The following is a 55,973-nucleotide window of genomic DNA, read 5'->3' on the forward strand; positions in this document are numbered from 1 at the left end:
AACGCTTTTTCAGTACTCGCTGGTAAAGCAAGTTATTCAGCCAAATGAAAATGATCACACCCAGGATGATAAACACCGCATTCAGTTTGTAAGAGAAACCTACGAACTTCTCTTTCCCGTCAAGTGAAAGTTCAAACCGGAGCCAGGAACGCTCGACGGTGGTTGTAATGCGATCAAAAGGAAGGGCTTCATCGTAAATGATTTTGGTGATAAAATGGCCTGTCGTATCTATATAACCATACTTATCATCTATCCGGATCATCGAGACACCGTGATTGTAATAGGAAGCAAAATCATATTTCAGCGGTGTCCGTATCCTGCCCGATTTATCGATGTGGCCGAATTTGCCATTAATCGCGACCGCAGAACGGTTTTCGGCCGTGAAACCGGTGGCTTCGTCATACAAATGCCGGATACGCAGTTTGCCGGTTTTATCAATGCAGCCCCACTTTCCATCCTTTTTTACCCAAAACAAGCCATTAGTCGGTTTGCGGGTATCGGTGTATTCGAACGGTACAATGAGATCGCCGGTGAATGGACTAATATAACCGTACTTATCGCCATACTGCACGCGTTCCATTCCCTGGCCTGAGTATTTGTAATCGGGATCGATGTCGTCGAGTGCCACAGGGACTTTCAGCATCATGTTTTTATCAATGATCCCGTATTTGCCTTTGTAGAGGAAATGGTAAATGAATTTCGAGGCTTTGATTTCTTTTTCGATAAAGCGGCTGAAATTGAAGTTCAGTATATTGAAATCCATCGGCCTTCGTACCCACCATAAAACATCCTCCTTCGTATCATGATTGCAAAGGAAATCGATATCCGAGTCCTTGATCAGGTAGTCTTTGGTATAATGTTGAATAGGGATTTTATAAATTTCATTTCCTTTAAGATCGATGTAGGAAAGCCCGTAATGCTTGCCGGATGGATATATAACCCAGGTTTTTCCATCGCGGAACCGGTCGGTGGAAGTGTATTTGGGTTCAATGACAATTTTTCCGCGCTTGTCGATGAAACCGTGCAGGCCATGCCCTTCCGGCCCGAGTTCCATCGGCACGAATTCGGCCAGGCCTTCGGCAAAATCGCCGATGTCGCGGTAGGCGGGGGAGAGTTTTCGGCCGCTTTTATCGGTAATGAATGTCTCGTACGACCGGCAAGGAATGATTACCTTCTTCACGACGTACACATCGTCGTATTCACGGTATTCATTGTATTCTTTCAGCCATGCTTTGTTGCCGACGGGTATTGTTTGAGCCGCAGCCCAGGCCGATTGCAACAGGAGAAACAGGTATGTAAGATGATAAAAAGTCGGTCGAAGCATTCAGAAAACGCGGGTTTCAGGTTAGTCGCGGCCATTGCGCAGCACTGTCGGCATGACGTGGAACGCGGCGGGCATTCAATTTTAACCTGCAAAAAACAAAAACTTGGCAGGATTATCGATTTCCGGAGGGGTAATTATTTAAGAAAATAGGTTTAAATTAACCTCGAACTTATTCAGAAATCATGTCGCTGGCCCGGAACGAACAGTTTTATTCACGTTTGCCTGCCAACCATATTTCGTTGGGCGAACTACTTACGGAGGAGCATCTTTTTTACAATGTGCCCGATTCGTGGCATGTGGTGATCACCGACATCCGCAACTCGACCGGCGCCGTTGCGGGCGGCATGCACGAGACGGTTAATTTCATCGCGACGGGCAGTATCGTGAGCGTGCTGAATATTGCATTCAAAGCAGGCATTACGGTACCGTTCTTTTTCGGCGGCGACGGGGCCACTTTCATTCTGCCGCCCGCAATTGCCGACGCGGCCATGCGCGCGCTGGCTGTTTTCAGAAAGAACACGAAGGAAAATTTTGCGCTCGATCTTCGCATCGGTGTCGTGCCGGTGAGTGAAATTTATGCGCAGGAATACGAGCTGAAACTCAGCAAGCTGAGAGTATCCGGCGCATTTTCGATTCCCGTGATATTAGGCGACGGGCTGTATTGTGCAGAAAAACGCATTAAAAGCGAGCATTACCGCTTCGACTATGAGCCCAAACCGGACGACGAGCTCGACCTGAGCGGTATGCAATGCCGGTGGGACAAGATCGGTCCGCCGGAAATGGACCAGGAGGTGGTAACGCTTCTCGTTACCGCACCGGCCGGGAAAAAGCAGGCGGCACTGTTCGCAAAGGTAATGGAGCACGTCGACGGCATTTATGGGCCATTTCCGCGCCGGCAGCCCATTTCGGTTGCCAGGCTGATCTGGCGCACCACTTTCAAAAAGATGGAAATGGAAATGCGGGTAAGGGAAGGCAGCACGAGTATGCTCGGTTTGGCGGCGTCCTGGATTGCCTGGCTTTTTGGTTACGTATACTTTCGGACGTCATATGGCAGGAATTACCTCAACAGCCTGGTCGAAATGTCGGACACACTGGTCATCGATGGGAAGATCAACACCGTAATCACCGGCACGCCCGGGCAGCGCGAGCAGCTCCAAGCCGCCCTTGATGCCATGGAGACGGCGCGGGAGATTCATTACGGATTGCATGTCAGCGGCGAATCCGTCATGTCGTGCTACGTCCATGACCTCAAAGACGGCCATATTCACTTCATCGATGGCGCAGAGGGCGGTTATACCAAAGCGGCGGGGATGCTGAAACAGAAGTTGCGGAATGCAGAAGCTTAGCGGCTACTGCGGAGGGCCCACCGGTAACATATTCTGTACGTCCACCGGGAAACTGTCGTACTTCTGATACAATTTCAGGTATTTTGCCGGGTCGATCTCCGGCTCGGTCAATATTGATTTGAGCCCGCGGAAAAAGCCCTCCCGCTGCTGGCCGGGGTTGAATATGAGGTTAATCACCACATCTTCGTCCGACTGATTGGAAAATCCGTGCGCGGTCATGCGCGGGACGTACACGACAGCACCCTCCTGCGCGCGGATGGGACCGTTGGCGAGTTCGACTGTCAGCGTGCCTTTGCGGAAGATGAATGTCTCATCCATAAAACGGTGATAATGCAATCGCGCGCCGATCGTGCCGGGGGCTAGTTTGATTTCATAAACGCCCAGCTGGTCGTTCGAAATGTCGCTGGTAACCTTTAAAGTGATGCTGTTACCACCCATAGCAAGCACTTCACCTTCGCCCGGAGCAAACATGACGGCTTTACCTTCAAGGGTATCTGTCAGGAAGTCGGTTTCATTTTTCATAGCATTTGTCATTGTTTTGGTTTGAACGAGACAAATGTCGGGCTCCGGCCAACCGAAAACATTTACAAATGTTGAGATTTTGAAAAATTACATTTCCGCCCGGATCCGGCTGAGCTGGGTAGGCGTAATGCCGAGGTAAGAAGCGATTTCGTGCTGTTTGAGGCGCGGTTCGAGATTGGGATACTCTTTCAGGAAATTGACATAGCGCGTTTTGGCGCTGTCGTACCGGTATGAAATTTCCATTGGCTCCTTTTCAATGACCCAATGGAGCTCCATGTACCGGATATAGAATGCGGCCAGGTCGTGATGCTTCTCGGTAAGCGATTTGAAATCATAGAAATTGTATTCCAATGTCTCGGTAGGTTCGAGCGCCCTGATCGCGAACATGCTCGGGGAATGCGTGAGCATAGCCGGCAAGGAGCCTGCGAAATGGTTTTCAGGAAAAAACTTCTTGACTACCATATCTCCGTCCGACGACGCATAATATTGCGAAAGAAGCCCCTTTACCACATATCCGACGTTTTTAGCCGTTTGTCCTTCCTTCAAAAAGTAATCACCCTTCGCATAGGAATGCGGCCGGATCAGCTTCGCCAGATCGGCCATCGCCTCTTCCGAAAGCTTGCCATAAGTATCGAACTTCGCGCGGAGCTGCTGCATTTGTTTTAAAATTTTGGCAGAAATATACTGCATTAAGGTTGCCACACAATATCATTGATTGCATGTTCAACCTCAGGGTAACTGAATTCAAACTGGCTGTCCAGCAGTCTTTTCGGCAATACCCACCGGCTTTTGAGCAGTAGCTCGGTTTCAGTGCCGATTACTCGTGCGCCTATTTCCAGTAACCAGGCCGGAGAAGGAACACCAAAGGGAATGCCGCCGGCTTTGCGGATGGCGGCCATCAGCACCTCGTTTTTCACCGGCTTTGGCGAAGTGCAATTGAATACCCCGGAAACTGATTCGTGCTGCAACAGCCATTCGGTACATTTTGCAGCATCCTGTTCATGGATCCACGATACATACTGCTGCCCGTTTCCAAGTTTCCCTCCTGCGCCCATCCGGGCGAGCGTGAGCAGACGGGGAAATGCCCCGTCGCGCTTGCCTAAAACGATCCCCATCCTCAAAGCAACTTTCCTCGTTCTCGGAGTTGCGCTCTGGAAGAATGCGTCTTCCCATTTCTTACATACATCAATCGAAAAACCATATCCTATTTCACCTGTTTCTTCGTCTTGCGGACGGTCTTCTGCGTGACGGTAAATGGTTGCAGACGTAACGTTGATCCAAAGTCTTGGAGGAACCGCAAGAGATTGGATTACATTGGCAAGCAGCGTGGTCGGGCCGACCCGGGAGCTGATTATTTCGGTTTGGTTTTCAGGGGTGTAACGGCAGTTTACATTTTTCCCGCAAAGGTTAATGAGCATGTCCGCATGGTTGAGGCAATCTGTCCATTCTCCTGCTGTTCGGGCATTCCAAACGATGGTTTTAATATTTTCGGTTTGAGGCGCGGGCTTTCTGCTCAGGACGATCAGCTCCCGGGTAAGCGGTTTGTAATACTCCTGTAAAACCTGGCCCAGGTAGCCGTTGCCTCCTGCGAGCACTACTTTATCGTATTTCATAGTATTACATCAATAGAAATGCAAGTGTGACGATTCGGTACAAAATCCAGGTAATAGTCATCAAGTAGCCCACTCCCAGTAGCCTGCATCTTCGTAAATGTTCGAGGAACATCAGAAACACGACCATCATAAAGCATAATGCAGAAATTAACCAGCCCAATTTAAGCCAAAGGCAAATAGTCAAAAATATCAGTAACACCAATGCACCAGCCAGCGAGATCGTCATCATGTTACCGAGATAATCCCAGGCTTTCTGTTTTTGATAAGCGAAAACCACAGCGCCCTGAAAGAGTATCTGTCCGCCACAAATCGCAAATTCGCGCCAGAAAGCGCCTTTTACGAGAAAACCGGTGAGTAGGCTGGTGTAAGAGCTGAGAATACAACTTGTCATTACCCACGCGAAAACCAGCCACGCAATGCGATATTTTAAATTAAAAGATGGCTGATACCCGAACTGGTTTTCAGAAGCCGCCGCCGGGATGATCACGCGGCGGTTGTAGGAAATGAATGCGTAGGCTTTTGTGGCGATCCATAGAAACGGTTTCCAGCGGAACAATGGCGCGAGGAGCGGCAGGGCGTTTCCGCAAACTTTTAACAGGCTTTCGATACCGTAAGTGACTTCACCGGTTTCCTGGTTTACGAGCGCTATTTCGTTGACGGCGCGCTGCCAGTCGAGATTGGGGCAGGCGGCGCCGGAATATTGCTGATAGGCCTCTCGGCCGTGGGTATCCAGCATGCCATTACGCACAAATGCGCCCGTGTAGAGGTTGCACATCGGGCACTCGGCGTCGTACAAGATGATGTGGTTATGTAGCGTTTTCATTTGTATAGTATATTTTGAATTTTCAGAAAAAATTGAAAGTTTGAATCAAAAAAAATATCACTTGAACAATTTGAAAATACCACCCCAAAACCAGCTCTCTTCCGCACCCAACATGGTTTCCAGGGTTCTATCGACGTTCTTGGCTAGCTTATTAATATCCGTGACCGACTTGTTGAACGTGCTGAACTCAGGATCGTTGGCATCGCCAGTAACTTTCGACAGCTCGTCGAGCACCCTGATAACCGGCTCCAATTCACGTTTGCGGCGTTCTTTGGCGACCTGTTTGGCGATATTCCAAACGTCCTTGTCGGCGAAGAAATACTCCTTCCGCTCGCCGGGCTTGTGTTGCTTTTCAATCAGTCCCCAGCCGATCAGGTCGCGGAGGGTCATGTTGGCATTGCCGCGCGAAATGCTGAGCGTTTCCATGATTTCCTCGGTTGTAAGTGGGTCGGGAGAGATCAGCAGTAATGCATGGACCTGCGCCATGGTGCGGTTAATGCCCCATTCGGAGCCTAATTTGCCCCATGATTCGATAAATTTCCGTTTTGCGTCTTCGAGTTCCATGTTTCAAAGGTAGTAATGTATTTAAACTTTCAAAACTTTTTGAAAGTTTAAATACTAAAATACGATGATTGCGCGGTTTGATGACAATGGGAAGTAAATCTGAAATGCATTTGACTTGTAATCGGGCAGGAAATTGGCTGCTGTTTTTAACCCCAAAACCCGATTTGCCATGAAACGTTTTGTCATAAAGTGCCTCGCCGGGCTCGCGCTTTTAACCGTTTGCAATGCTTCGAAGCCGGATGGGCCTGGTACCGCGGCGGTTGTAAAGGTGGTGGAAGCTTTTCCAAAGCTGCATTTCGATTATCCCGTTGATCTTACGCATTCGAATGACGGTAGCAACCGGCTTTTTGTGTTGGAACAGGAAGGGACGATCCGCGTTTTCGAAAATGCGGCGGAAGCCTCGTCTGCAAAGGTGTTTCTGGATATCAAAAAGCTGGTGAGTTACGGCGGCGAGGCAGGGTTATTGGGCATTGCTTTTCACCCTGATTATAAAAACAACGGATATTTCTTCCTGAATTACACCACGAAGGTATCCGGCAAGCTCGAAACAGCCATTGTACGCTATAAAGTGAGCGCCAGCGATCCCAACCAGGCCGACCCGGCGAGTGCAGCAGTGCTTTTTACGTTCGATCAGCCGTTTGATAATCACAATGGCGGAGCTGTGAAGTTCGGCTGGGATGGTTACCTCTACATTTCTACCGGCGATGGCGGAAGCTGGGGCGACCCGAGCAACAACGGCCAGAACAAAAGCGCCTGGCTCGGCAAAATCCTGCGCGTGGATGTGAACAGCCAAAGCAAAGGAAACTACGGAATCCCGGCCGACAATCCATTTGCGGGCAATAAGGAGGGACTCAGGGAGGAAATATATGCCTATGGCCTGCGAAACCCGTGGCGGATCAGCTTCGATGATGCTACGAATACGCTTTGGGCCGGGGATGTGGGGCAGAACAAGCGGGAAGAGATCAATATCATCGTCAACGGCGGTAATTATGGCTGGCGGTTAAAGGAGAGTATCGACTGCTATAATCCCAAGCGCGATTGTAATGCCGAAGGGCTAATCGACCCTGTGTTGGACCTGCCGCAGGCCAATGGCGAGCATTCGATCACGGGCGGGTTTGTATACCGTGGCAAGGCGGTGCCGTCGCTCGCGGGCAAATATGTGTTCGGCGATTACGTAAGCGGGCGGCTTTTCGCGCTCGAAACCCAAAATGGCAAAGCGGTTCAGAACAGCATTATTGCCGAAGGCGTCGGGCAAATATCCGCCTTTGGCACCGACCAGTCCCAGGAGCTTTACATTTGTAACCATGGCACAGGAAAGATCCTGAAACTGGCGCGGCCTTAATGCGGCCTGTTTAACGGGATACGGGGCGTTTGCTGTCCGGCAAAACCTTTTTCAAAAATACTGAGACTGTGGCTAGCGTTGGTTCGAACCACGGATCGAAAAACATAAAAGTGTGTGGAGCGTCGGAGAACGTCCTCACTTCGCTGTATGTACCGAATGCATTCAGTTTTTGGATAAAATCCGTTCTTCCGGCATGCATGCGGTCCACTGAGCTGTTGATGAACAGAAATGGCGGCGTTTTCGCACTCACGTGCGCAAGCGGGGCAGCCTCGGTCCAAAGGTCGGGGCGCTCGGCTTTGGGATAGCCAAACCAGTAGGTAGCCGCGGAAATTGACCTGGAGTCGTCGCCCTCGCCGGATTCCGGGTGAATGAATGCCAGCGTACCATCAATATCGATCACAGCCTGCACCGTACTCGATCCCTCGTTCTGACCGGTTGTGCCCTCAAATTTAGATACGCCATTAGTTGCTCCGACAAACGCGGCCAGTTCGCCCCCCGCCGAGAAGCCCAGAACGGCAATCCGCGACGTATCGATGCCGTGGTCGGCGGCGTGTGACCGCATCCAGCGCACTGCGGCTTTGAGGTCGTGCACGGCGGCAGGGTAGAGGGCGTGGGTGGAAAGACTGTAATCGGCTGTGATGCAGATGTATCCTTTGCCCGCTAGCTTGCGTGCGAGCGTGTTGTTATGTGTGCGGTCGCCTGAGCGCCAGCCGCCGCCATGTACCATCAGCACAGCTGGCAACAGCGTTTTTCTGCGTTTTTTAGGTTTATAAATATCGAGCAGGAGCTTTTTCCCGCCGGGCGTCGTGCGGTAAGTAACATTCCTCACGACCTGGACCGTAGCCGGCATTGTGGAGTCCGCGATGCGGATGTTCGGATGGCGCGCGATCTCTTGCCGGTAAGAGCCTCTCACCGAAAAGCTCGTATCCGGGATACCCGAAGGTTGCAGGCGCAGTTTTTTCCCCGGAATCCAGCCCGAAAGGATATTTTCGATCGTGTACTTTTCCCGCTCTTCCCGCGTGAGCTGCTTCGACCACGCCACCCGGGCACTAGTATTCGCGCCGGGTCCGGTGCTGTTGTATTCGGCGTAGAATGTCGTTTTCTCCTTTTCGGGGAACATATTGTCGCCCTTCCAAGGGTCCCAACCTTCCTTCACGATGTGCCCGCCCATTTCCGTATCGATAAAAACGGTTTTGGCAAATGGCCGCCACGGGCGACCGAGATATACCTTGGTCGCTTCCTCGTTGGCGGTCAGTTTACAGTTCAGAAAAACATAGCCGTAGGCCTGCTCGCGGGTGGTGGAAGCGGCGGTAATGTAGGAGTTGGTGAGGCTTTGGATGGTACAATGCTGAAAAACGGCTGTTGCCTCTCCGAAAATAAAATCGGTGGTACCGGTAATGAGGCAATCCTTGTAAAAATTCCTGCCGTCTTTGGAGGTGTACAGCGTGTCCTGGTTACCCAGGATCCGGCAATTGTAAACGTCGATGCGGTCGCCCTCGGTGGCCAGCGCTACGGCCTGGCCCACGCGTCCGGCGGTATTTTCGATGGTCAGGTTTTGCAGGGTGCAGTCGCTGGCCTGCACGAGCACCGTATAAGAGGTATAGGTACTGAATTTGGCACTGCCGGTAAAATCGTGGTGGGGGAAGTCCTTGCCCGAAAAGTCGTTATGGGTAATGATGGTGTGTTCGGCGCTCTCGCCGATCAGCGTAATGTTCTTTTTCCAGGCGGGGATCACGAGCTTTTCGCGGTAAGTCCCATTTTTAACCCGAATGGTGGCCCTGATCTGCGAATGGTCACGTACGGCATTCACGGCTTCCTGGATTGTCCTGAAATCGCCGCTGCCGTCCTGGGCGACAGTAAATTGCTGCTCGATAGCCTGCACCTGCCCATGAACATTGATGCAAAGCAGCAGCCAGGCAAACAGCAGACCTATTTTCGTTGACATATTCTATAAAGTGGTTTTTAATAATGCAGTCAGCAAAGCCATTATTACACCGCAAAGTTTTTTAAGTATTATTTTATTATTATTTTTCATACATATTGTTCTAAATGATTGAATTCATTTTGCAATGCCATGGAAACCCTTATTGTTTTTGCACTCTATTTGTATTCGCATTTAGGAATCGACCTGCACAGAAACCAGTATTATGCAGTGGACGAGAGCCGTTTTTTTGCATTACCCAAATGCAATGAATTGATTCCGTTGCAGAACCCCGACACGCTTTTTCTGGATGCGGCCGTTTTTCACGCCAGTAATGAAGCGAGAAGAAAATATGGTTTGCAGCCATTTGAATATGACCCTGGTTTATACCTGGCGTCGTCGGGGCATGCCTCGTCGATGGTGTATCGCATGTTTTTCAACCATACCAACCCTTATAGCCCTTATGAACGCACAGCGCAGCGGCGGGTGGAACTGTATACCAAAAGATTTAGAAGGATTGCTGAAAACATCGGCAAATATCAAACACTGGTAAGCGGTGATTTTATGATTGCGCGATGGGACCGCCGGTCGAATCAATATGAATTCTTAAATGAAAGTGATCACAAACTCTGCATGCCATTTACCTATGCCGCATATGCAAGGTTTGTCGTCGAACAATGGATGGCGTCACCGCCGCACCGAAGTAATCTGATGAACCCGGCCTATACCTATCTGGGTTGCGCCGCGCGGCTGTCGCCCGAACCTTATCTTCATAAAAAAGCTCCTTACGGAAGCCTCGTACAAAACTTCGGCGGCGAGCACTGACTTATTTCAGGTATAAATTCGTAGAATTGCCATTAGCGCATTTTATGGATTGATCTGCAAATAATGTTTGAGGAACTCAAAACCCATTTTGGTAAGCTGGTATCGCTTACACCGGAAGAGTTTGCGTACGTCAGCTCGCATTTTACCAGCCGTAAATTCAGGAAGCATCAATTCCTCGTGCAGCAGGGCTCGCCGGTAACTCATGACTTTTTTGTCGTGAAAGGCCTGCTGAAATCGTCGTTTGTCAATGAACAGGGGAAAGAGCATATTCTTCAACTGGCAATGGAGGATTGGTGGATATCCGACTATCAGGCGTACTTCAACCAAACCGACGCCACACTCGATATTACCTGCGTGGAAGATGTGGAAGTGCTTTGCCTGTCGCTGGCGAACCGGGAAAAGCTGTGCAGCGAACTGCACCGGATCGAACATTTTTTTAGAAAAAAATCGAATGCCGGCTATATTGCCCTGCAACGGCGCATTCTGTCTTTTATGAACCAAAGTGCTGCCGAGCGCTATCACGAATTGCTGCAAATGTACCCTTCGCTGGCACAGCGCCTGCCCAAAACGCTGCTGGCTTCTTACCTGGGCGTGTCGCGCGAGACGCTCAGCCGGCTGTCGGCCTGATGTGATCTACATCACACCAAAGTTGTGACCTTCTTCCTGTCGCTTCCCGGCTGCGGGTGGCAATTTTGCATTGTCAAAACAATTCAGGAAAACATGGCAAACGCTTTGGTAAAACTCGCTCTCGCGGCTTCTGTGATCAGTTCTAACAGTGACGCGATGGCCCAGACAGGACAAAAAATGGAAAAGAAAATTCTCTTCGTGGTAACGAGCCACGACACAAAAGGCAGCACCGGCGAACCCACCGGATATTATCTCGGCGAAGTGTCGCATCCCTGGGAAGTGCTGAGCGACGCAGGTTATGAGGTCGATTTTGTGAGCCCGAAAGGTGGCAAGGCGCCGGTAGACGGTTTCGATCTGACGGATGCGGTTAACAAGAAGTTTTGGGACAACGCAGAAGCCCGCCAAAAGGTGGAGAACACGCTTACCCCGGAGGCGGTGAAGCCGCAGGATTACCAGGCGATTTTCTATGCGGGAGGCCACGGGGCAATGTGGGATTTCGCCGACGACGCAAAGATCGCGGCCATTGCATCTGAAATTTATGCCAAAAATGGTGTGGTAGCGGCCGTCTGCCATGGCCCGGCGGGGTTGGTCAATATCAAACTCGCCGATGGTAGTTACCTCGTGAGTGGCAAGAAAGTCAATGCATTCACTAATGAGGAAGAGGCGGCGGTAGGAATGGAAAAGGTGGTGCCTTTCGCGCTTGAATCGCGGCTGATTGAACGTGGGGCGAAATTCGAGAAATCGGGCAACTGGCAAACACACGTGGTAACCGACCAACGGTTGATCACCGGTCAAAATCCGCAATCGGCCAAGGCGGTCGGTCAGGCGATTTTGGCTGCACTGGGCAAATAAGAAAAGAAAAGCATGCATATAAGCCGGTACTCAAACCCACTATGGGCACAGGAACCGGCTTTTTGTCATGCACAGCGCGTTGGTGGTAAAATGCGCTAAACATCTGTTTGCGGGATGGTAAAGCCAAGTAAAATGGTGGGATAAGTATGTAAATTAGCGCCTAACCTTTTGTTTGTAGTTAAACCATAATTAAACCCGCTTTGAAAAGCTTTGCAAGTCTGCGCTGGTTGTGGGCCGTTTTACTGGCCGCGCCGTTGTTCCTTCAATACCTGCCCGAAAAGCAGCGGGCTCCCAAGCCTGCCGCCAAACCCAATATCCTGTTCATTTTCGCGGACGATCAGCGTGCCGACGCGCTGGGAATAGCCGGTAACACGGTGGTGAAAACACCGAACATCGATCAGTTGGCGAAGTCGGGCACGCGGTTTGCGAACTGCTACGTCATGGGCGGGCATCACGGGGCCATCTGTGCGCCCAGCCGTGCAATGCTCATGAGCGGGAAGAGCTTGTTTCACGTCTATGATGTGCTCGACGGCGTGCATACGATGCCCCAGCATTTCGCGGAAAACGGGTATGAAACTTTCGGCACCGGCAAATGGCACAATGGCGGCCCAACCTTCGAAGCCTCGTTTCAGAAAGGTAAGGCGGTCATGCTGGGCGGTATGAGCGACCATTTCCAGGTGCCTGTGCGGGATTTGAACAATGGCAAGCTCGGTGAGCCGGTAGTGAAGGGTTTCTCGACCGACATTTTCACCGAAGCGGCGCTTTCCTATATTGATGAATACGCGAAAGGCAAAAAGGCTAACCCGTTCTTCTGCTACATTGCCTACACGGCGCCGCACGATCCGCGGTCGCCACGTGAGGATTACATCGGCAAATACCCCGAAAAAGACATTCCATTGCCCGGGAATTTTAAGCCTGTGCACCCATTCGATTATGGTGAGGCCCAGGTTCGTGATGAAAACCTCGCTCCCTGGCCGCGTACGCCGGAAGTTGTCAAGGCCACATTGTCCGACTACTATGGCCTGATCAGTCACCTCGATGCCCGCGTAGGCGACATTATCCAGTCGTTGAAGGAGAAAGGGCTTTACGATAACACGATCATCGTTTACGCCGCCGACAATGGCCTCGCCGTGGGTAGCCACGGGCTGCTGGGCAAGCAAAGCCTGTACGAACACAGCATGAAAGTCCCTTTCATCATCACCGGGCCGGGTATTCCCCAAAGCCGGGTATCCAACGCGCTGGTGTATCTCTATGATATTTTTCCGACGCTGGCATCAGTAGCCGGGCTCCCCAAACCGGAGGCAGTCGACGGCAAAAGCCTCTCGGAAGTAATCAGCGGGAAATCCAGAGGCGTCCGGGAAAGCAGTTTTACGGCCTACCGTAACCTGATCAGGGCGGTGCGGGACGAAGAGTGGAAGCTGATCCGTTATCCCAACCGCGATTACACCCAGCTTTTCAACCTCAAAAAAGACCCGCTGGAATTGGAAAACCTGTCGGGCAAAGCCGAATACCGCCAGAAAGAGGAAAGTTTGAAGAAACTGCTGATCCAATGGCAGCAGCAAACCGGTGACACCGCAGCTTACACGGCAAAAACGATTCTTCCGTTGCAATACGACCCGACCAAGGCTGAGCGGACTATGGACAAGTTTCAGCCGAAGTATACACAGGACAGGTATTTTAAGAAGTAGGTTTTGAAAATGAAAAACACACGCTTCCTCCGCACGATCCTTTTGGTACTGTGCACGATATGGTTCCGGAATGAAAAAGCCGACGCGCAAGTGCGGCCAAATGTTGTTCTCATCCTGGCCGACGACCAGGGGTGGGGCGATTTGAGCATCAATGGCAATACCAACGTCCGCACGCCAAATATCGATCGGATCGGGAAGGAGGGGGCTCAGTTTGCAAGGTTTTACGTCTCGCCGCTGTGCGCTCCCACGCGTGCAGGCCTGCTCACGGGGCGCTATCACTATCGGACGGGCGTGTGGGGTGTGTCCAACTCGCGGGAATTTATGAACCTGGATGAGGTTACGCTAGCCGATTTACTCAAAAAGGACGGCTACGCCACGGGTTGCTTCGGTAAATGGCACAATGGCAGCCAATATCCCTACCATCCCAATGGCCGCGGATTCGACGAGTTTTACGGAATGCTCAGCGGGCATTATGCCAATTATTTCAATACAACAGTCGATCATAACGGCGAACCGGCAAAAAGCACCGGCTACATTGCGGATGATCTGACGACGAAGGTCATAGATTTTATTGAAAAGAGTAAGAAAGCTAACAAGGCTTTTCTGTGCTATATTCCTTACAATACGCCGCACTCGCCTTTTCAGGTGCCAGATGAATATTACAACAGGGTAAAAGCGCGGGGCGTCCGGCAGTTTAGCCAAAACAAATCGGAAGAGGACGAAGAAACGACGGTTGCGGCACTGGCGATGACCGAAAACATCGACGACAATGTAGGGCGCGTTCTTCAAAAACTCGAAGACCTGAATCTGGCGAACAATACGATCGTCATCTACCTCAGCGACAACGGGCCGAATTCCTGGCGATGGAACGAAGACATGAAGGGCAGAAAAGGCACAGCCGGCGAAGGCAGCGTGCGTGTCCCGTTCCTCATTCGCTGGCCGGGCGTTATTCCCGCGGGAAAAGTGGTGAATGGCAATGCAGCATACATCGATCTGCTTCCCACCTTGATTGATCTGACAGGCATACCAATGAAAAAGACCGGCAAACCACACGACGGTATCAGCCTCCAACCTGCATTGACGGAAGCTGCGGAACTGCCGGACCGCCTGCTTTTTTTATCCATCAATAAAAATAACAGCGTGAGAAAAGGGCATTACCTCTATCAGAACAACGCATTGTACGATCTCGCAGCCGACCCGACCCAGCAGCACGATATCGCTTCCGGGCACCCTGCGTTAACCGATAGTCTCCGGGCTGCATTCGATGCCTGGTATACGGATGTTTATAAAAATATAGATTCGTCGCGCGGGTTGCCGGTTGGTTACAGCCAATTTCCAAAGACGGTATTACCTTCCCAGGATGCCGTTCTGCACAAATCGCCCAAGGGTACTCTTTCGTACAGTGCCTCCGCGCCCAATTCTTCGTGGATCGCAAATTGGTCGGATACAGCCTCTTATGCGAGCTGGAATGTGGATGTCCATACCAGTGGAAAATACCAGGTAAGTGTGCGTTACACCAGTGCCGACGCGGGTGATGCATTCAAGCTGGTCCTGAATAGGAGCCAAATCTCCGGCAGTATTCCCGAAGCATTTGACCCGCCACTAATCCCAAGCCCTGACCGCGTGAAAAGGACCGCGGAATCTTATGAAAAGGAGTTTCGTACCCTGAAAGTCGGTGAAATCACGCTGGAAAAGGGCAGGGGCGAGTTGAAATTACTGGCTACGGACGTCAAGGGAGGCAAGTTCGCCGATATTCGGGCAGTGGAACTTGTGCTTTTGAAATAGTTTCAGGAGTTAGGGAAGTCCATTTTCTTCAGATGGGCAATATCTACGATGTCCTTCGGCCGACCAGCGGCTACCTTATCTGCGATAAGGTCTTCAATACTGATATTTCGAAGTCATTTCTTCTGAAAGAATGCCTTTTCCCGAACGCGTCGCTGTGTTGTGCTATCTGGATTGTCCGATTTTGCTTTCAGGGGGCGACTGTTCGGTACGGTCATTACCCCTTAGAAATTGGATGAAGTTTTCCATTTTCTTTTGCCGTCCCCTGAGCACAGCAGTACTAACTGTTCCAGAGGCTGAATTTTCTTTCAGCTCGTCGAAGCTGCTATATTTCTCTAATTTATTCATAGGATAACCTCGTACTATTACGGAAATATACGAATCTGTTGAATCAAATTTAAATACATTGCTCGTCCCATAGCCAAGACGAGGTCATGTCGACCATCAAAACGGCCCCTTCCCATTTATCCGCTCGGCGTGTTTGGCGGCGCCGGGCATTTCGCCGCGTTGGTCCTTTGCAGGGAGTGGTTCGCCGGTTTGGCGGTCGTACCAGTCGGGGGTGAGGTGCTCGGGGACGGTGTCGCCGGTGTCGTTCTGCCATTGCGCGAGGACCTTTTTGAGTGCCTGGATTTGCCGGGAATAGGTAGTGTTGCCGAGCAAGTTCTCGACTTGTGCTGGGTCTTTGAAATTGTCGAAGAACTCTTCCGAAGGTCGTGGTACCTTCAATGCATCTTCCTGTAATGGACTTAGCTTTCCCGTTTTCCGCGCGGCTTTCAATGCTTTGGCCGACGGGCTCTGATTGGCGTCGATCGGGCCGCCGTTGTCGAGTTTCGGCCTTTTATTGATAATATATAAAAAATCGTTCGTGCGAACGGCGCGCTCGTAAGCCTCGTAATCGTGCCAGTTGTGTTCGGCAAAAACATATTTTCTGAACTCCTGGTCGGGGTTTTTGAATAAATGCGCGAAGCTTTTGCCCTGAAACGTAGGCCCGGCATCGCTACCTGCCAGAGCCAGTAGCGTGGGGGCTATATCCACTGCGCTGATCAGGCTCTGGCAGGTTTGTCCAGGTCCGATCCCCGCCGGCCATTTCACGAGGAACGGCGTTTTAATGCCCGCATCCGTCAGTCGTGTTTTACTTCCGGGAAAAGGCCGGCCGTTGTCTGCGGTGAAAATGATGAGGGTATTTTCCGAAAGCCCCTGGGCAGCAAGTTCTTTTTCAAGCTCCCCTACGTAATGGTCCAGCCGGGCTATTTCATTGTAATAGGCCGCCAGATCCTCCCGCGTCTCGCGGGTATCCACGAGCGTAGGCGGTACTTCTACGTCGCGCGTGGGATCGTGCCGGGGGCCGTTGGTCGAGGCCGACCAGGGCCGATGCGCATCGTAAGGGGAAAGCCAGAAGAAGAACGGTTTGTTCTGAGGTCTGGATTTCAGAAGGTTAATCCATTGTAACTCACCGCCTTCTCCATTCTGTGCCTGGTTTACTAATAATGTATCGTAAGCGCGTCGTGTGTTGGGGCCCTCGTGCCATTTGCCGGCTAATGCCGTGTAATAGCCTTTCTGTTTCAGGAGTTCAGGGAAGTATTTCAAATGCGCCGGGAGCGGCGAATGCAGCTCGGCGGCACCGGTATTGTGCGGGTACCGGCCCGTGAGAATGCTCGTACGGCTGGGGCTGCAAGAGCTGGCTGTGAGGAACATGTTGGTGAACTTAATGCCTTCCCGCGCGAGGCTGTTCAGGTTCGGCGTCTTCACTTTGCCGTTACCGTAAGCGCCGATATCGTCCCAGCTGATATCGTCACCGATGATGAATATGATATTGACCGGCTGTGCCGCCTGCGCGGCGATGCCGGTCCAAAGCAATGCAAACAGAAGGATATAGCGGCGCGTCATGTTTTCCGGAGTTCGTTGAAAAAGGCCAATGCGCTTACAAAAAGGCATTTAACTATCAATTTTTCAAAAAAATGCTAAAAAAATTTGCGTAGTTAAGTGGCTACATATAGATTTGTAGTCAAATAACTACGCAATGAACCTGAGACGAGATGTTTTTCAAGCCATAGCAGACCCGACCAGAAGGGCGATCCTGCTATTACTGGCGTCGCAATCCCTGACGGCGGGGGCGATCGCCTCGAACTTCGATACCGCCAGGCCCACGGTTTCCAAGCATTTGCAGATTCTGACCGAATGCGAATTGCTGAAACAGGAGCAGACCGGCCGGGAAATTTATTATCACTTAAATCCCAACAAAATGAAAGAGATCGCCGACTTCATCGAGCCTTTCCGGCAAATGTGGGATGACCGGTTCAACAAGCTGGAATCCATTATGAAAAACTATCAATCCAAAAAGTAACAGCACATGGAAAAGAAAACGAAAATCACTGCCGAGGACGGCCGGCAGGACCTGGTGATCACCCGGGAGTTTGACCTGCCGCTGGATTTGCTCTTCAAGGCTTATGTGGAGCCGGAGATTGTGGAGCAGTGGATGAGCACCAAAGTGGTGGTACTCGAAAGCAAACCCCACGGCAGCTGGCAGTATGAAACTTCCGACCCGCAGGGCAACGTGGTATTGAGGATGAACGGCGTCATCCATGAATTCGTGCCGGAGCAAAAGATCACGCGCACGTTTCAAATGGAGAATACGCCCTTTCCCGTACAGCTCGAATTTCTTGTGTTCGAAAAGCTTACCGAAGACACCAGCAAGCTTACCATGCAGATCGTATATAAATCCCCGGCCGACCGCGAGGCCATGCTGAAACTGCCTTTTGCGAAGGGTATCAATATGGCGCACAACCGGTTGGAAGAAGTTGTCAAACAATTAATATAAACCACCATGGAAAAGAGAAACAGAATCATTTACTGGATTTTTACCGCCTGGCTCGCCCTCGGAATGACTTCGACCGGCATTGTACAGCTCATGAAAGTGAAGGAAGAGGCAGATATGTTCGCGCGCCTCGGCTATCCCGAATACCTTCTGACGATCATTGGTGTCTGGAAAATTTTGGGTGTAGTAGCAGTACTTATTCCTAAATCCCCGCTTCTGAAAGAATGGGCGTACGCAGGGTTCTTCTTTTGCATGTCGGGGGCGATTGTCTCCCACATGGCGCTCGGCGATCCGATCGGTGAAGTGGCGCCGCCGCTTTTGCTGCTCGTACTGACGGTGATATCCTGGTATTTCAGGCCGGCAAGCAGAAAATTGATCCCTGTTCAAATTTAAAAGCACTTGATCATGAATACCAAAGTCGATGCATATGTAGTCCAGGCCGGGCAATGGCGGGAAGTAATAGAAGAATTGCGGACCATCGCGCTGGACTGCGGGCTGACGGAGGATTTTAAATGGGGCAAGCCTTGCTATTCGTTCGAAGGAACCAATATAGTAGTTATTCAGGGGTTTAAGGCCTACTGTGCGATACTGTTCATGAAAGGTTACCTGCTGAGCGACCCCGAAAACGTCCTGATCAAAACTGGTGAGAACACGAAAGTAGGGCGCCAGATTCGCTTTGCCACCGCGGAGGATGTAAGGGCATTGGAACCGGTGCTTAAAGCCTACATCCGCGAAGCCGTGCAAGCCGAGCAATCGGGTGTGAAGGTGGCGATTGACAAGTCATTACCGGTACCGCCTGAATTACAGGAGACTTTCGACGAAATACCCGCATTGAAAAAAGCTTTCGATGCATTGACACCCGGGCGGCAGCGGGCATATATCATCTATTTCACTGCCTCAAAGCAATCCCAGACCCGCCGGCTCCGTATCGAGAAAAACATCGAGCGGATCTTGAATGGCAAAGGTTTGAACGACTAGCATTTTTTTGTGAGTTAAATTAAAAGAAGACGCATTATGACCATTGATAAAAAAGAACTGTCGGCGGAAGGCCGCGACGAATTGTTAAAGACATTAAAAGCACGTTTTGAAAAACATAAAAGCCGTCACGAAGGCATTCAATGGGCCGATGTAGAGGCGAGGTTGAATGCCAAAAGCGAAAAGTTGTGGTCGCTCGACCAGATGGAGCTCACAGGCGGTGAACCGGATGTGATCGGGTTCGACAAAAAAACGGGCGAATATATTTTCTGCGATTGCGCGGCCGAAAGCCCCAAAGGCCGCCGGAGCCTCTGCTACGACCGCGATGCGTGGAATTTTAGGAAGGAGCATAAGCCGGAAAACACCGCATTGGACATAGCCGCCGAAATCGGCATCGAAATCCTCGACGAAGAAGGGTACCGCCATTTGCAGACGCTTGGAAAATTCGATCTCAAAACATCGAGCTGGGTCAAAACCCCGGCTGATATCCGCAAGCTCGGCGGCGCGGTATTCTGCGATCGCCGGTACGACACCGTTTTCTATTACCACAACGGCGCCGAATCGTACTATGCCGCGAGAGGTTTCCGCGGAACGCTGCGGGTGTGATTAGGGGAGCAATAAGCTATAAGCTGTAGGCTATAAGCTATAAGCTATAAGCTATAAGCTATAAGCTATACGCTATAAGCGTGCCTACGGCTTACAGCTTACAGCTTATAACATACAGCTCACAGCCTGCAATTCTTCCGCTGACAGTACGATATTCATTGCTTGCGCATTGGAAATGGCCTGTTCTGCATTACGCGCACCTGCCAGCACGACGGTAATTCCCTTTTGAAGCGTGGTCCAGCGCAGTACGAGCTGGGCGAGGGTGGCATTCTTTTCGTCGGCAATGGGCGAGAGCTTTTCGAGCAGCGACTGCACTTTGTCAAGATCGAACTGGCCGAAATAGCCGTTCCGATGGTCGTCGCTTTTCAGGGTTTCGTTCCTGAAATACTTGCCCGACAGCAGCCCTCTTTCCATGGGACTGTAAGCGATAATCCCGATGTTGTTTTCTACCGTGTAAGGCACGAGCTCGGTCTCAATCGCGCGGTTCAGCATGCTGTAAGCTACCTGGTTGGAGGCCGGAATGAACGTTTTGGACGCATCTTTCAGCAAAGGCAAGCTATGGTTGGAGACGCCCGCTGCACGGATCTTTCCTTGCTGAATGAGCGTTTCCATTGCTTCCATTGTCTCGTCGATCGGCGTGGTAATGTCGGGCCAGTGCTGTTGCAGCAAGTCTATGTAGTCGGTATTAAGCCTTTTGAGGCTTTCCTCCACTTCCTTAATGATATTCGCTTTCGAAGAGTATTTATAAACCGCGAGGTTTTGGCCATTGTCTTCGATATCAAAAAAATGCATTCCCTTTCCGTGGTTGCTGCCGTCCCACACGAGTCCGAACTTGGTGAGGATCTGCACCTTCGTGCGGTCTTTGCCTTTCAGCGCTTCGGCAATGAGCTGCTCGCTTAGTCCGAAACCGTAAAACGGTGCTGTATCCAGTGAAGTGACTCCATGGTCGATCGACGCGTGAATCGCTTCGATCGAATCTTTTTTCTCATTCCCGCCCCACATCGTGCCGCCGATCGCAAACGCGCCATAAGTGATAGCTGATAGTTCGAGGTTGGTATTTCCTAATTTTCTGTATTCCATTTTGATCAATGTGATATTTCCGGCTACAAAATTCATCCGGAATGATGTATTCTCAAAATAACATAGATCATAGGTTTCTATAAGTGTAATAATAGCAAAAGTAACCGTATATATCTTTTTTTGTGATGATGTCGCCCGCTAACGTCATTTTAAATCTTTTCATACTATATTTGAATGTTCTTAATTAAACCAATTATAAATAATTTATCGAAATCAGTTACCAATCGACCGGTACCATGCTGATTTCGTCCCATCTCCGTTAACCTATGTTCAGTACCATCTGTCTACTCTTTTTCCTCGGGTTTATGTTCTGGATGAACACCTCCACACGCATCTCCTGGCCCGAGAAAGATGCTGTAATGGCCAATATGGCCGCTAATCCGCTTTATAGTCGGCTTGCGGCAGGCGCATTGTTTTTAATCGCGACCGTGCTATGTGTCAGTTTGCTGGGAACAGGAAGCGGATTGTTTGCGGCGGTGGTGATCCTGATGATGGCGGGCTCGGTCTCCGTGCTGTTTTTTCCGTTTCGCTACTTCGGGTCGGTGGGAGTTGGGATACTTTACCTGTGTGCGGTAATGCTCGAACTTGTTATCAACTGATTTTATGCCTGCCAATAAGAAATACCTGACCAAATCGCCCTGGCTGCGACTGAGCAAAATCCTCGCCGGCAGCATCGGCGGATATGCCGTTATGATGAGCCTGCATTTGTTTTTTGCGGCTTTTCTGCCCAAGGAAAATGTCGTTATCACTGCCTGTTTTACGGGCTATCTCCTTTGGGCTTTCCTGCTGCTTTATGCATTCATCGCCACGAACGTCTGGCGTGTGTGGGGGCTTTACATTTTCCTGACTGTCGTGTTTGCGCTGCCTTATCTACTGAAATTCAACCTCAACCATGGATCCTAGGAAGTATAATATCTATTTTCACACCCATACCATCAGCGGGATCATCATTGCCGCGTTGTTGTATGTCATATTTTTCGCAGGGTCCTTTTCTTTTTTCAAAGATGATATTGCTGCCTGGCAAAAGGGGAGGTCGGAAGTAGGGCATCAGTTTGACCCGCCGTACAACCATCTGCTCGATTCGCTTTCGAAGCATTACAACCTCAGGGGCCGTAACTTCAACTTTTACCTGCTGCGCCAGGGCCAGGGCACGTACGTCGATATGACAGCCTCGCAGGATACGACGATCAGTAAACCCAAGCCGAAGCCGGCGAAGGAAGAAAGGAGAAGGGGACGAGGCAGAACGAAGGATGACGACGCGGCCAATTTTCGTTACCATTTTGCGGACAAAAAGGCCGGCGATTATTCCGATAGCTACGATATGGCTGAATTCCTGTACCGCCTGCATTTCCTGGCGCAGCTCAACCAGGTCGGTATCAATATCGGCACGCCGTTCGGTTACCTGGTGGCGGGTATCGTTGCATTTCTCTTCCTGTTCGCGCTGATTACCGGTTTGATGCTACATTGGGATAAGATCAAATCCAATTTCTTCGTGTTCAGGCCGATGAGTAAATGGAAGACCGTCTGGACCGACATGCATACCGTTTTGGGCGTGATTGGTTTTCCATTCCAGCTGGTATTTGCCGTGACCGGCGTGGTGCTGATCGTGAATTATGTGTTGCTCGTCCCATTTGCCAACCTGCTTTACAACGGCGATTCTGACAAGTTGTACGAAAGTCTGCAATACAACAAGGCTATCAAAGTGGATTACACCTACAAGCCGATGGCCGGCACCTTCGACATGGACGCATTTGTGGGCAAATGGCAGAAGGAGTGGAAAGATGCCAAGATCTCGCGCATTTACATCCGCAACTATATGGACGAGAGCATGCGGGTGAGCCTGGAAGCGAAACCGAACGCCGAAACCAACTTCGCCGGATCGGGGTTTGCGACTGTCGACATCGCCACTGGAAAAGTGCTGGAACAAAAATCGCCTAATGCCGACGGCAATTATATCGACGCCGTGAAGAGCTTAGTGTATCACCTGCATTTCGGGGATTTTGGCGGGAAGCCGCTGCGGATCGTATTCTTCCTGCTGGGGCTGATGGGCTGCGCGGTGATTATTTCTGGCATTATGATCTGGCTCGTGGCACGTGACAAGGTCGCTACCGAACTCCGCAAACGCCGGTTCAATTTCTGGGCGAGCAACTTCTTCCTGGCGGCTTGTCTGAGCATGCTTCCTGTGACGGCTTTTACCTTTATTATGGTCAAAATGCTCGATCAGGTCAATCAGGCGATGATTTACCGGACGTATTTTTACAGCTGGCTGGTGCTGGGAGTTTACCTGATGGCCCTTCGCAGTCTGCCGCGGATGAACCGTCACACCTTGATCCTTTCCGCTGTTCTTTGCCTGGGCGTACCCATTGCCAACGGCATTTCGACCGATCTGTGGATCTGGAACACCTGGCAGCAGGGCGCTTTCGACATTTTCTTTATCGACGCATTGTTTCTCGTCCTCGCGGGCTCGTGTGCATATGCACTCACCCGTGTGAATGCGGACGCGAAGACTTTCAAGGTGCTCAGCTTACGTAAAGCGCCCGGAAAAGTCTTAAAAGCAACCGTGGTCAGAGAATAACTGCGTTGCCGGGTGCCGCTTACCGGGGCCGGACTTGCCGCTGGTAATCCTCGCCCCAGGCGCAAAGTGAATCCATAATGGGGATCAGGCTTTTACCAATCTCTGTCAACTTGTACTCCACCCGTGGCGGTGACTCTGCATAGGCCTGGCGCACCAGAATACCGTCCCTTTCCAATTGTTTCAGCTGCGCCGTAAGCGTCGCCTGCGTAATGTGGGGAAGCTTGCGGCGCAGCACACCGAAGCGCATCGGGCACTCTTCCCGGATCCTGTTCAGGAGCATCAGCTTCCATTTCCCGCCAATGATATCGAGCGCAATGTTCATCGGATTATTTTTTTCTGAAACAGATTCAGAATCTTCATTTGTAATCGGTTGATCTACATTAATAGTATCGTTCGCCATACCTGGTATCGTCTTATAAACTACTTGATTACGAGCGTTGGCCACCTGATTTTTGGCTGCATTTGAATGCGGACCGACCATTTCGGAACGCCCTGATCATCCAACAACGCAATGAACCTACAAATTTCAAAATGGCTCTTGCTGGCCATTATTTCGTCATCGGTATTCCTGTCCGTGATGGACATTTTCATCGTAAACGTGGCCATTCCGCATATTAAAACGGGCATTCACGGCACTGACAGCGACATCCAGCTCGTGATTGCGCTCTACCTGCTGGGCTATGCAGCATTCCTGGTAACAGGCGGTCGGGCAGGGGATTATTTTGGTAAAAAGAAGGTATTCGTGGTGGCAATGCTACTGTTTGTGGTAACCTCGGCGGTATGCGGGTTTGCGCAAACGCCCTGGGAACTGAATGTCGCCCGGTTTTTCCAGGGCGTCGGTGCGGCGTGGATGATCCCGCAGGGCATTACCTATATTCAGGAGCTGTTTCCGGGCGGCCCGGAGCGGGTCAGGGCCCTTGGTATTTACGGGAGTGTGGCGGGAAGTGCCTCGGTGATCGGCCAGTTTCTGGGAGGCATCCTGCCTGAAACACACGGGTTGCTGGAAGGCTGGCGGCTTATTTTTCTCATCAACTTACCCATCGGCTTGCTGGTAGTGCCTATGGCGCTGCTTCTTTTGCCTGCCGACCGGCGCGGGCAGCGTACCGGATTCGATCATTCGGGCGTAATGCTGCTCACGGGGGCGCTCGTATGCCTGATATACCCGCTCATACGCGGGCGCGAGCTGAATTGGCCGTTGTGGTGTGTCGCAATGCTTGTCGCCGGAGGTATTTTGTTGGTACTTTTTATCGGCGACCAAAAGCGAAAACGGTCGAAAGGCCGCTTGCCCTTGCTGGACGTTCGGTTATTCGGTTTCCGCGGTTTTAACATCGGTATGGCCGTCGTGTTGTTCTATTTCATGGTCCAGGATTCTTATTTCCTGATCAACGTGATGGTGCTTGAAACAGGGCTTGGATTCAGTTCGGCCGAAACAGGGATGCTCTTTGTGTTCCAGGGAGTGGGTTATGTGATCGCTTCGCTGGTTTCGTTACGGCTGGTCCCCTTGTTCGGCAAGAAAGTACTGCAAGCTGGCGTGGCGATTATGGTTGTGACGCTGGCTTTACACATTGTTGTTCTGAATGGCCCGGAAGTCGACCGGCAGCTGCTTTACCCAATCCTTTTTGCCTACGGCACCGGCTGTGGTTCGGTATTGCCCTCGCTGTTGGCCGTCGCACTGAAAAACATTCCCATAGAACTCGCAGGAGCTGCCTCCGGTACCTTTTCTACCTTTCAGCAAACGGCGATTGCGCTGGGAATCGGGGTAATAGGGGGTATTTTCTTTTCCTGTCTCGGCCCGTTGCCGGATGCTGCAACATATATTTCGGCATACCACATTGCTACCGTTACCAATATGGCCTTGCTGGCGCTGGTTGGTTTCTTTTTATGGTTGTTACCTGGGGACGAACCGCTCAAATCATCTGCCGGTGCCGCTTGCCCCATTCAATCATCGAACTGATCACCGGGTCAAAGGACCGGCAGTAGTCCGTCACCTCGTATTCCATGCCGACGAAGCCCTCAGGATGCGGCTTGCGGATGATGATTTTGTTCATTTCGAGTTCGCGGAGTTCGCGCGTGAGCGTACGCGATGTAATGCCGGGAATGTACTTTTTGATCTGGTTGAAACGCAGGTTACCCTGGCTCAGCGCGAGCATAATGGGTAGTTTCCATTTACCGCCCATGACGTGCAATGTGTCACGAAGGTATTTCAGTTCGTTGGTTTCGGGCATTTGTTGAGAATTTGAAGATCAGCAAAGGTATCATTCGGGATACTGTCTGCTAGGGCTGTGCATTGGGTTGATATCATTACCGGAAAAACAGCAAAATGAGCGCAGCCAATTCAATACTAAGCATTCAAAGCGATCCTGCCGCCTACATTGGGATACATCAATTAATACTGCGGTATACCGATGTGATTAATCTCCGCGATTGGGAAGCATTACCCGAAATATTTGCAAACGGAGCGGTCTGGCGGGCATTGAGCCCAGTTAATCTGCAATTTACAGGGCTAGAAGTGATACGCAAAAGCATCCCCGAAAGTGTCGCCAAAACAGAATACCTCATCCAGTTTGCCACCGGTACAATCATCGAATTGGAGAGTGATTCACGGGCGATGGTCCGTTCGCACCTGGCAGAATTCGGCCGTTTCAAGGAGACGGGCCAAGCATTACAGGCCATCGGAATTTTCAGGGATATTGTCGTGAAACAAAATGACCTCTGGAAGTTTCAGGAAAGAATATTCGAGTTGCGGTTTCCCACGAGTCTATCGGAATAATCAGGCGGTCCAGGCCAGCTAGTAGCCCGGACCGCTCATGATCCCTTATTTGCCGCTGGCAGGCTGTTGCTGCTGCGTTGGTTGTGGCAGGCGACGTTTGAGGACATCGTCCCATGTGATGTAGGGGTAGATGTTGTATTTTTTAGCCTGTTCTTCAAAGAGCGCTTTCAGCTCTTCCAGTTTTTTCGGGTTCTTTTTCGCCAGGTCGATGCGCTCGTTGAAATCTTCGTTGACGTTGTAAAGCTGCCAGTCGTTGTTATCCGGATTGGCCACGCTGATCGCGCTCACAAGATTGCCCGTAGCTGCCGAGGTTGGCTTATAGGCAAACCCTGCCTTCCAGCCATCATGGTAGATAGACCGTGAACCGAAGATATAGTAATACTGCGTTTTATGGCGGGAAACTGCGCGGGCGTCATTCAGAGAATAGGCCAGTGATGTGCCCTGGATCGTGTCCTGTTTAATGCCTCTGATCACTTCCGGTGCTTTGATACCCGCTATTTCGAGTGTCGTCGGCAGCAGATCGATCACATGGCCGTACTGCGTGCGGATACCGCCCTTATCGGTGATGCCTTTGGGATAAAACGCTATGAGCGGGTTGCGGGTACCTCCTTCCGAATGCGCATCCTGCTTCCAGTATTTGAATGGTGTGTTGGCAGCTTGCGCCCAGCCAAGCGGATAGTTGGCATTTGTACCTTCCGGCGTGCCGATCAGGTCGATCTGCGCCAGGTTGTTCTTAACCTGCTCGGCCTCCGACAGTGGTGTGGCAATGGCGGCGGCGGAGGACCTGGTGATCACACCACCGAGCGCGCCTTCCTTGCTTGCCCCATTATCACCGATCACAACGAGGATCAGTGTATTGTCGAGCTGATTGATCTTTTTGAGATGGGTTACCAGCCTTCCCACTTCATGATCGGTGTAGGTGAGATAACCGGCATAAACCTCCATAAAGCGGGCATACAGCTTCTTTTCGTCCGCGGAGAGGCTTGCCCATGCGCGGATGTTCGGGTTACGCTCGGGCAGGATCACATTGGCCGGAATGATCCCCTGCTTCTTCTGTTGGGCAAATACCTTTTCCCGGAACTCGTCCCAGCCGCCATCAAACTGGCCTTTGTATGGGTCGCTCCATTCCTTTGCTACCTGGTGCGGGGCATGGGTCGCGCCAGGCGCGTAATAGAGGAAGAAAGGCTTGTCGGGTGCCGCCTTCTTCTGGCGGTCGATGAAGCTGATCGCCTTGTCGGTAATCTGGTCGTTGAGATGACGGCCGTCCGGCGTTACGTGGGCATTGTCCTCCACGAGGTCGGGTTTGTATTGGTCGGTCTGCGAACCCAGGAACCCGAAGAAATGATCAAAACCCTTGCCCGATGGCCAGCGGTCGAACGGACCGGCGTCGGATGCATCCTGGTCGGGTGTAAGGCCATATTTCCCAACCGCGAAAGTGTTATAGCCGGCCTCACGCAGGATTTCGGCTATGGTACCTTTGTCGGACGGAATGCGGCCATCCCAGCCGGGGAAGCCGAACGACGACCACGTGTGCGAGAACCCGCCTTCGTGTACGGAATGCTGGTTACGGCCCGTAAGCAGCGCCGCGCGGGTAGGGGCGCATATCGCGGCCGTGTGGAAGTTGGTGTAACGCAGGCCGTTATTTGCCAGACTGTCGAAAGTAGGCGTGCGGATTACCCCGCCGAATGTGCTCGTGGCCCCGAAACCGACGTCGTCGAGTAGCACCCACACCACGTTGGGAGCGCCCGCGGGCGCCTTTACCGGGTTCGTCCACACTTCCTTCGATTCTGCGAGCGTTTTGCCGACGGTGCCCGTGAAGGGTTGCTGCTGTTGTGTAATGTTCTGCGCATTGGTGCGGGCGGCCAGGCCTGAGGCCAGCAGCGCCGCGAGAAGTAATTTTTGGGAATGCATATACAAAATGTTTGATGAAAACGGTATCTGGCTTAACCGGGGCAGTAAGTGCAGCCTACCCGTCGGTTTTTCTTTTCTCTTCGAGCGGATATTTCTTTTCTACTTTGTTCAAAACCACGAACAGAGAGTCGTGGCCCTCATTCACGCCGCGTAATATGTACCGACCAGGTGCTGGCTGTTCGTAATGCAACGTAATGTGTGCCGCCGTATCGACGCGATTATGCAAATGGAATACCTTGTTGATCGTATCTGCCTTATATCCATAATAATAGCGGCCGATATTGCCGTAGTATTCGGTCGTGCGCACGGCATTGCGCGTATCGAGCCGGAAATTCTTGTTCACTTTAATGCTGATGGTATTGAACTTCTCGAAGATCACATTCTCCCACCGCACCGAATCGGTGGGCGAGGGGGCCAGCAGCTGGTTGTTCAGGCGGAATTCGGCGACTTTGTACAGACCGGCGGCGGAGGCCAGCCCGTCGTCGAGCGGAAGTTTGAACGATTTCCCGCTTGCGTAGAGTTTTCCATAGCTAAAACCCCTGAACAGCACGAAAAAGAATATAAAGCCGTATTTAAATGCAATCCTGAGGCGATTCGGCCATTCGCTGCGGAAATGAAGGGCGGGCACGAATGTGAGTGCCACAGCGCGGTGCTCAATCAGTATCTGGTAGAATTTGCGGCTATCACGGACGAGCAGCAGCAGCGACAAGGTGAGCAAATGCAGGCTTGTAAGCTCTACACCGGCATCATAACCGATGTTTACAAACCAGATCGGCAGCAGGATCGCCACCATCATCAGCGCGCCCAGGGTAGTGGTGCGGCGGAAAAGCAGCAATACTGTCGCTACCAGTTCGAAAATGCCTGCGAACACTTCAAAAAACGGGGAAACCCCGGTGGTGAGCCAATACAGCTTGCCCGGCGTGAAGTCACCCAGGTTGGTATTGAGCTGACTGATGGTAGGAAACGGCATTTGCACCGGAAATACCTTCGCCCACGCAAACCACGACATCCGGAGAATGATCCCGTACCGGGCCGCGACATAAAACCAGTAATACAGCCTTTCAAAATCCTTACGCCGGCGGTCGAACAGGTTCCAACCGAACCCGGCGGCCAGGCAAAACAGGATGGTGATAATCCATCCGGTGTAGTTTTTACCCTCCTGGCTCGCGAAAAACCATGGCTTGTTTTGTGAAATCACATCCAGCCAGCGAAACGGGTAGTCGTTTACATTAAAGCCGGCGTCAAAGTCCTGGCGGTAAAACTCGGGGTTGAACGGAATCGTACTGATCACAGCATAAATCAATGCTGCACGTAAGAGGATTTTTTCATACGGCTTCCAAGCGGAGGCCGGTAATTGGGTAGAGTCAGACATAAGTAAAACAGGTATTTGCAGCGCAAATTAGCCATTTTACTAATCAACCAATTTAATCTATAATATAAATAGACTTTTATTTCGGTACGTTACCACCAGTAGCTGTGGCATTATCCTTATCTTACAATAAATACTCTTTCAGACAAAACCCAACTACCGCAGCTAGGAGGATAATGTACGGCTCCTGTAACCTTTTTATATAAATCAACGCCAGCGCTGTGACCACGGCAATCACCGCGGAAGGTACATCCACAATAGACCGGCTTCCGATAACGAACACGGATCCGACCAAGGCGCCTACGACGCTCGCCGTGATCCCGTCTACAAAGGCTTTGATGCTCTCGTTTTTGGATATTTTTTTGAAATAGGGCGCCGGGAGGACCGTGAACACAAAACATGGCAGAAATACTCCCAATGCGGCTACGGCGGCACCCGCGAAGCCCGAGACGAGAAACCCGATGAACCCGACGGTGATCACCACAGGGCCAGGGGTAATCATGGCCACCGCGACGGAATCCAGGAATTGCTGTTCGTTGAGCCAGGCCATCTCATTTACCACGCCCGCGTGCAGAAAAGGAATAATTGCCAGGCCGCTGCCAAACACAAATGCGCCGGCTTCAGTGAAGAACAAGGCCAGTTGCATGAGTTTGCCGGGATCGACGGTCCAGAAGCCCGTTCCGGCCAGTAGCAACACGGAAAGGGGAGTACTGCTTCGTTGGAGCCATTTGGGCGGTGCTTTGATCACCATATAGGCCAGGCCCAGCACGATGAAGAGCCAAACCTCCTCGCGCTCGGTGATGGCAGTCACCACCGCCATCACGGTGAAGAATAGCCATAAAATCCATTTGCTTTTAATGGCGGAAGCTTCCAGTTTACTGACCGATTTGATGGTCAGCTTGTAGCAACTCAGTCCGATGATTCCGATTACCGCCGAGCCGACTCCGTAGAACACGGATTGCATCCACGGTAGCCCGCCGAATTGCTGATAAGCCATCCCTAACAAGACGACCATGATGAAGGATGGCAACACGAATGCGAGGCCGGTAAGCGTCGCTCCCCAGACCCCGTAATGCACATATCCCAGGTAAATGCCCAGCTGGGCGGCCAAAGGGCCGGGAGCGAGCTGGGCAAGTGCCAGCCCTTCGCGGTATTCTTCTTCGGTGATCCATTGCCGTTGCTCTACGAGGTCGCGGTGCATGTAGCCGATCAGGGCGACAGGACCGCCAAAGCCGAAGGTGCCGAGTTTGAGAAAGTACCTGGTGAGTGCTGCAAGGCTGTAAGCATTTACGCGGGTGTCGTTGGAAATGTCCATTATTGAAAGTTCGTTGTCGGAATCCATGGGACAATGTTAGACAGCGGCCATTTCAAAATATAGAACGGAGATGACGGTTTTGTACAGACTTTACTTTTGCCCTCTTTTACTGACAACCTACCACCCCTTGATCGCCCCGCCCTGAAATATCCGCGCGGCTGCTTCCTCCACCTCTTTCGACTGATAGGCTTTTACATACTTTTTAACCTTTTCCTCATTCTTGTTATCCTCGCGTGCTACGATAAGGTTCACATATGGCGAGTTTTTGTCTTCGATAAGCAGGCCGTCCCGCGTGGAAATGAGGCCGGCTTTGCCCGCGAAGTTATTGTTGATGATCGCCAGGGTTACGTTCGCGTCGTCGAGGGTACTGGGCAGCTGCGGGGCTTCGAGCTCCAGGATTTTGAGGTTTTTAGGGTTTTCGGTGATGTCGATTACTTTGGGGAGCAATCCAACTCCTTCTTTCAGTTTAACCAGGCCATATTTTTGAAGTAACAGCAACGAACGACCGCCATTGGTAGGGTCGTTGGGGATTACGACGGTGCTGCCGGCTTGGAGGGCTGTGAGGCTTTTGATTTTCCTGGAATATCCGGCGATGGGATAAACAAAGGTATTACCGACGATGGCGAGCTTGTAGCCGCGCTGCTTCACCTGCTCGTCGAGGTAGGGCTTGTGCTGAAATGCATTCACATCCACATCGCCGTGGCTCAATGCTTCGTTGGGTACCACGTAATCGTTGAACGTAATGAGTTCGACATCCAATCCGTATTTCTCTTTTGCCACCTTCTGCGCCACCTGCGCGACTTCGAGCTCGGGGCCGACGGCAATGCCGACTTTAATGTGATTGGGATCGTTTTCCGAGGTTGCTTTTTTATTGCAGCCGGTGATCAATGCGGCGCCCAAGCCGAGTAGCAGGAGCAGGTTTTTACGATAGTTCATTTTGTATTTGTTTAAAAATAATTACCGGTGATCGACCCGTTTGGAGAGCCTGTCACCCAAAAACTGGATCACAAAGACCAATGCGATCAGTAGCAGGAGCACTATGTTCATGATTACGACGTCGTAGCCGATGTAACCATACTGATAGCCAATCTGGCCTAGTCCGCCCGCGCCCACCGCGCCGCCCATGGCCGAGTAGCCGACCAGCGTGATGAGTGTGATCGTGGCGACGTTGATGAGCGACGGCAATGCTTCGGGAAGCAGCACCTTGTACACGATCTGGAATGGCGTGGCACCCATGGCCCTCGCAGCTTCCACCAGCCCGCCGGGCACCTCTATCAGGCTGTTTTCAACCATTCGTGCAATGAAAGGCGCAGCCCCGATGCTTAGCGGTACCAGCGCGGCGCCTACGCCGATGGATGTGCCTACAACCGCTCTTGTGAACGGGATCATCCACACGATGAGGATAATGAAGGGGATTGCCCTGAAAACGTTGATCACAACGGAGATGGTGCTGTTCAGGACCCGGTTTTCCAGCACCTGGCCCTGGCGCGTCAGAAACAGGACAATGCCGGTTGGCAGGCCGAGGATAAAACCGAAAATGCCGGATGTAATGGTCATAAAGATCGTTTCTCCCAGACCGGCGGCCAGGAGCGATACTACGGCATCAGACATATCCCAATAATTCAACTTTAATGTGATGGTAAATGAAAAAATCGATGGCCTTCTGGTAATTGCCGGCGCGGCCGGAGAGCTCGACGAGCACAACGCCGAAATTTTTGTCGCCGACATGGTCCATTTGTGCGCTGATGATCTTGGTATCGATTTCGAAAAGCCGCGCGGCCTGGGAAAGCAGGGGTTGGTCGGCGGTATCGCCGGTAAGACGCAGCCGGAGCAGTGGCGACATACCGCCTTCGTTGATAGCCGTCACCCGTTGCCGGTAATGCTCAGGGATCTCCACATGCAGCGACGCACTGATGAACGACCGCGCCAGCTCGGTTTTAGGATTAGAAAATACCGTGTTTACAGGCCCTTTTTCCACCAGCTTCCCCTGGCTGATCACCGCTACATCATGGCAAATGGATTTCACCACATTCATTTCATGCGTAATGAGCAGCATGGTAATGTGGAGCCGGCGGTTAATGTCTTTGAGTAACCGGAGGATCGAAGCCGTCGTACCCGGATCGAGTGCGCTCGTAGCCTCATCGCAAAGCAGCACCTTGGGATTGCTTGCCAGGGTTCGTGCGATGGCTACGCGCTGTTTCTGCCCGCCCGAAAGGCTTGCAGGATAATCGCCTGCTTTTTCTTCCAAGCCGACCAATCGCAAAAGTTCGGTTACCCGTTCACGGATCTCATGTTTCGGCCTACGATCAAGTTCGAGCGGGAATGCGACGTTGTCGAAAACTGTGCGCGAAGAAAGCAGGTTGAAATGCTGGAAGATCATGCCTATCTGGCGCCTTTCGAGTGCCAGTTCTCGGTCGGGTAGGGTAGTGAGGTTTTTTCCGTCGATGCGTATTTCGCCACTGGTCGGTTTTTCGAGCAAGTTCACGCAGCGGATAAGGGTACTTTTGCCCGCGCCCGATGTGCCGATCACGCCGAAAATCTTCCCACGCTCCACTTTCAGCGACACGCCGGCAAGGGCAGTCACATCCCGGTCTTTTTGTTTGAAAATCTTGGTTACGTTCTTTAATTCGATCATGAGGCAAACCGGACTGTTCCTAATTCTGTCTGCAATGTAATCTATAAAGCCTATGGATTAATATATTTTTTAAAAAAATGACATTGCTGCACCTTTCGCTGCCGCCCGGTCGGTCCGATTTACCTTCGAGATAACTTTTTAAATACTTTGCAGCCGATTGTATATAATTGGCTATGAAAATTCACATTATGGGTGCCTCCTGTGCGGGTTCCACTACCCTGGGAAATGCACTGTCCGAAAGGTTAAAAATTCCCTATTTCGATACCGACGATTTTTTCTGGGAGCGTTCGGATGTGCCTTACACGTTGCGCAGGGATGCGCCTACACGGAGCAGGATGCTGCGAGAGGCCGTTTCAGGGAGCGATAGCTACATCATTGGCGGATCCCTTATCAGTTGGGGAGACGAATGGCTATCGATGTTCGATCTGGTGGTTTTTCTGTATGTCCCGAAGGAAGTCAGAATGCAGCGCCTCGTAAACCGCGAAATAGAACGGTATGGCGACATTATTTACACCGACCCGGTACGCAGCCGCCTCTTCCGCGAATTTTACGACTGGGCTTCGAAATACGATGACAGGGATTTCACCGGTCGTAATGTGGAGGTCCATGAAGACTGGTTGAGGAAAGTCAAACCCCGTGTCGTGGAGATCCGCGGGGATACGACGGTGGCAGAGCGCGTTGAGAAGCTGGAAAGATTGCTCAGAAGGGAAGTTCCGCCACAATGAGCTCGGTCAGCCTGCCATGCAACGGAATGAGCGCCCTATTTGTAATAATATCGGCTTTTGGAGGTTGGCGTGTTGTCTTTATAGTCTGCCACTTTTTCAATTGTGCGCCCCGTCTCGTCAAACGTGCGTTTATATTCCACATGATACTCGGTCGCTTCCATGTTTTCAGAGAAGAAATTGCTCACACTCTTCATCGCGACCAGGTTGTTTTCTCCAAACAGTTGGTCGAAAAGCGGCCGCCCCGGGTGGAACAATTTGGGTATTTCTGGCAGGCTTCGCAATCCATTGGCGTTGTGATCATATTTATACTCAGATCGGCATTCGGATAATACTTTTTCGGATTCATTATAGGTAAGAATCGATGAGTGTAAATTTTTACCGGAATACTGGTAAATCGTTCGCAGGTAGGTAGTGCCGGTGGTTCTCAATTCGGTAAGGCGACCTTCGTTGTCGTATTGCAACGTGTACGTATTATCTTCGTCCATACGGGCGAGACCGTTACCATCGACGTGATATGTATATGCTTTTGTAATCCTATTGTGCCTATCGTAAGCAAATTCCAGCATTCTCAGCCCAGAATCCAGATCCGCCCAATAGCCTTCTCCTCTGATCGTATAATACAGCCGGAAAATTTTATCATCCTTATACTCATAAATCACATCACATAATCCAGGGGGGCTGTTCTTGGGCAAGAGTTGATCTGCAAAACCAACCAACCTTCCGGTACTATCGTAAAGGTATTGTCGGGCGCCGGGGAAGGCATTAGCATATTGTTCACCATCGACTTCCGTAATAACCTTATCCAACGCTCCGGCCGGAGTTATACTTTTTCGTTTGATGGCTTCAATGTCTGGTCTTTTTACATTCTGAATCAGCAACACCCATTCTTCTTCAACCGGGTCAACAGAATGGGTACAACCTATAAAGCCTGCAACGATTGCAAGTACTGTCCGAAATGAGAGTTTTAGAATCTGCATAATTTGGGGAATTAAGCCAGCCAGACTCTAAGACGGTAAAATGAATGTGCAGCGTTGCCTGAAACTTTTCGGACTGATCCCGGATACTCACTGATCCGCTGGCGGGTAGGGGCCGGTGAGATTAAAAAGGGTATTAAAGCAAAAAACACCTAGCAAAGTTGCTAAGTGTTTTTGTTAAGAGCCCCCAGTCGGGATCGAACCAACGACCTACTGATTACAAGTCAGTTGCTCTACCAGCTGAGCTATGGAGGCCTTTTTTCTTTGTGATACCGTTTGTTATTCCGTTATCATGGTGCAAAAGTAGTCGAGCGGGATATACAATGCAACCTTTTCAAAGTAAATTTTTCAACTTTTTTTTCAGGTTTTAGATAGCCTCCTGAATAATAGTGAGTTGGTGTTTCAGTTCGTCCAACTGGCTTAATGCATTATTGATCTTCCTTTCGAACTCTGCCTTCAAACGATCGGAAGTTTTCGATTTTGCGAAGAATTCGATGTTATTCTGCCAAAGCGCAATGTCGTTTTCGAGTTGCGTGATCTTGCGGCGGATGTCGTTTTCCTTGCGGTAAAGGTTGCGGCTGCTTTCGCCGTCGCGTACCAGTTCCACTTCGCTTTCGAGTACGGCTTGCTCTTTCTCTTTGGTAGAAAGCTGGCCGATCGCGCTCACGTAAGTATTGATAGCCGCGATATATCGCTTCTGAATGGCCTGCATGTCCTTCTTGGGCACAAAGCCTATCGACGACCATTCCGACTTGAATGCGCTCAGTAAATTGAGCGAAGATTCGTCCTTGTCCTTCGCAGCCGCCTCGATGCGCTCGATCAGGTCGGTTTTCAGTTTCAGGTTGTGTTCGAATTCTTCCTCTACTTCGCGGTTTTTGGCACGTTTCTGATCGAAATATGCGTCGCAAGCCTTTTTGAAGCGGTCGTAAATGGTGTCCTTGAATTTCTCCGGAACCTGGCCGATGCCTTTCCATTTCTTTTGCAGCTCTATTACCTTCTGCGTGGTGGCAGGGTTGTCTTCGCCGGTTGACAATACGGCTTCGGCTTCTTCGCAAAGCTGGTTTTTCAGGTCGAGGTTTTGCTCGCGTTTGGCTTCCAGCTGGCGGAAGAACTCGCCTTTGTTATTGAAAAACGTTTTCAGCGCAGCCCAGAATTTCTTGCTGAGCTCTTTGCCTTCTTCGCGCGGCATAATGCCTTTCAGAGCCACCCATTGGTCCTGGAATGCCATAATGTCTTTGGTTTTGGCATTCCACTCTTTAATACTTCCCGAGTTGTACGTAGTGAACGGAACAATCGCTTCGTAGATTTTCAACTTTTGATCGTAGTTCTCCTGCATGGATTTCTTCTGCTCGGCAAACTGGCCGCGTTGCGCATCATAAAGCACATCGAGCGCTTCCTTGAATCGCTGCCACAGTTTTTCCTGGTCCTCTTTCGGGGCAGGGCCCAGGTGTTTGTATTCCTCGAAAATATGGTTGGCCTCGTTCAGGATTTCGCGGGTCATCGGTCGGCTTTCCAGCGATTTACCCAGTTCTTCCACTTTCTCGCACAACTCTGCTTTCAGTTCCGCATTGCGGCGGCGGTCGAGTTCTTTGAGTTCAAAGTAGATATTCCGGTTGCTGAAATAGCGGTCGATCAATGCATTATACGTCGCCCAAAGCGTTCCGTTATGGGGCGATGAGACGTTGCCCGCAGCTTTCCATTCTTCCTGGATCTTCTTGAATTCCTCCCAGCTCGATTTCAGTCCCGTAGCGTCCGTTTCGCGTGTACCTTCCTCGTCCACCAGCGCACGCAGGCGACCGAGAAGCGCGGTTTTTACGTTGAAATTCTTCTCTTTTTCCTTCTCCTGGCTTTGGTAGAATGCATTTTTGAGACCACGGATTTCACGGCTCAGCGAGTCGATTTTCTGCGTATCCGCATCGTATTTGTATTCGAACCCGTCTTCGCCACCTGTTTCTTCGATAAACGTTTTCAGTGCAGCTTCGCGGTCCTTTTGTTTGATCTGATCTACCACCGTACGAACCCCCTTTGCAACCGCCTCCGCTTTTTTCAGCTGAGCGGCAGTCGCACCTTCGCCGCGAACGGTTGCCAGTTCGTTTTCCAACAAGTTAACCAACTGCTCCTTAGATAATTGGCTGTAATCTACATCAGGCGTTTCTTCCTCGTGCTCCTCCGTCAACTCATTGTTAAGATCAATTTCAAGGGTATCAATCGTTTTGGGTGCCAGGTCGTCCTGCTCTTCGCTTTTGACCCCTTCTTGTTGTTCTTGTGCCATCGTGATGCTTGTTTCGTACGTACGGTCTCTTATAGATTACAAATCTAATAATCTTTCCTCTGAAATGGCTACTTTTGGCATCCCAACATTGAACATATTAGTATCCAATGGATCATAACATTGCAAATATCCGTTACGATTATCAGCTTAAAGGGCTACTGGAAGCCGATCTCGATCCAGATCCGCTGAAACAGTTCAGGTTATGGTTTAATGACGTGCGCGAGGCCGACATCAGCGAAGCGAATGCGATGCTGCTCAGCACGGTATACGAAGGCCGCCCGACAGGCAGGATCGTGCTCCTGAAAGACCTCGACTATCGGGGTTTTTCCTTCTTTACCAACTACGACAGCAAGAAGGGCCGGGAGATCGAGGCAAACCCGCAGGTTGCGCTGACGTTTTTTTGGAAAGAGCTTGAAAGACAGGTCCGTATCGAAGGCAGGATCGAGAAGACTTCGGAAGAGGAATCGAATGAATACTTCGCTGTAAGGCCCCGTGGAAGTCAGATCGGCGCCTGGGCCTCGGCGCAAAGCGAGGTAATACCAAACCGGGAATTTCTGGAAGAAAAAACGGAGGAACTAAAAGCCCGTTTCGAAGGCCAGCCGGTGCCACGTCCGCCGCATTGGGGCGGTTACCGCGTAGTGCCCGATTACGTCGAATTCTGGCAGGGAAGACCCAGCCGTTTGCACGACCGGTTAGCTTATACGAAGACGCCGGATGGGTGGAAGATTGAGCGGCTTTCGCCGTAGACGTTCGGAGTTCAGAGTTTAAAGTCCAAAAGTGAAAAGTTCAGAGCCGAAGTATAAACCTATACTTTCAACTCTGAACTTTCACTTTAAGGTTTGAACTCTAAAATTTACTTCCGCTCGCTCATCGGAACGAAATCCCGCTTCGGTGCTCCGGTGTAGATCTGACGCGGACGGCCGATAGGCTCCTTGTTCACGCGCATTTCTTTCCATTGTGCGATCCATCCCGGCAGACGGCCGATCGCGAACATTACCGTAAACATGTTGGTAGGGATACCCAACGCGCGGTAGATGATACCTGAATAGAAATCCACGTTCGGGTAAAGTTTGCGTTGTACGAAGTAATCGTCTTCCAAAGCCGCTTTTTCGAGTTTTTGGGCGATTTCGAGCACAGGATCGTTGATGCCGAGTTTGTTGAGCACATCGTCCGCCGCTTTTTTGATAATGCGTGCACGCGGGTCGAAGTTTTTGTAAACGCGGTGGCCGAAACCGAACAGACGGAAACCGCTGCTCTTGTCTTTCGCCATATTAATGTATTTCTGCGTATCACCGCCGTCGGCTTTGATCGCTTCGAGCATTTCGATCACTTCCTGGTTGGCACCGCCGTGGAGAGGGCCCCACAATGCACTGATACCCGAAGAAATGGAAGAGAAAATGTTGGCGTGTGACGATCCTACCAGTCTCACAGTCGAAGTAGAGCAGTTTTGCTCGTGGTCGGCGTGGAGGATCAGCAGTTTATTCAATGCTGCGGAAACAACCGGATCCACGTTGTATTTCGCTACGGGCAGCGAGAACATCATGTTCAGGAAGTTCGAGCAGTAATCGAGTTCGTTTTGCGGGTAATTGACCGGATGGCCCTGCGATTTTTTGTACGACCAGGTCGCGATCGTAGGCAGTTTCGCGAGTAGCCGGATGATGTGCAATTGCGTTTCCGCTTCCGAATTCTGCGCGTTGGCATCCGGGTAGAAAGCGCTCATCGCGCTCACCAGCGACGACAGCACGCCCATCGGGTGTGCATTCACCGGGAAGCCTTCGAAAATCTTGCGCATATCCTCGTTTACGAGCGTATGCGTGCGGATTTCATGTTCAAATTCAGCGAATTGTTTTTCGGTAGGAAGCTCTCCGTAAATGAGCAGGTATGCTACTTCGAGGAAGGAAGATTTTTCGGCCAGGTCCTCGATCGAGTAACCTCTGTAATTCAGTACGCCTTCTTCACCGTCCAGAAATGTAATGGCGCTTTTGGTCGCGCCGGTATTCTTGTAACCTGGGTCAATCGTAATATACCCTGTCTGGTCGCGCAATTTGGAAATATCTATCGCCTTTTCCTGCTCACTTCCTTCAATTATCGGGAACTCGTACTTTTTACCGTCAAGGGTCAATTCAGCTATTTGGGACATAGAAATAAGAATAAAATTAAAAAGGTTAATGAACAGGCAGGCTAATCGGTCAATTCAAGCCAAAGTTTTTCGTTAACAGCGATTTACTTGCCCAACAAGTTAATTTTGTGTTAAATGGCTGCGGGTTTAACCATTTCCCGGTCCGACACAAGCCGCAATATCCTAAAAAACCGCGTACTTTCTATTATTATCCGTGGTTTATTTGTGAAAATTCAAGACGGAAACAATAATATTACACAATTTGAAGGATTTATGAGAATATTCTATTGTCTCATGCCGTTTGAGCAACAAATTATGGTGTTATAGCCCCGCTAGACTGCTCCTGAGCCACTTTTTCCTTCTGTTAAGGCATCGTTAAGCGGTTCCCTGGCCAGTATCCGTTTGACGAGATACCTCAGGTTCAACCCCGCCAGTATGACCGGCAACAAATGTGCCCCGTAAATGAACGACTTGCCCGTAATTCGGTAGGAAAATGACGAAAAAGTCACAAACACGTACATAAACCAGAACAACGCAATGCCCGTCAGAGCGAGATAGCTGAAAATAGCCGTCTTCTTTTGTGTAAATCTGTAAACCAGCTCACAAATAGCCAGCGATAAGCCCACCACGATCATGACGGTGAGCAGCGCTCTTGGAAAATTGCGGATATAGTGATGCTTGTACACCAGCACACCGATTTTCCCGATCAGATTCGGATGCGCGAGGAGGTATGCATCCGTTACACTCAGTACCAGCAGCAATAACAGGCTGCTCCATTTGCGATTCATTAGTTAAAGACGTTTTTTTGGTTGGTTTACACTGACATATTACCGGCATTACCGCTTTTAAATTCCCGGTAACGCGCAATTATAAATTGGATTTTCTCGCTTTCGGGCCACTCGTCGGGTATCCAGTTGATTATCAGTCCGTCCTTTTCCATTTTCCTGAAAAAGGTCATCTGCCGCTTGGCAAACCGGTGGATCTCCGTTTCGAGTTTGGTACGCATTTCTTCGAAAGTCATCGCGCCGGTGAGATACAGGGTTACATACTTGTACTCCAAACCATAGTAGATCAATGAATCGGGTGCAATGCCTTGATTTAAAAGATTTTGTACTTCTTCTATTAAACCATGCTTTAACCTGGTCATTAGCCTGTTGCTAATGCGTTCCCGCCGGGTTTCGACGGTCGGGTTCAGCCCGAAAAGCAGCGCGGTATAGGTAACGGATTCTGCCCCAAAGTCTACGTCTGTTTCAGGATGCTCGTTCAGGTAAGCGGCGATTTCCAGCGCGCGGACGAGTCTTTTGCGTGTGGAAATATCCGCCAGTGCATGGTAACGGGAGTCGGAATTGAGAAATTTTGCCAAAAGCTCCTCGTTCGAAAGTGACTCCAATATCGCACGTAGCGACTCGTTCACCGGTACCGTGTCATTCGCGTGGCCTTTTAGCAATGCATATATATAGAACCCGGTTCCGCCGCAAACGATCGGAATGTGGCCATTGGCAAGTGTTTGTTGGTATGAATCCGCGAAATCATGCTGGAAATCATTCACGTTGTATTTATCGCCGGCATCGCGGATGTTGATCAGGTGGTAGGGGACCGGGACCCCATTCACCACGTACTCGTCGAGGTCCTTGCCCGTTCCGATGTCCATTTGCCGGTACACCTGCCGCGAGTCAGCGCTGAGGATTTCGCCTCCGATCTCATATGCGACACGGGTTGCCAGATGTGTTTTGCCCGACGCCGTCGGGCCCAGAATGATTAATAGCGGTGTTTCAGGACTCATTTGCATTCGTTTTAATGTCCCTCACGTATTTGATGCTGCCCAAATTATACACTGTTAAGTATTCAACCGGCGATTCTCCGGTAGGCTGGCCAGTTTCTACGGGCGTACGCACCCGGCGCATGTCCGCTAGCTCCACAAGAGCTTTTCGAGGAGGCATATATCCTCTTTCTTCAAACCCAAGCCGCTTGTAGCTCCGGCCGTCGGACCATTCCAGGTCGGCGTAGGTCATGATATCGTCCGGTGCCTTTTCGCGGATGAATGCGTTCAGCAGTTTGTCCAGCGCGCCCACCACATTGGTGTTCAGCAAGCTCGCGAACCGGATCAGCTCATGCGAGCGGAAAGGCTTTCCATTTTGTTCAAAAATTCGCGCATTGCTGAAAGTAGCGACAGCCACCAGCATTTCATCGGCCGACGCGTCGAAAACGAAGCCTTCCGGTAATACGCGATAATATCGTTTTGGTAAAAAAAGGCCGTAACGAAACTTCGATAGTGTGCTGCCGTTCAGGTGATTAGTTTCCAGGAAATGCTCGGTCGCGGCCTTGTCGATTCTTCGTGCGAGCGTCAGGCGCGCGGGAATTTTTGCCGAAATGCCGAGCATGGCGGCCAGCCGCGATTGCACAATGCTTTTCCGGGCCAGCCAGTAATCTTCCCAAAGTAGCACTGCCGGAACCCCCTGGCTGCGAGTGGCTTGCAGGTAGTTGCTTGACAGGTTTAACAAACCTTCCTGGTTTATTTTCTGCCAGGTAGCTAGGTCCACCGGTATCACTTTCAGCACCACGCGATCACTGGCGGCTATTTCCAGAACCGGCAGTGCCCAATCCGGCTCATTCGCAGCACGGCACTGGAATGAAATGGAAGTCAGCCAGTTGCAAATTTGTCCTGAAAATGATGATGGTTGTGCCAATGGGAACCTGCTAAATGAGCGGGCAAGTTAATGCGGGATTCCAACACCACAAAAAAACGCGCCGATGTGGCGCGTTTCCCTTTTGAATGCTTTGCCAGCTATTACTTGCCGCCAAGCCCGAATATGATACCAACGTTCACCCCACCAAATTTCGAGGTCGATTCGAAGTCAATATTGTTAGGTGAGCCGGTTTCGGAATCATGGTTTTTGTTACCGAACACAAAGTGGTAAATACCCTCCACCTGAATACCCAGGTTCCCGAATGCGAATACCAAACCGGCCCTCGGCGCTGCTCCGAAATTGCTATGCTTCGATGATTCCAGCACCGTTTCACCATTCCATTTCGCTTTGTACTTCGAGAAATACACCCCGGCGTCACCACCGATGTACGGGCGGATGGCGCCTTCAGTGAAGAAATAATCGACGGTACCGGTCACGGGAGTGAGTGTTCCGGTGGTGCTCAGTTTTTGCCCGGCCACGTTATAGTCGCTGCCGTCGGCATAGATCTTACCGGCAACCCCGACCGCGAATTGCGGGGAAGCAAATACACGAAGGTTCACGCCACCGCCCGCTACCGTTTTCGAATCTTCCACATTCGATTTGGCGATCCCGCCTTGTAAGCCGAGTGAGAACTGCGCAAAGCTGGCCGAAGTCGCGGTGACGATCAGAGCGAAAACTGCCAGTGATAGGATTAGTTGCTTTTTCATGTTGATGTACTAATTATGGTTGATAGTTTGGAAACAATGCATCCATAATCAGTCCAACACGGAAAAATTGCATTGTCAAGTGCCTATTAAATTGTCGTACAATCCATTACAGTGACAATTTATTTTTAATGTACTATTTCAATGCAGCCTGTTTCTGTGCAAAATATTCCTCATCCTGACGGGCTGCCTCCCAACCAATCAATGCTTTTTTACGTAAGCTACCCCATCGGTACTCGCCAAGAACGCCTTCTTTACGGATTACCCGGTGGCAGGGGATAATGTAGGCGATCGGGTTGTCGCCCACAGCCGAACCTACGGCGCGGACGGCTTTCGGGTGGCCGATACGCTCGGCGATTTGCTGGTAGGTCGTCACGGCCCCCTGCGGGATGCTGAGCAATGCTTCCCATACTTTCAGCTGAAAATTGGTGCCTTGGACGAGCAACGGTAGCTTTCCGAGCGATTGCTGAGCAGGGTTGAAAATGCGCTGCACATAACCCGCCGTCAGTTGCTGGTCGGGGCGGATGGTGGCGTAGTGCCATTTGCGGGCTAGTTCAATGAGCTGAAAGTCACGCGTGGCATCGTCCACGAATGCCATGGCGCAAATCCCCCGCTCAGTAGCGGCAATGAAACAGTCTCCAAAGGGAGTTTCGTGAAATCCGTAACTGATTACCAGTCCCTTGCCGGCACTTTTGTATTCCTGCGGGGTCACTCCCTCAATCGAAATGAAGTGGTCGTATACGCGGCTTTGGCTGGAAAGCCCGGCCGATTCGGCCAGTTCGGCCAGGTTGTTCGAATCCCTGATCCGGTCTTTCAGGTATCCCGCCGTAATGTATTGCAGGAACCGTTTGGGGCTTACGCCCGCCCATTCCGAAAACATGCGCTGGAAGTGAAACTGGCTGATGCTGACCTCGTCGGCAACCTCGTTGAGCGTCGGCTGTTCTTTGGCGTTGGCCACGATGTACTCGATGGCTTTCGCGATTTTGTCGTAGTTATAAGCTTGCTGGTCCATTGGATTTTTTAATTTGTTGATACAAATTTGGCCTGCTTCGCCTGGGTTGCCAACCCGAAACTTGCGCACTATCTGCACCAGTCACTAAGCCAGGCTGGCACTGTTTATGCTGGCCGGTTTATATTCGCATCAGTTTTAAACAGCCACATTAACACGTTCCTTACAGCCATGAAATTACTTTTTGCCAGCCTTATTACCATACTCATAACCCCAAGTGCCTATTCGCAGAATTTCAAAGCGGAGCTCCGGAAGCTCAACGGCCAGATTGAAGCCGCGTACAAAAGCCATAAGCTGACCGCCAACGAATATGCCAAATTGAAAAAAGAGCGCAATGCCATCGAGCTGACGATCGACAAAGCGCTTGCCGATGACATCCTTACGCCGGATGAAAAGAACAGGATCCATTCGAAAATTGTCCGCTCGCGGAAACGGCTCTCCAAATACAAGACCAACCGCGAGATCTATTAAAAGCGAAATGGCTCCTGCATTGCATTGCGGGAGCCATTCGGAAGGAGGTTTCGGAAAGATCAATAGTCTTTCTTGCCATCCTTTTTTGCCTTTTTGTCGGCTCTTTTTTCTTTCAGGGATTTAGTAGCTTCCTTTTTGGTGCTCCCTTTGTCCAGGTTTTTTCCTTTGGCCATGACTGTTGAATTTGAGTACTAAGAATCTTTTAAATAACAGCAATATCCCGTGCATTTGTATTACGCACCCTAAAATTATTGCTTTTGGGTTATCCTGTCCATGATCAGGTTCGCCCGTGCGCCCGTATCCCCGCTGCTGGGGCTCTTGCCTTCGCCCCGCAATTCCCGCACGATCGATTCGATGAGCTGCTGCTGCACGTGCTGAGGATAAGGAATGTGGAATACCTCGATACCTTCCGACGTTTCGACGTGAATGTCAAATTTTTCGAAAAATGAAAAGGTAATGCGGCCTTTGGAGCCGATGATCTGCGTTTCATCTTCACGCTGGTCTTTGTCGATGGTATAGCACCAGCTTCCTTTGCCCAACACACCCGATTCGAATTCAAAATTGGCGACCACAATGTCGTCGGCCTCATACAGGCCTGCCTGGTTGCGTGCGATCCCCGTTGCGTGGCGGATCGGTCCGAAAATAAATTCCAGCAGGTCGAACTGGTGTGAAGCGAGGTCGTGGAAGTGCCCGCCACCCGAAATTTCCGGGTTTACGCGCCAGCGCGGCTTTGCATTCGGCCCGACTTCTTCATCGTAGGGCTGCCATTGGAGGCAGATATCGATGAAACGAACATCCCCGATCACCTTTTTATCGATCAATTCTTTTACTTTCAGGAAGTAATCCAACGCCCGCCGGTAATAGGCTACAAAAACCGGTACGCCGGTGCGTTTGCTTTCTGCATTGATGCGGTCGCATTCGGCGGCAGTACGGGCCATGGGTTTTTCGATATAAACGGGCTTCCCCGCTTGCATGGCCTTGAAAGCGAGGCTTTCGTGGGCGTCGGGCGGTGTGGCGATGTAAATCGCATTGATATCGGGGTCGTTGATGAGCGCTTCGGCGTCGTCATACCATTTGGGTACGCCGTGGCGCTCGGCATAGTCTTTGGCCAGCGCACCGTCGCGCCGCATAACCGCTACGAGCGAAGAGTTGGGTACCTTGTTGAATGCGGGCCCGCTTTTGACTTCGGTCACATTGCCGCAGCCGATAATACCCCATTTTATCTGATCCATCGGACAGGTTTTAGGTTTTGAACTAATCAACCTGCATAATAATTATTTAAGAAGGGAAATCTACTTTAAAAGACACAGCAACATTTTTTAAAAGGTATACATGGAATCACAACCCAATAACCCGCTTCACGGCAAAACACTCGAAGCCATTTTGAACGAACTGGTGGATTATTACGGCTGGGAGCAAATGGGTTATTATGTCAATATCAATAGCTTTCAGCACGACCCCAGCGTGAAATCGAGCCTTAAATTTCTCCGGAAAACGCCGTGGGCACGCCAGAAAGTAGAAGAATTGTACCTGAAAATGCTGGCACGAAAGTAGGAGACCGTTTTATAAACCACTATTCACTTCAACAGATTGAATATTTATGGCTTTTGTAGATTATTATCAGATACTCGGACTTGACAAAAATGCTGACGATAAGGCCATTAAGAATGCTTACAGAAAACTGGCGAGGAAATACCACCCCGATCTGAATCCGAACGACAAGGAAGCGCAGAAGAAGTTTCAGGAGCTGAACGAAGCGAATGAGGTGCTGAGCGACCCGGAAAAGCGGAAGAAGTACGATAAGTACGGCAAAGACTGGCAACATAGCGAGGAATTCGAGCGGGCACGACAGGCGCGCAGCCAGGCAGGGGGGCAGGAGGGGCAATGGTATGGCGGCAGCAGCGAAGGCTTTTCTGATTTCTTCGAGTCGATGTTCGGCTCAGGCTTCGGCGGCGGTCGGCAGGCGCGTTTCCGAGGACAAGATTACCAGGCTGAAATCCATTTGGGCCTTCGCGATGCGTACGAAACACACAAGCAAACCCTGACGGTGAATGGCAAGAACATCCGCATTACCGTGCCGGCAGGTGTTGAAAACGGGCAAACCATTAAAATAGCCGGCCATGGCGGACCTGGAAGCAACGGCGGGCCCAACGGAGATTTGTACATTACTTTTTCGGTTGGAGCCGACGAGAAATTCAGAAGGTCGGGCAATGACCTGCATTTGAAAGCAGATCTGGACCTTTACACCGCTGTACTGGGCGGCGAGCTCGTGGTGGAGACATTGAGCGGGAAAGTGAAGCTGCCCGTGAAGCCTGAGACACAGAACGGCAGCGTGGTTCGTTTGAAAGGCAAGGGTTTTCCGGTTTACAAACAGGACGGCCAGTTCGGGGATCTTTACGTGACTTTCGATGTCAAGATCCCTACCAACCTGACCGACCGCCAGAAGGAGTTGTTTACAGAATTGTCTAAATCCTGAAAACGATATGGAAAATGATCAGTTAATTGCCATTGAGGTATTTTGCGCGAGCTACGATGTGGAATACGCATTTGTAGAGTCATTGCAGGAACACGATCTGATCGAAACGGTGATCGTCGGCGATGCGCGCTTTTTACAGGTCCCGCAGCTGAACCGTATCGAGCGGATTATCCGTCTTCATCACGAGCTTGACATCAATCTGGAAGGGATCGAAGCCATTCAGGGTCTGCTGAGCCGTATTGAGCATTTGGACAGGGAGATCGCCACGCTCCGAAACCGGTTGCAGTTTTACGAGCCGGGCCTTTAATACCTTATGCAATGCCGGATAACCGGTTATCTTTGCACTCCATTAAAACGAAGGGCAGGCCGGGGTCGGTCTGCCCATTATTTGCCTATGAAATTTGAAGATTACCCCATTGCCGCGGAAATCAAGCGGAGTCTGGAAGCAGCCGGGTTCAAAAAACCGACCGATATTCAGTTTAAAGCCATTCCGGCGGTGATGAAAGGGGAAGACGTGCTGGCTATTGCGCAGACGGGCACCGGCAAAACGGCCGCTTTTGCGATCCCGGTGGTGGACAAGCTGCATAAACAGAAGACATCGAGCCGGTCGGAGGGGATCAAATGTGTCGTTATGGTGCCTACGCGAGAATTGGCGATTCAGATTGCCGACGTTTTTGTGAGCATTTCGCGCCACACCAAAGTGAAAACTTTCAGCGTGTTCGGCGGGGTGGAGCAGGGGCCTCAGATCGCAAAACTCGAAAAAGGTATTGATATTCTCGTTTCGACGCCCGGCCGGATGTTCGACCTCGTGAGCCAGGGCCACATCAAGCTCGACCGCGTGGACACGCTTATTCTCGACGAAGCCGACCATATGCTCGACCTCGGGTTTATTAAGGATATCCAGGACCTGATCCGGCATTTGCCTAAGCGACGACAGACGCTTTTTTTCTCGGCGACGATAGATGAAAAGATCAAGAAACTAGCGTATTCGCTGGTCAGGAATGCAATCCGTATTCAGATTTCCCCTAAAAACCCTGTTGCGAAGAACATCGACCATTCCGTTGCATTTGTGGCGATGGACGACAAGCGTTTTTTTCTCGAACGGGTCATTCGCCAGAATGCCGAAAAGAAAATTCTCGTGTTCGTACGCACGAAGGTGCGCGCCGAGCGTGTGTACAACGCGCTCGAACGCATGGAAATCAAAAGCCTGACCATTCACGGGGATAAGGAGCAGGCCGATCGGCTCACGGCCATGAACGAGTTTAAGAAAGGTAATGTAAAAGTGCTGATCGCGACCGACGTGAGTGCGCGCGGGATCGATATCCCGAATGTGGATTATGTGATCAACTACGATTTACCCGAGCAGCCCGAAAACTACGTTCACCGTGTAGGCCGTACCGGTCGGGGAATGCAGAAAGGTATCGCCGTATCGTTTTGCAGTGAAGAAGAAAAGCCGGTACTCGATCAGATACAGCAATACCTTGATAAGCCCATTGCCGTAGTGAAGCTGACCGCCGAAGATTACGCGGAGACGCTCGAATTCACCACCGACGCGCCCGACGATCTCGGTGCGCTGATGCGGGAAGTGGAGGAGTTCGAATCGAGGAAAAAGAAGAAAGGCAAGAAGTAAGGCATTAAAAAAGGCTTTCGGGATCGTTCCTGAAAGCCTTTTTATATGGTAATAACGTTGATTATTTCTCGAATTTGTCGACCAGGATCTGTCCGCGGATTTCACCGTAGTAGTACAGTTCGGTTGGGATATTTACATACATCATACCAGTGATAAGCTGTGTTTGCTGCTCCAAATTGAGCTTCACTGAGCCTTGCACCTGGTTGGTGGTTGGTTTGTCAGCAAGCGGGAAAACAATGCCACCGACTTGCCATGCAGGATTAGCAGCGTGAATGTTCACTGACGTCGGAGTAATGTTCTGGTAAGTGATGTTGTATTTCAGCTCCATGGTAGCTTTGTTGTATTCAAAAACACCAGTTCCCTGCGCGGAAGATGTAGCTTTTGGCATCGTGGCGCTACTATTGATGACGGCGGACAACTTCACAATGTCATCTTTATGAGGTCCTTCTTCTTTACAAGAGGTAACAAAACCTAACATCAAAACTCCTGCGATCAATAGTAAAAAACGTTTCATTGGCTTTTTCATACAGCGTTAATTAAAAAATTTGACTCCTAAATATACATACAAACTCATATGTTGCAAAAATGATACCAACCGGGTTTGTCAAATGTTCCACAGGTCGCTTTTACGAATATACACGATCCGGTTGTTCCAAATGACCCTGTCCCAATGGTCCACAGACCCTATAATTGTCAGTTTATGGCCCTTGCCGACCCTATCCACGACACCCGCAGCCGATGAAGGCTCGTCGCGCAGGAAGGTATTTTCATTCACAATGATGCACGTTTGATAAAGAGAAGGCACATTTAGTATTCCCAGTAATGCGAGCAGATAAACGATAATAGAAACTTTGTGAATCTGCAAAATAGGCTCCTTCCTACGTGTCTTTGTTACCATTATGACAACTATATAGGTGCCCAAAGTTAGGAGCAATATCGGAATGTAGTCACCATATTTTCGATAAAATATTATGAAATAGTTGTAATCGTCGAATTCATAGCCACTTAGATTTTGTTCTTTGGCGAGCTTGTCCATTTTCTCAAAAAGGTGCCTTGAAGGCTGCACGAGGGCCAATTTGCTCAGAAAAAAAAGGCAGTCGGTGTAATTGTTGGTCTTTTCCGCGAGAAAAGCGAGCTTCAAAAGGAGTACCTGGCTATTTTTTTCAGTCAAGCTGAAATTTTTTTTGTAGAGGGTTTGGGCCTCCGGATACCTGGCGATAGCAAACAGAGAATCAGCCGTTTTGAGCTCTTTCTGGTTGGCACAAAAAGCGGCATCCGGCGTGAAAAAAGCCAGGAATAAAAACGAAAAAAACAGTTTTTTCTTGTTGTGTACTTGCATTATACTTTAAAGAATTCTACTTTTGCATCGCAATTAAGGAAAACGCCACGGCTAATCCAAGAACGCAAAGCTTCGAAAGCCATCACGCAAGTAGAAAAACGATTCCGTAGCTCAGCTGGTAGAGCAATACACTTTTAATGTATGGGTCCTGGGTTCGAATCCCAGCGGGATCACTTGAAGCGCCTCAAAGGGCGCTTTTTTGTTTTAAATTGTCCTGAAAATCAGCTGGTTTCAAAATTTTCGAGTCATTCCTGATCAAAGTAACCTATCTGATTCGGTTACCGTTTCGGTTACCTATCTGATTTTCTAAATTAGGTGACCGAATTTCCGAAAATAGCTTGGGTGATGTGGTTTTGAGGAAATCGATGCGTCGCCTGTGGGAAGTCCCCGCAGGGAACATTAGATCACTTAAAAATGTGAAGGATGAAAAGCAATCAGAAACTTTCGATCCTCTTCTGGCTATTCAAAGCCAAAGCAACCAAAGACGGCAAAGCGCCGATTTACGTCCGAATTACCATCGACGGTCTTGATGACGAAATCTCCCTTGGCAAAAAGGTACACCCTGATGACTGGTGCAACCAAACAAAAAAGGTCACTGCCTCAGGCATGGAGGCCAAACTGATCAACATTGCCACCGATCAGGCGTGCAACTCGCTCACTTCCCAGTTCATGGTGCTGCAATCGCAGTTTGAATGCATCATGCCTACGATGCTTAGAAATGTCTTCAAAGGCAAACCAGTGGAAGACAAAGACGATACCTGCAAACAAGGGGTGAAGAAGCAACAAACCCTGCTTCAGGCCTGCCTAACGCGGACCTCTGCAAAGCGCCTGAGATTATGTTTCAAATTCCGTTGATTCGGATAACACTCACGCTAAGCAGACCGCGAACTTTGTGTTGATAGATCAATAACAAACTTATGACTACGCTTAAGAGTAGCTGTAAGTCATGCCAGACATAAAGAATCCACCCATGCAAACCATACTAGGAGCAAACGGACAGATTGCCGAGGAATTAGCCAGAGACCTAAAACGAAAGTATACCTCTGATATCAGGCTGGTTAGTAGAAATCCCAAAAAGGTCAATGATTCCGATACGCTTGTGTCGGCCAACTTACTGGATGAAGCTCAAACAGAGCAGGCTGTAAAGGGAAGCACCATCGTTTATCTCACCGTTGGCTTACCTATGGATACCAGCTTGTGGGTGGAACAATTTCCGAGGATGATGCAGAATGTGATTAGGGCTTGTCAAAAACATCGGGCTAAATTGGTCTTTTTTGATAATACTTACATGTATCCCCAAAATGATCAGCCATTGACGGAGCTCAGTCCATTTGCACCGTTTGGCAAGAAGGGAGAGGTTCGAAAACAAATCGCCGAAATGTTGCTAGCGGCAATGGAAGCCAGCCAGATAGAAGCCGTTATTTGTCGGGCCCCCGAATTTTATGGACCTGACAAAACGCAAAGCTTGACCAATACTTTCATTTTCGAACGCATTCAGCAAAATAAAGCGCTTCGGGTCCCTTTGAAAGACGATACATTACGAACGCTAATCTGGACGCCCGATGCCAGCCGTGCTATGGCATTGATTGGCAATACCCCCAATGCTTACCAGCAAACCTGGCATTTGCCGTGTGATGACAACCGGTTGACCTACAAGCAACTCATCCAACTGGCTTCTGATATTTATCAAAAAGAGTTCAGCTATACGGTCATTAGGAGGTGGGTGTTTATTATAGGCGGCTTATTTAACAAACAACTGAAAGAAGTTCAGGAATTGTTGCCTCGTTACCAACATGACAACTTGTTTAGTTCTCAAAAATTTAAAGCGCGGTTTCCTGATTTTACTGTAACTTCTCATCGAGATGGAATAACCTACATCATGAATCATACCCACAATAAACAATGAAAATTTTACTGATTGTGACCAATGTAAGCATGTATGCTAGTGGTGTTCTGCCTACCGGCTTATGGTTAAGTGAACTCACGCACATTTATCATGCTGCCAAGGAAAAAAATTGGGATATAACAATCGCCAGTCCGAAAGGGGGACGCGTTCCACTTGATCCGGAAAGTTTGAAACCATTGGTGCTGGATAAGCTCTCAAAAAGCTATCTGGAGAACCCTGCGTTTATGAAGCAGCTGGATAATACCAAAGGCCTGAAAGAAGTACAAGGACAAACCTTCGACTGCGTTTACCTGGCCGGCGGTCATGCCACAATGTATGATTTTCCTGATGATACGACCTTGCAGGCCATCATTAAAGACCAGTATGAAAACCAGAAAATGGTAGCGGCTATCTGCCACGGAGTGGGGGCCTATTGAACGTCAAACTGTCGTATGGGGAGTATTTAATCACCGGCAAAAAGATGATCGGGTTTGATTGGTTCGAGGAATCCTTAGCCAATCGTAAACGGGGCAAGGAATCGTGTTAGTTGTCCACCCCGATTTCTTTCACGGCTATTCCTTAGCTAGTAAAATAAAGGAATATGGCTATTTTTCGTATTCAAGTCATGAAGCCACAATCGTTTCACCGTTTATTCAGAAATAAGACATCGAAATCGCCACTCGAATTCAGGCAGTCCTTTAATTGACCAGTCAAGTATAACTACGGTGATAACAGAAGGGGTCGTTCCTAGCGGGGAACTAATGGTTGTTGACCACTCACATGCTTAGATTCAAATTTGCTATGAAATGGGTGTTTCAACCCAAATTCTTCGTCATTCAGCACTTTTTGTTGCGGGGTAAAACGGATTATGCTTGCTTTGGATACAATCTTTTGTCAATTCATGCAATCTCCACGTCTCGCAATCTGGCAACAATGGCTTCTGCACGCGCTTCTGATCTGGGCGGGAATCGAGGCCAGCGATGTACTTGTTTACTGGTATGAAGTTAACACCGGCGGTGTGTATGCTACCAATATGGATGGCTCAGCAGTTACACAGTGGCAGCGATTTGTCAATCACAACTATTATCAGGCTGTTTGGGTGGTGATTTTAGCGGGCACATTCATCGCCGAATACAATTACCACTATGTATTTAAGAAAAAGCCATTTATCTATTTCGTTCTGGGCACTTGCCTCTTTTCTGCGGGTTTTGTCGTCCTGTTGGCAGCCCGCAACCAGTGGAAATCCGGAGGGCAGATTAATTTTGTGTGGGGGCCTTCGTCAGCTTTTGCGGCTTACTGTTTTTGCTACGCGTTGTTCAGGGATTTTATGCATCAACGTATAAACAAAGCCGATCGGCAAATGCAGCAAGCGCAGGCAGAACTAACGACCTTAAGGGCTCAAATTAATCCACATTTTTTCTTTAACACTTTAAATACGCTATACGGAACCGCGCTTGCTGAAAACGCGGACAAAACGGCCCAATGCATCGAGCAGCTCTCTAATATTATGCGCTATACCGTCAAAGGAGCGCAGAAGGATTTCACCCCTGTTGCGCAGGAAATAAGCTTTTTGGAAGATTACCTTCATTTGCAGCAATTGCGGTTACCTGAGCGCGATACAATCCGGGTGCAAACGGATCTTGTCTATGACGGCCTTCCTGCTCACATTGCCCCGTTTCTGTTGGTGCCGTTTGTCGAAAATGCTTTCAGATACGGAATCAGAATCGATCAGGACAGTTTTATAAAATTGGCATTGACGGTTCGTGACAGTACGCTCGACCTATCCATTCAAAACAGCTTATTTCCCCTCAGATCTGGTCAGGAAGGTTTGGGCACCGGTATTCAAAATACGCAGAAACGCCTTCAACTTATTTATTCCGGCAGGCACTCGCTGACTTTCGGTGAAGTAGCCGGGCAGTACAATGTCCGGCTGCGCATTCGTCTGCATTAACCGTAACATCCATATGAGACTATTCTTCTTAGGCGCCGCACTGGCAGCGTTTACTACTGCCCATGCCCAAATGACAGTATCCGGAAAAATTTCATCCACTCAACCAGCGAAAGCATTAGTCTTCAATGTGCCATTCGATTGCTGGCAGAATGCAGCCAATTCGGTCGAGGTGGTGCCGGACCGCAAGGGAAAGTTCTCGATTCGCCTCCCGGTAGAAAAGCCGCAGATCATTTTTTTGATATATGCCGGAAAGCGCCTGCAACTGTATGCCGAACCGGGTAAAACACTTGTGATGGAAACAGATGATTCGCTAAAAACCTTGAAGTTCGGTGGGAGTGTAGGAAAGGAAAACCAGTTTCGACGACAATTAGGTTTAACGACCTATAACCTTGGCGAGCAGACTTGGAACGATACCCTTAGCGCGCCTGAACAAATTCTCACTGACCTGGGCCAAGCACGGCAATCTGCGCTGTTACTATTGAAGACTAGTAGGCTGTCGGCATCATTTGTCCGCATGACAAAGGCCGATATCCAATATTACGCGGTAAGTAAACTGTGGGACTTGGTTTGGAAAAATGGCGTATGGACTTCGGATAACAAATCCAAATATGGGCAAAATGAATGGCGGCGGACCCTGAAAGCTGCGCACGAAGCCGTGGCGCTTTCTAATGCTAACGCACTGGACAGTTATCATTATCAAATCATGGTCAGCTATTACCCGCGTTATCTCCAGCACCTCGCTTCGAATAAAGATGAGTTTACCCGGATTGCGGAAGCGGTTTTTAAAAAGTCTTTTGTGGAGATAAATCAGCTGGTGCGCCAAAAAGGAGAACGATACTGGGAATACACTGCTTTGCAATATGGGTTTAAGGGCCGTGTGCTGGAATACGCAATGGCTTCTTTTCTGATCAATGGCATCGATCAGGGAAACCTTGAATATCAGCAGGAAGCATATCAGGACTTTGCAGAGCGCTTTCCCGAAAGTCCATATATGCCCGATGTGCGGAAGAAAATGAAACCCTTTCTGGCAAGTCTGGTCAAAACAGAGGCTGAATTAGCAGATATTCGTTTCGTACCGAATTCACCTGATATTCCCACTCTTGATTCACTTGTAAGCGGCTATAAGGGACGCGTAGTTTTCATCGATATATGGGGAACATGGTGCGGTCCGTGCAGGCAAGAATTTTCCTTCAATCAAGCATTAAAGGATCGTTTCAAAGGCAAGTCTGTCGAGTTTGCATACATCGCTGTCGAGCACAGGCCAAATCCTGAGAAGAGCTGGCGCGAGATGATTGCATTCTATCAATTGGCAGGATCTCATATTCTGGCAGGGAAGGCGCTGGTAGAAGATTTGCGCAAGATATATGTTCAACAAGGCAACCTTACGTTTCCCTCCTATATATTAGTGGACAAGTCGGGCAAAATTGTGACAATCCATGCAAAGCGACCGTCCGACCGGGAGGCTTTGTACAAGCAAATCGAGCAGTTATTGTGAAAAGAGATCCGGCATGTATTCGCTGTATTTTCGTTGACGATGAGCCTATCGGATTAAGTGTTTTGCAGTCCCATGCGGGTAAGGTGCCTGTCCTGAACGTTTTAGGCGCATTTTCCAGCGGAGCGGAGGCATTGGCTTTTATTAAAGATAATCCCGTCGATCTGATATTTCTGGACATCCAGATGCCCGATTTGTCGGGCTTGGAACTGGCCCGGATACTCTCTCCGTCGGTACATATTGTTTTTACCACTGCTCATTCGCAATATGCCGTAGAGGGATTCGATCTTGCCGCGACGGATTATTTGCTGAAACCAATTGGCCTTGGCCGCTTCTTGCAAACCACCGACCGGGTTACTGCACAATTTTCAAAGATTGTAAACGGGTCAAAGCCATGTGATTATATTTTCGTCAAAACCGGTTACGACTGGGCGCGCATTGATCTCGACTCACTGCTTTATATTGAAGCTGACAGGAATTACCTCACTTTCCATGCATCCGACCGGAAGGTGCTGACCCGAATGAAACTTGCAGAGATTTTTGAAAAATTACCTCGCGAAGCGTTCGTGCAGATCCATAAATCTTTTGTCATATCTGTATCCAAAATCGACAAGATTGAAAGACATCAGATCACCCTGGCCGGTCGCGTCCTGCCGTTGTCCGCCACCTTCCGAGATTACTTGCTGGCTAGGCTAGGGTGATTTGACGACATGATCCACGGGCTCTATGGCAAAGACGAGGTAGATTCGGTCATGGCTGGTTGCATTCCATGCTCTGGTTCCGGCTTGCCCAGGGCGCACGAGTCGCGCTTTGATCCCCGAAGTTTCTACGAACTTTGCCCAAAATTAGCTATCGCCAAAGTTGGTCGGCGTCCTGGTGTTCAACCTTGCGTAGCAAACGCATCATCGCCATATCTGGCACATTTCGATTGAAATAAGCCCAGGCGCGCTGGGTCCAGT

General features: G+C 50.1%; 59 protein-coding genes and 2 tRNA genes (2 of these 61 running past the window's edge). 31 read left to right on the forward strand and 30 right to left on the reverse strand.

The genetic code is table 11. The features are described from left to right. Positions 1-1,324 carry the 5' portion of a WG repeat-containing protein gene (locus J2Y43_RS18385; protein ID WP_309985353.1) on the reverse strand. It extends 26 nt beyond the left edge of the window, so only the first 1,324 of its 1,350 coding nucleotides appear in the window; it begins with the start codon at positions 1,322-1,324; its stop codon lies beyond the left edge, outside the window. 182 nt (positions 1,325-1,506) lie between these two features. On the opposite strand from J2Y43_RS18385, the gene J2Y43_RS18390 reads away from it, so the two are divergent. Next, the gene (locus J2Y43_RS18390; RefSeq protein ID WP_309985355.1) at positions 1,507-2,670 is read left to right on the forward strand and encodes a DUF3095 domain-containing protein; all 1,164 of its coding nucleotides are present in this window, start codon (positions 1,507-1,509) and stop codon (positions 2,668-2,670) included. A 3-nt stretch (positions 2,671-2,673) separates the two neighbouring features. On the opposite strand, the gene J2Y43_RS18395 is transcribed toward J2Y43_RS18390, so the two are convergent. The 5 genes from J2Y43_RS18395 to J2Y43_RS18415 all read right to left on the reverse strand — a co-directional run bounded on the left by J2Y43_RS18395 (position 2,674) and on the right by J2Y43_RS18415 (position 6,192). Next, positions 2,674-3,192, reverse strand: coding sequence for a cupin domain-containing protein (locus J2Y43_RS18395; RefSeq protein ID WP_309985357.1), 519 nt, complete (start codon positions 3,190-3,192; stop codon positions 2,674-2,676). An 87-nt stretch (positions 3,193-3,279) separates the two neighbouring features. Next, positions 3,280-3,849 carry a Crp/Fnr family transcriptional regulator gene (locus J2Y43_RS18400; RefSeq protein ID WP_309985359.1) on the reverse strand — a complete coding sequence of 190 codons (570 nt, stop codon included), beginning with the start codon at positions 3,847-3,849 and terminating at the stop codon, positions 3,280-3,282. Between the two features lie 32 nt (positions 3,850-3,881). Next, positions 3,882-4,805: a TIGR01777 family oxidoreductase gene (locus tag J2Y43_RS18405; protein ID WP_309985362.1), complete on the reverse strand. Its 924-nt coding sequence runs from the start codon at positions 4,803-4,805 to the stop codon at positions 3,882-3,884. 4 nt (positions 4,806-4,809) lie between these two features. Then, positions 4,810-5,628, reverse strand: coding sequence for a DCC1-like thiol-disulfide oxidoreductase family protein (locus J2Y43_RS18410; RefSeq protein WP_309985365.1), 819 nt, complete (start codon positions 5,626-5,628; stop codon positions 4,810-4,812). A gap of 57 nt (positions 5,629-5,685) precedes the next feature. Then, the gene (locus tag J2Y43_RS18415; protein WP_309985367.1) at positions 5,686-6,192 is read right to left on the reverse strand and encodes a MarR family transcriptional regulator; all 507 of its coding nucleotides are present in this window, start codon (positions 6,190-6,192) and stop codon (positions 5,686-5,688) included. Between the two features lie 169 nt (positions 6,193-6,361). Here J2Y43_RS18415 and J2Y43_RS18420 point away from each other — a divergent pair, with 169 nt between their 5' ends. Next, a complete protein-coding gene (locus J2Y43_RS18420) occupies positions 6,362-7,534 on the forward strand; it encodes a PQQ-dependent sugar dehydrogenase (protein WP_309985368.1) in 1,173 nt (390 codons plus the stop codon). A 10-nt stretch (positions 7,535-7,544) separates the two neighbouring features. Here the strand turns inward: J2Y43_RS18420 and J2Y43_RS18425 are convergent, their stop codons facing one another. Beyond that, on the reverse strand, positions 7,545-9,479 hold the full coding sequence (locus J2Y43_RS18425) for a pectinesterase family protein (protein ID WP_309985371.1): 1,935 nt from the start codon (positions 9,477-9,479) through the stop codon (positions 7,545-7,547). A gap of 129 nt (positions 9,480-9,608) precedes the next feature. On the opposite strand from J2Y43_RS18425, the gene J2Y43_RS18430 reads away from it, so the two are divergent. From J2Y43_RS18430 to J2Y43_RS18450, 5 genes are all read left to right on the forward strand, one after another. Continuing rightward, the gene (locus J2Y43_RS18430; RefSeq protein ID WP_309985373.1) at positions 9,609-10,280 is read left to right on the forward strand and encodes a CAP domain-containing protein; all 672 of its coding nucleotides are present in this window, start codon (positions 9,609-9,611) and stop codon (positions 10,278-10,280) included. Between the two features lie 63 nt (positions 10,281-10,343). Continuing rightward, positions 10,344-10,907 carry a Crp/Fnr family transcriptional regulator gene (locus J2Y43_RS18435; protein ID WP_309985375.1) on the forward strand — a complete coding sequence of 188 codons (564 nt, stop codon included), beginning with the start codon at positions 10,344-10,346 and terminating at the stop codon, positions 10,905-10,907. 93 nt (positions 10,908-11,000) lie between these two features. Further along, positions 11,001-11,759: a type 1 glutamine amidotransferase domain-containing protein gene (locus J2Y43_RS18440; RefSeq protein WP_309985378.1), complete on the forward strand. Its 759-nt coding sequence runs from the start codon at positions 11,001-11,003 to the stop codon at positions 11,757-11,759. Positions 11,760-11,959: 200 nt separating this feature from the next. Further along, entirely contained in the window at positions 11,960-13,447 is a 1,488-nt protein-coding gene (locus J2Y43_RS18445; protein ID WP_309985380.1) for a sulfatase-like hydrolase/transferase, read from the forward strand. 9 nt (positions 13,448-13,456) lie between these two features. Further along, complete coding sequence (locus J2Y43_RS18450; RefSeq protein ID WP_309985382.1) at positions 13,457-15,232, forward strand: sulfatase-like hydrolase/transferase; 1,776 nt, start codon at positions 13,457-13,459, stop codon at positions 15,230-15,232. A gap of 441 nt (positions 15,233-15,673) precedes the next feature. Here the strand turns inward: J2Y43_RS18450 and J2Y43_RS18455 are convergent, their stop codons facing one another. Further along, on the reverse strand, positions 15,674-17,116 hold the full coding sequence (locus J2Y43_RS18455) for a sulfatase (protein ID WP_309985384.1): 1,443 nt from the start codon (positions 17,114-17,116) through the stop codon (positions 15,674-15,676). 133 nt (positions 17,117-17,249) lie between these two features. Here J2Y43_RS18455 and J2Y43_RS18460 point away from each other — a divergent pair, with 133 nt between their 5' ends. Genes J2Y43_RS18460 through J2Y43_RS18480 form a run of 5 tightly spaced genes read left to right on the forward strand, consistent with a single transcriptional unit; the run spans position 17,250 to position 19,625 of the window. Then, on the forward strand, positions 17,250-17,573 hold the full coding sequence (locus tag J2Y43_RS18460; protein WP_090379686.1) for a helix-turn-helix transcriptional regulator: 324 nt from the start codon (positions 17,250-17,252) through the stop codon (positions 17,571-17,573). Between the two features lie 6 nt (positions 17,574-17,579). Then, positions 17,580-18,047: an SRPBCC domain-containing protein gene (locus J2Y43_RS18465; protein ID WP_309985387.1), complete on the forward strand. Its 468-nt coding sequence runs from the start codon at positions 17,580-17,582 to the stop codon at positions 18,045-18,047. A 6-nt stretch (positions 18,048-18,053) separates the two neighbouring features. Beyond that, on the forward strand, positions 18,054-18,437 hold the full coding sequence (locus tag J2Y43_RS18470) for a DoxX family protein (RefSeq protein ID WP_309985389.1): 384 nt from the start codon (positions 18,054-18,056) through the stop codon (positions 18,435-18,437). 12 nt (positions 18,438-18,449) lie between these two features. Then, positions 18,450-19,022, forward strand: a complete 573-nt coding sequence (locus tag J2Y43_RS18475) for a DUF1801 domain-containing protein (RefSeq protein ID WP_309985392.1) — start codon at positions 18,450-18,452, stop codon at positions 19,020-19,022. A 36-nt stretch (positions 19,023-19,058) separates the two neighbouring features. Then, positions 19,059-19,625 (forward strand): DUF4256 domain-containing protein, encoded by a 567-nt coding sequence (locus J2Y43_RS18480; RefSeq protein WP_309985394.1) that lies wholly within the window; start codon positions 19,059-19,061, stop codon positions 19,623-19,625. Between the two features lie 105 nt (positions 19,626-19,730). Here J2Y43_RS18480 and J2Y43_RS18485 read toward each other — a convergent pair whose 3' ends face one another. Beyond that, positions 19,731-20,705 (reverse strand): aldo/keto reductase, encoded by a 975-nt coding sequence (locus J2Y43_RS18485; protein WP_309985396.1) that lies wholly within the window; start codon positions 20,703-20,705, stop codon positions 19,731-19,733. A 266-nt stretch (positions 20,706-20,971) separates the two neighbouring features. Between J2Y43_RS18485 and J2Y43_RS18490 the strand changes: the two genes are divergently transcribed. From J2Y43_RS18490 to J2Y43_RS18500, 3 genes are read left to right on the forward strand one after another with little or no spacing between them, the layout of a single operon-like run. Beyond that, a complete protein-coding gene (locus J2Y43_RS18490; RefSeq protein ID WP_309985399.1) occupies positions 20,972-21,304 on the forward strand; it encodes a hypothetical protein in 333 nt (110 codons plus the stop codon). 4 nt (positions 21,305-21,308) lie between these two features. Continuing rightward, on the forward strand, positions 21,309-21,608 hold the full coding sequence (locus J2Y43_RS18495; RefSeq protein WP_309985401.1) for a hypothetical protein: 300 nt from the start codon (positions 21,309-21,311) through the stop codon (positions 21,606-21,608). Continuing rightward, a complete protein-coding gene (locus J2Y43_RS18500) occupies positions 21,598-23,280 on the forward strand; it encodes a PepSY-associated TM helix domain-containing protein (protein WP_309985403.1) in 1,683 nt (560 codons plus the stop codon). The genes J2Y43_RS18495 and J2Y43_RS18500 overlap by 11 nt, the downstream gene beginning before the upstream one ends. A 19-nt stretch (positions 23,281-23,299) precedes the next feature. On the opposite strand, the gene J2Y43_RS18505 is transcribed toward J2Y43_RS18500, so the two are convergent. Beyond that, complete coding sequence (locus tag J2Y43_RS18505; protein ID WP_309985405.1) at positions 23,300-23,602, reverse strand: helix-turn-helix domain-containing protein; 303 nt, start codon at positions 23,600-23,602, stop codon at positions 23,300-23,302. A 189-nt stretch (positions 23,603-23,791) separates the two neighbouring features. Here J2Y43_RS18505 and J2Y43_RS18510 point away from each other — a divergent pair, with 189 nt between their 5' ends. Continuing rightward, positions 23,792-25,234, forward strand: coding sequence for an MFS transporter (locus tag J2Y43_RS18510; RefSeq protein WP_309985407.1), 1,443 nt, complete (start codon positions 23,792-23,794; stop codon positions 25,232-25,234). Here the strand turns inward: J2Y43_RS18510 and J2Y43_RS18515 are convergent. Further along, positions 25,188-25,505, reverse strand: coding sequence for a helix-turn-helix domain-containing protein (locus J2Y43_RS18515; protein ID WP_309985409.1), 318 nt, complete (start codon positions 25,503-25,505; stop codon positions 25,188-25,190). The genes J2Y43_RS18510 and J2Y43_RS18515 overlap by 47 nt on opposite strands. A 95-nt stretch (positions 25,506-25,600) precedes the next feature. On the opposite strand from J2Y43_RS18515, the gene J2Y43_RS18520 reads away from it, so the two are divergent. Then, positions 25,601-26,050 carry a nuclear transport factor 2 family protein gene (locus tag J2Y43_RS18520; RefSeq protein ID WP_309985411.1) on the forward strand — a complete coding sequence of 150 codons (450 nt, stop codon included), beginning with the start codon at positions 25,601-25,603 and terminating at the stop codon, positions 26,048-26,050. 45 nt (positions 26,051-26,095) lie between these two features. On the opposite strand, the gene J2Y43_RS18525 is transcribed toward J2Y43_RS18520, so the two are convergent. From J2Y43_RS18525 to metN, 6 genes are all read right to left on the reverse strand, one after another. Then, positions 26,096-27,961 carry an arylsulfatase gene (locus tag J2Y43_RS18525; protein WP_309985413.1) on the reverse strand — a complete coding sequence of 622 codons (1,866 nt, stop codon included), beginning with the start codon at positions 27,959-27,961 and terminating at the stop codon, positions 26,096-26,098. 55 nt (positions 27,962-28,016) lie between these two features. Further along, positions 28,017-29,333 carry a hypothetical protein gene (locus J2Y43_RS18530; RefSeq protein ID WP_309985416.1) on the reverse strand — a complete coding sequence of 439 codons (1,317 nt, stop codon included), beginning with the start codon at positions 29,331-29,333 and terminating at the stop codon, positions 28,017-28,019. 121 nt (positions 29,334-29,454) lie between these two features. Next, on the reverse strand, positions 29,455-30,672 hold the full coding sequence (locus tag J2Y43_RS18535) for a chromate transporter (RefSeq protein ID WP_309985419.1): 1,218 nt from the start codon (positions 30,670-30,672) through the stop codon (positions 29,455-29,457). 90 nt (positions 30,673-30,762) lie between these two features. Then, positions 30,763-31,581, reverse strand: coding sequence for a methionine ABC transporter substrate-binding lipoprotein MetQ (metQ, locus tag J2Y43_RS18540; protein ID WP_309985421.1), 819 nt, complete (start codon positions 31,579-31,581; stop codon positions 30,763-30,765). Positions 31,582-31,602: 21 nt separating this feature from the next. After that, complete coding sequence (gene metI / locus J2Y43_RS18545; protein WP_309985423.1) at positions 31,603-32,256, reverse strand: methionine ABC transporter permease MetI; 654 nt, start codon at positions 32,254-32,256, stop codon at positions 31,603-31,605. After that, positions 32,249-33,280 (reverse strand): methionine ABC transporter ATP-binding protein MetN, encoded by a 1,032-nt coding sequence (metN, locus tag J2Y43_RS18550; RefSeq protein ID WP_309985425.1) that lies wholly within the window; start codon positions 33,278-33,280, stop codon positions 32,249-32,251. The genes metI and metN overlap by 8 nt, the downstream gene beginning before the upstream one ends. A 173-nt stretch (positions 33,281-33,453) precedes the next feature. On the opposite strand from metN, the gene J2Y43_RS18555 reads away from it, so the two are divergent. Continuing rightward, a complete protein-coding gene (locus J2Y43_RS18555; protein WP_309985426.1) occupies positions 33,454-34,005 on the forward strand; it encodes an adenylate kinase in 552 nt (183 codons plus the stop codon). 35 nt (positions 34,006-34,040) lie between these two features. On the opposite strand, the gene J2Y43_RS18560 is transcribed toward J2Y43_RS18555, so the two are convergent. The 3 genes from J2Y43_RS18560 to J2Y43_RS18570 all read right to left on the reverse strand — a co-directional run bounded on the left by J2Y43_RS18560 (position 34,041) and on the right by J2Y43_RS18570 (position 37,251). Next, positions 34,041-34,982: a hypothetical protein gene (locus J2Y43_RS18560; RefSeq protein ID WP_309985428.1), complete on the reverse strand. Its 942-nt coding sequence runs from the start codon at positions 34,980-34,982 to the stop codon at positions 34,041-34,043. 179 nt (positions 34,983-35,161) lie between these two features. Further along, positions 35,162-35,234, reverse strand: a tRNA-Thr gene (locus J2Y43_RS18565). Positions 35,235-35,346: 112 nt separating this feature from the next. Next, positions 35,347-37,251 carry a DUF349 domain-containing protein gene (locus J2Y43_RS18570; RefSeq protein ID WP_309985430.1) on the reverse strand — a complete coding sequence of 635 codons (1,905 nt, stop codon included), beginning with the start codon at positions 37,249-37,251 and terminating at the stop codon, positions 35,347-35,349. Positions 37,252-37,358: 107 nt separating this feature from the next. Between J2Y43_RS18570 and pdxH the strand changes: the two genes are divergently transcribed. Beyond that, positions 37,359-37,997: a pyridoxamine 5'-phosphate oxidase gene (gene pdxH / locus J2Y43_RS18575; RefSeq protein WP_309985432.1), complete on the forward strand. Its 639-nt coding sequence runs from the start codon at positions 37,359-37,361 to the stop codon at positions 37,995-37,997. A 107-nt stretch (positions 37,998-38,104) separates the two neighbouring features. On the opposite strand, the gene J2Y43_RS18580 is transcribed toward pdxH, so the two are convergent. From J2Y43_RS18580 to J2Y43_RS18605, 6 genes are all read right to left on the reverse strand, one after another. Beyond that, the gene (locus J2Y43_RS18580) at positions 38,105-39,391 is read right to left on the reverse strand and encodes a citrate synthase (protein ID WP_106595476.1); all 1,287 of its coding nucleotides are present in this window, start codon (positions 39,389-39,391) and stop codon (positions 38,105-38,107) included. 311 nt (positions 39,392-39,702) lie between these two features. Continuing rightward, entirely contained in the window at positions 39,703-40,158 is a 456-nt protein-coding gene (locus tag J2Y43_RS18585; RefSeq protein ID WP_309985434.1) for a hypothetical protein, read from the reverse strand. A 26-nt stretch (positions 40,159-40,184) separates the two neighbouring features. Beyond that, positions 40,185-41,153: a tRNA (adenosine(37)-N6)-dimethylallyltransferase MiaA gene (gene miaA, locus J2Y43_RS18590; protein WP_309985436.1), complete on the reverse strand. Its 969-nt coding sequence runs from the start codon at positions 41,151-41,153 to the stop codon at positions 40,185-40,187. Next, positions 41,143-42,057 carry a hypothetical protein gene (locus tag J2Y43_RS18595; protein WP_309985438.1) on the reverse strand — a complete coding sequence of 305 codons (915 nt, stop codon included), beginning with the start codon at positions 42,055-42,057 and terminating at the stop codon, positions 41,143-41,145. The genes miaA and J2Y43_RS18595 overlap by 11 nt, the downstream gene beginning before the upstream one ends. A gap of 101 nt (positions 42,058-42,158) precedes the next feature. Beyond that, positions 42,159-42,764 (reverse strand): outer membrane beta-barrel protein, encoded by a 606-nt coding sequence (locus tag J2Y43_RS18600; protein WP_309985439.1) that lies wholly within the window; start codon positions 42,762-42,764, stop codon positions 42,159-42,161. A 133-nt stretch (positions 42,765-42,897) separates the two neighbouring features. Next, on the reverse strand, positions 42,898-43,773 hold the full coding sequence (locus J2Y43_RS18605; protein WP_309985441.1) for a methylated-DNA--[protein]-cysteine S-methyltransferase: 876 nt from the start codon (positions 43,771-43,773) through the stop codon (positions 42,898-42,900). A gap of 168 nt (positions 43,774-43,941) precedes the next feature. Here J2Y43_RS18605 and J2Y43_RS18610 point away from each other — a divergent pair, with 168 nt between their 5' ends. After that, complete coding sequence (locus tag J2Y43_RS18610) at positions 43,942-44,241, forward strand: hypothetical protein (protein WP_309985443.1); 300 nt, start codon at positions 43,942-43,944, stop codon at positions 44,239-44,241. A gap of 248 nt (positions 44,242-44,489) precedes the next feature. Here the strand turns inward: J2Y43_RS18610 and J2Y43_RS18615 are convergent, their stop codons facing one another. Further along, a complete protein-coding gene (locus J2Y43_RS18615) occupies positions 44,490-45,473 on the reverse strand; it encodes a Gfo/Idh/MocA family oxidoreductase (protein WP_309985445.1) in 984 nt (327 codons plus the stop codon). 100 nt (positions 45,474-45,573) lie between these two features. Here J2Y43_RS18615 and J2Y43_RS18620 point away from each other — a divergent pair, with 100 nt between their 5' ends. The 4 genes from J2Y43_RS18620 to J2Y43_RS18635 all read left to right on the forward strand — a co-directional run bounded on the left by J2Y43_RS18620 (position 45,574) and on the right by J2Y43_RS18635 (position 48,347). Then, positions 45,574-45,795: a VF530 family DNA-binding protein gene (locus J2Y43_RS18620; protein ID WP_223408906.1), complete on the forward strand. Its 222-nt coding sequence runs from the start codon at positions 45,574-45,576 to the stop codon at positions 45,793-45,795. A 46-nt stretch (positions 45,796-45,841) separates the two neighbouring features. Continuing rightward, positions 45,842-46,717 (forward strand): J domain-containing protein, encoded by an 876-nt coding sequence (locus tag J2Y43_RS18625; RefSeq protein WP_309985448.1) that lies wholly within the window; start codon positions 45,842-45,844, stop codon positions 46,715-46,717. 7 nt (positions 46,718-46,724) lie between these two features. After that, entirely contained in the window at positions 46,725-47,024 is a 300-nt protein-coding gene (locus J2Y43_RS18630; protein ID WP_309985450.1) for a chaperone modulator CbpM, read from the forward strand. Positions 47,025-47,111: 87 nt separating this feature from the next. Beyond that, the gene (locus tag J2Y43_RS18635) at positions 47,112-48,347 is read left to right on the forward strand and encodes a DEAD/DEAH box helicase (RefSeq protein WP_309985453.1); all 1,236 of its coding nucleotides are present in this window, start codon (positions 47,112-47,114) and stop codon (positions 48,345-48,347) included. Between the two features lie 61 nt (positions 48,348-48,408). Here the strand turns inward: J2Y43_RS18635 and J2Y43_RS18640 are convergent, their stop codons facing one another. Further along, complete coding sequence (locus J2Y43_RS18640; RefSeq protein WP_309985455.1) at positions 48,409-48,873, reverse strand: CHRD domain-containing protein; 465 nt, start codon at positions 48,871-48,873, stop codon at positions 48,409-48,411. Positions 48,874-48,951: 78 nt separating this feature from the next. Then, the gene (locus J2Y43_RS18645; RefSeq protein ID WP_309985457.1) at positions 48,952-49,686 is read right to left on the reverse strand and encodes an SH3 domain-containing protein; all 735 of its coding nucleotides are present in this window, start codon (positions 49,684-49,686) and stop codon (positions 48,952-48,954) included. 100 nt (positions 49,687-49,786) lie between these two features. Here J2Y43_RS18645 and J2Y43_RS18650 point away from each other — a divergent pair. From J2Y43_RS18650 to J2Y43_RS18680, 7 genes are all read left to right on the forward strand, one after another. Then, positions 49,787-49,859 (forward strand) — tRNA-Lys (locus tag J2Y43_RS18650). Positions 49,860-50,109: 250 nt separating this feature from the next. After that, positions 50,110-50,541, forward strand: a complete 432-nt coding sequence (locus J2Y43_RS18655) for an Arm DNA-binding domain-containing protein (RefSeq protein ID WP_309985460.1) — start codon at positions 50,110-50,112, stop codon at positions 50,539-50,541. A gap of 115 nt (positions 50,542-50,656) precedes the next feature. Continuing rightward, the gene (locus J2Y43_RS18660) at positions 50,657-51,592 is read left to right on the forward strand and encodes an NAD-dependent epimerase/dehydratase family protein (protein ID WP_309985462.1); all 936 of its coding nucleotides are present in this window, start codon (positions 50,657-50,659) and stop codon (positions 51,590-51,592) included. Further along, the gene (locus J2Y43_RS18665) at positions 51,589-52,008 is read left to right on the forward strand and encodes a type 1 glutamine amidotransferase domain-containing protein (protein WP_309985464.1); all 420 of its coding nucleotides are present in this window, start codon (positions 51,589-51,591) and stop codon (positions 52,006-52,008) included. Before J2Y43_RS18660 ends, J2Y43_RS18665 begins: the two co-directional genes overlap by 4 nt. Positions 52,009-52,472: 464 nt before the next feature. Next, positions 52,473-53,522 carry a histidine kinase gene (locus J2Y43_RS18670; protein WP_309985466.1) on the forward strand — a complete coding sequence of 350 codons (1,050 nt, stop codon included), beginning with the start codon at positions 52,473-52,475 and terminating at the stop codon, positions 53,520-53,522. 13 nt (positions 53,523-53,535) lie between these two features. Continuing rightward, the gene (locus tag J2Y43_RS18675) at positions 53,536-55,017 is read left to right on the forward strand and encodes a redoxin family protein (protein WP_309985468.1); all 1,482 of its coding nucleotides are present in this window, start codon (positions 53,536-53,538) and stop codon (positions 55,015-55,017) included. Then, a complete protein-coding gene (locus tag J2Y43_RS18680) occupies positions 55,014-55,715 on the forward strand; it encodes a LytTR family DNA-binding domain-containing protein (protein ID WP_309985470.1) in 702 nt (233 codons plus the stop codon). The genes J2Y43_RS18675 and J2Y43_RS18680 overlap by 4 nt, the downstream gene beginning before the upstream one ends. A 148-nt stretch (positions 55,716-55,863) precedes the next feature. Here the strand turns inward: J2Y43_RS18680 and J2Y43_RS18685 are convergent, their stop codons facing one another. Beyond that, on the reverse strand, positions 55,864-55,973 hold the end of the coding sequence (locus J2Y43_RS18685) for a hypothetical protein (RefSeq protein ID WP_309985473.1). The gene runs 202 nt beyond the window's last position; the window shows 110 of its 312 coding nt (coding positions 203-312); its start codon lies off the right edge, out of view; its stop codon occupies positions 55,864-55,866.

Source organism: Dyadobacter sp. BE31, from assembly GCF_031457695.1.
Classification (GTDB): domain Bacteria; phylum Bacteroidota; class Bacteroidia; order Cytophagales; family Spirosomataceae; genus Dyadobacter.

Coding starts and splice junctions, on each gene's coding strand:
- J2Y43_RS18435 (WP_309985375.1), top strand. CDS start 10,344: ATGTTTGAGGAACTCAAAACCCATTTTGGTAAGCTGGTATCGCTTACA.
- J2Y43_RS18490 (WP_309985399.1), top strand. CDS start 20,972: ATGTTCAGTACCATCTGTCTACTCTTTTTCCTCGGGTTTATGTTCTGG.
- J2Y43_RS18625 (WP_309985448.1), top strand. CDS start 45,842: ATGGCTTTTGTAGATTATTATCAGATACTCGGACTTGACAAAAATGCT.
- J2Y43_RS18640 (WP_309985455.1), bottom strand. CDS start 48,873: ATGAAAAAGCCAATGAAACGTTTTTTACTATTGATCGCAGGAGTTTTG.
- J2Y43_RS18585 (WP_309985434.1), bottom strand. CDS start 40,158: ATGAATCGCAAATGGAGCAGCCTGTTATTGCTGCTGGTACTGAGTGTA.
- metI (WP_309985423.1), bottom strand. CDS start 32,256: ATGTCTGATGCCGTAGTATCGCTCCTGGCCGCCGGTCTGGGAGAAACG.
- J2Y43_RS18465 (WP_309985387.1), top strand. CDS start 17,580: ATGGAAAAGAAAACGAAAATCACTGCCGAGGACGGCCGGCAGGACCTG.
- J2Y43_RS18510 (WP_309985407.1), top strand. CDS start 23,792: ATGAACCTACAAATTTCAAAATGGCTCTTGCTGGCCATTATTTCGTCA.
- J2Y43_RS18665 (WP_309985464.1), top strand. CDS start 51,589: ATGAAAATTTTACTGATTGTGACCAATGTAAGCATGTATGCTAGTGGT.
- J2Y43_RS18615 (WP_309985445.1), bottom strand. CDS start 45,473: ATGGATCAGATAAAATGGGGTATTATCGGCTGCGGCAATGTGACCGAA.
- J2Y43_RS18450 (WP_309985382.1), top strand. CDS start 13,457: ATGAAAAACACACGCTTCCTCCGCACGATCCTTTTGGTACTGTGCACG.
- J2Y43_RS18500 (WP_309985403.1), top strand. CDS start 21,598: ATGGATCCTAGGAAGTATAATATCTATTTTCACACCCATACCATCAGC.
- J2Y43_RS18560 (WP_309985428.1), bottom strand. CDS start 34,982: ATGCAGATTCTAAAACTCTCATTTCGGACAGTACTTGCAATCGTTGCA.
- J2Y43_RS18580 (WP_106595476.1), bottom strand. CDS start 39,391: ATGTCCCAAATAGCTGAATTGACCCTTGACGGTAAAAAGTACGAGTTC.
- miaA (WP_309985436.1), bottom strand. CDS start 41,153: ATGAGTCCTGAAACACCGCTATTAATCATTCTGGGCCCGACGGCGTCG.
- pdxH (WP_309985432.1), top strand. CDS start 37,359: ATGGATCATAACATTGCAAATATCCGTTACGATTATCAGCTTAAAGGG.
- J2Y43_RS18410 (WP_309985365.1), bottom strand. CDS start 5,628: ATGAAAACGCTACATAACCACATCATCTTGTACGACGCCGAGTGCCCG.
- J2Y43_RS18400 (WP_309985359.1), bottom strand. CDS start 3,849: ATGCAGCAGCTCCGCGCGAAGTTCGATACTTATGGCAAGCTTTCGGAA.
- metQ (WP_309985421.1), bottom strand. CDS start 31,581: ATGAACTATCGTAAAAACCTGCTCCTGCTACTCGGCTTGGGCGCCGCA.
- J2Y43_RS18660 (WP_309985462.1), top strand. CDS start 50,657: ATGCAAACCATACTAGGAGCAAACGGACAGATTGCCGAGGAATTAGCC.
- J2Y43_RS18635 (WP_309985453.1), top strand. CDS start 47,112: ATGAAATTTGAAGATTACCCCATTGCCGCGGAAATCAAGCGGAGTCTG.
- J2Y43_RS18600 (WP_309985439.1), bottom strand. CDS start 42,764: ATGAAAAAGCAACTAATCCTATCACTGGCAGTTTTCGCTCTGATCGTC.
- J2Y43_RS18495 (WP_309985401.1), top strand. CDS start 21,309: ATGCCTGCCAATAAGAAATACCTGACCAAATCGCCCTGGCTGCGACTG.
- J2Y43_RS18460 (WP_090379686.1), top strand. CDS start 17,250: ATGAACCTGAGACGAGATGTTTTTCAAGCCATAGCAGACCCGACCAGA.
- J2Y43_RS18675 (WP_309985468.1), top strand. CDS start 53,536: ATGAGACTATTCTTCTTAGGCGCCGCACTGGCAGCGTTTACTACTGCC.
- J2Y43_RS18505 (WP_309985405.1), bottom strand. CDS start 23,602: ATGAACATTGCGCTCGATATCATTGGCGGGAAATGGAAGCTGATGCTC.
- J2Y43_RS18525 (WP_309985413.1), bottom strand. CDS start 27,961: ATGCATTCCCAAAAATTACTTCTCGCGGCGCTGCTGGCCTCAGGCCTG.
- J2Y43_RS18520 (WP_309985411.1), top strand. CDS start 25,601: ATGAGCGCAGCCAATTCAATACTAAGCATTCAAAGCGATCCTGCCGCC.
- J2Y43_RS18390 (WP_309985355.1), top strand. CDS start 1,507: ATGTCGCTGGCCCGGAACGAACAGTTTTATTCACGTTTGCCTGCCAAC.
- J2Y43_RS18415 (WP_309985367.1), bottom strand. CDS start 6,192: ATGGAACTCGAAGACGCAAAACGGAAATTTATCGAATCATGGGGCAAA.
- J2Y43_RS18605 (WP_309985441.1), bottom strand. CDS start 43,773: ATGGACCAGCAAGCTTATAACTACGACAAAATCGCGAAAGCCATCGAG.
- J2Y43_RS18515 (WP_309985409.1), bottom strand. CDS start 25,505: ATGCCCGAAACCAACGAACTGAAATACCTTCGTGACACATTGCACGTC.
- J2Y43_RS18570 (WP_309985430.1), bottom strand. CDS start 37,251: ATGGCACAAGAACAACAAGAAGGGGTCAAAAGCGAAGAGCAGGACGAC.
- J2Y43_RS18440 (WP_309985378.1), top strand. CDS start 11,001: ATGGCAAACGCTTTGGTAAAACTCGCTCTCGCGGCTTCTGTGATCAGT.
- J2Y43_RS18535 (WP_309985419.1), bottom strand. CDS start 30,672: ATGGATTCCGACAACGAACTTTCAATAATGGACATTTCCAACGACACC.
- metN (WP_309985425.1), bottom strand. CDS start 33,280: ATGATCGAATTAAAGAACGTAACCAAGATTTTCAAACAAAAAGACCGG.
- J2Y43_RS18655 (WP_309985460.1), top strand. CDS start 50,110: ATGAAAAGCAATCAGAAACTTTCGATCCTCTTCTGGCTATTCAAAGCC.
- J2Y43_RS18670 (WP_309985466.1), top strand. CDS start 52,473: ATGCAATCTCCACGTCTCGCAATCTGGCAACAATGGCTTCTGCACGCG.
- J2Y43_RS18475 (WP_309985392.1), top strand. CDS start 18,450: ATGAATACCAAAGTCGATGCATATGTAGTCCAGGCCGGGCAATGGCGG.
- J2Y43_RS18470 (WP_309985389.1), top strand. CDS start 18,054: ATGGAAAAGAGAAACAGAATCATTTACTGGATTTTTACCGCCTGGCTC.
- J2Y43_RS18530 (WP_309985416.1), bottom strand. CDS start 29,333: ATGTCTGACTCTACCCAATTACCGGCCTCCGCTTGGAAGCCGTATGAA.
- J2Y43_RS18425 (WP_309985371.1), bottom strand. CDS start 9,479: ATGTCAACGAAAATAGGTCTGCTGTTTGCCTGGCTGCTGCTTTGCATC.
- J2Y43_RS18610 (WP_309985443.1), top strand. CDS start 43,942: ATGAAATTACTTTTTGCCAGCCTTATTACCATACTCATAACCCCAAGT.
- J2Y43_RS18480 (WP_309985394.1), top strand. CDS start 19,059: ATGACCATTGATAAAAAAGAACTGTCGGCGGAAGGCCGCGACGAATTG.
- J2Y43_RS18405 (WP_309985362.1), bottom strand. CDS start 4,805: ATGAAATACGATAAAGTAGTGCTCGCAGGAGGCAACGGCTACCTGGGC.
- J2Y43_RS18395 (WP_309985357.1), bottom strand. CDS start 3,192: ATGAAAAATGAAACCGACTTCCTGACAGATACCCTTGAAGGTAAAGCC.
- J2Y43_RS18430 (WP_309985373.1), top strand. CDS start 9,609: ATGGAAACCCTTATTGTTTTTGCACTCTATTTGTATTCGCATTTAGGA.
- J2Y43_RS18630 (WP_309985450.1), top strand. CDS start 46,725: ATGGAAAATGATCAGTTAATTGCCATTGAGGTATTTTGCGCGAGCTAC.
- J2Y43_RS18555 (WP_309985426.1), top strand. CDS start 33,454: ATGAAAATTCACATTATGGGTGCCTCCTGTGCGGGTTCCACTACCCTG.
- J2Y43_RS18420 (WP_309985368.1), top strand. CDS start 6,362: ATGAAACGTTTTGTCATAAAGTGCCTCGCCGGGCTCGCGCTTTTAACC.
- J2Y43_RS18645 (WP_309985457.1), bottom strand. CDS start 49,686: ATGCAAGTACACAACAAGAAAAAACTGTTTTTTTCGTTTTTATTCCTG.
- J2Y43_RS18455 (WP_309985384.1), bottom strand. CDS start 17,116: ATGACGCGCCGCTATATCCTTCTGTTTGCATTGCTTTGGACCGGCATC.
- J2Y43_RS18485 (WP_309985396.1), bottom strand. CDS start 20,705: ATGGAATACAGAAAATTAGGAAATACCAACCTCGAACTATCAGCTATC.
- J2Y43_RS18620 (WP_223408906.1), top strand. CDS start 45,574: ATGGAATCACAACCCAATAACCCGCTTCACGGCAAAACACTCGAAGCC.